This is a genomic window from Microcoleus sp. B6-A1 (assembly GCF_036705085.1).
Taxonomy (GTDB): Bacteria; Cyanobacteriota; Cyanobacteriia; order Cyanobacteriales; family Microcoleaceae; genus Microcoleus.
The window spans coordinates 1-57,671 of the sequence record NZ_JAUBTU010000015.1; the positions used below are offsets into that span (position 1 = coordinate 1).

Below are 57,671 nucleotides of genomic sequence, written 5' to 3' on the forward strand. Positions count from 1 at the left end.
AGTTTTTCTTGCAATTCTGCAATGATTTTTTGCAGCCCCAGTACCATTTCTACCAGTTCAGCTTGGCTCAACTGCTCTATTTCGGTTTTTTCCTTCTGTCTGGTGGCTGTGGGCTTTTTCATTCCTTTATTTTACCAGATGCCGCCACTTAAGTCTTTTTTGACCTGAATCCTTACGCTAGAATTGCGGGGGACTCGAACCATATTTTAACACAATCATCACAGGCGATCGCCCTTATTTTAGCAGTCAAGAGTGGGCTTTACCGTTATTAAGAAAATAAGCGATTGCTGCATCCCCCAAACCCTTTGTAGCAATTGTACTAGCTCCCGCAGACAGCACGCTACCCCAACCAGGTATGAACTTCAAAGCGATGTCAGCGATGCCCCGCATTCCAGCATCTGCACCAGCAGCTACTCCCCCAGTTACCGCAAAATCTTTGACTGTTTGTTCCGAAAACTCCCGACCACTCAGCCAACCGATATACATCACCATAAAAGTTTGAATAGCCACAACCGCTGGTATTGCTGCACCAGGTATCGGGATTGCGGAGACAACGCCACTCAATCCAGAACAGGCTGCAACAATTGTATGACCAACAGTGAGTTGAAACTCTGCAAGGTGTGCCATTCGTGCCAAAGAGCCGCGTGTTTCTCTGGGCGTATATTTGATCATTGTTTCAACTAATTCAGTGATATTCCATCGGTCGTCCTCGTCAGGAAGTATCAAACCATTTCTGCCATTTTCATACTCAGCGTATGCAACGGTTGGAACAACCTTCTTTATATGAGATTGCAACTTCTCTCGCTGTTGTAAATAACCATAGAAATTTTGGACTTCTGCATCAATATTGCGATTTTTTCTCTCGTTATTTGTGGGTAAAGTAACCCTTGGAGGAGCTAGTTCATCACACTTAGTTAAAACTCCAATCACGGGTAACTCACGATTATATTTATTCTTGATTTTCGTGAGAATAGATATACAACTATCAATATCTTGTTGACTACCACTATGAACTTCTGTCGCCTTGCATATAAAAAGAACAACATCTGGGCACTCTTTGTTTACAGCTTTCATGATGCTGTCACATGGATCTTTTGCTGGATCGGCTTTTGTCGGAACTACTGCCTCGTGTAAACCCCGTGTGTCCAGAATATGTAGTAAATCAACGCCGTCGTGATGGTAATCTTTCCATTCAGCCTCGCCTGTCTCTGGCTTTGTATCACTCATTTCTGCAACTTTCAACCCGCATATTGCATTAATTAAGGATGATTTACCGGATCTAGATCGACCTATTACCATGATCCTTGGCGCTCGTAGTCCTAGCATAGCAGAACGTACATCGTTCAGTTTCTCTTGAATGTCGCCTTTAATGGGAACAAAGTTTGGGAGATTATCAACAATTTTTAGGATTTCTGTTACTAAAGATTCATTGCGGTTAATGGCCTTATTTGTCTCGTCAGAAGCAGGCATATTCAAACTCCCAGTTTAGATAGTAATTAGGTGTGAAGCCTTGATAGCAAGAAGAATGCGGAAAATCTGAATTTTATTTTATCAGGTTCGTTCTAAATTAGCAAGGAAGATAGTATATTTGCATTCATTATGACCATACCCGCTGAATGTCATAGGCATCAAAAGCCACATCGCGACTAACCAAAACAAGGGAATGATTAATCGCCTGTGCTACCAGAATGCGATCGAAAGGATCTCGATGATGCAGCGGCAAGTTAAGATAGCATTCTGTATCAGAGAATGCGATGGGCAGAACTTCTATCTTTAGTTGTTGCAACACTTCCTCTAACTCAGAGAATGAGTTTTGTAAGCTAAGTTTTCCTAAACCAAGCTTAATCGAAATTTCCCATAAGCTGGCGATACTCAACCTGAGAGCGTTACTTGGATCTTCAATAATTTCTGCTGCTTGAGAACTTAATTGTTTACTGTCTTCCAAGTACCAGAGAAGAGTATGGGTATCCAGTAGAATATTCATGTTTACATATAATCCTTTAAATCTTCTAGAGGTTCATCAAAATGATCAGACATCCAGATTTTACCTTTCCAAATTCCAAGCCCGCCTCGCTTTGTCGGCTTTTCTTGACTTAAGTTTTTAGCCTGCTTTTCGATCAAAAACTCAATATAATGAAGCACTTCTGTCTGAAGAGACTCAGGGAGTTCTGCTAATTTTTCTAAAATGACTGGCTGTATCATGGTTTCTGCTCGCGATCGCAACGCATCTACTCCATTAAAGCACCAACACCCAATGTCAGCAACAGAATACCCCATGATCTAGCCCGATCGCCCCCGCCTCCTAAATCCCGTGAAGCGAAGCTATCCCGTTCGCGAAGCGTTCCCGAAGGGTAGGGAATCGCCCCCGATCGCACTGACACCATCCTTATTTTGCAACTTGCCTAAAATCACCCGATCGACTATTCTTCCTAGTAGATATCATCTTGATATAACAACCGACAAAAACATGACAGCAATATTACCGCCTTGGATAGTTTTAGACTCCCTATTGCACAACTGGCTACTAGAAGATATCGGTAGGGGCGATCGCACAACATCGGCCTTATTTCCCGCAAACAGCATCCAGGGTACTGCTAAATGGATTGTCAAAGAAGCTGGAGTCATTGCGGGATTGCCAATTGCCGATCGCACATTTAAACTTTTAGACAGCAGCCTCAGTTTCATCCCCCAAGTACCAGAAGGGAAACTGTGCGAAAAAGGAGAAGTAATCGCCGAGATTTCCGGCAATTTCGATGCGCTGCTAACCGGAGAAAGAGTAGCATTAAACTTGGCAATGCGTTTAAGCGGCATCGCTACTTTGACTCAGAAATATGTTGACAAAATTGCCGATTTGCCCGTGCAATTAGTGGATACGCGCAAGACAACGCCAGGGTTGAGATTGTTGGAAAAATACGCGACTCAAGTCGGTGGTGCTTGCAATCACCGGATGGGATTAGATGACGCGGTGATGATTAAAGACAATCACATTGCGGCGGCTGGAGGAATTGCAGAGGCGATCGCCCTAATTCGCAATTCTATCCCCTATCCGCTGACGATCGAAGTCGAAACCGAAACTCTCGCCGAAGTAGAGACAGCTTTGCAGCACAAAGCCGATATTATCATGTTAGATAATATGTCCTGCGATTTGATGCGGCAGGCTGTGGCAATAATTCGCCAAAAGAGCGATCGGGTAAAAATTGAAGCTTCCGGCAATGTTACTTTAGAAACAATTAGAAGTGTAGCGGAAACCGGAGTTGACTATATTTCTACCAGTGCTCCGATTACGCGATCGACTTGGCTGGATTTGAGTATGAAAATTCAGAGTCATTAGTCATTAGTCAGCAGTCATTAGTGAGAGAAAATATGGCTAATACAAAATCAGGCTTTAATACCCCTTTTACTCTTTAGCCCCCCTCTGCTCGGATTTCGTTGACTCTTAAGCGATTTGAATCGCCGAATAATTCAAGAGCCAACTTATCTCTTAGCTAATGACTAATGATGATATAATGTCCGATAAATTAACCCTGATATCCCGGTCGGGGCGGGTTTTTGAGATTGTCAATTATTGGCAGGTATTGTTGGCTCACGGGCCCCTACAAAAATCGCTGTCGATCGACCGGACATGATATGACTAATGACTAATGACTAATGACTAATGACTAATGACTAATGACTAATGACTCTTAACGATTACTTCGAGATAAAATGAACCCAAAAATTTCCGTCAGGTATACAGAGGCTGCGGATTAAGCGGTAAGTATAGTGCAAGTAAGCACCGCTGACACTTGTATCGTAGCCAGTTCGGAACCACTCGCCATAGGGATCGTGGACGAAGAATCCCTCGCTGTCGTAGCCTGATGCAACTATAATGTGACCGAAAGATGTGAAGTATCCGTGGATGACAGCGGGATTTCCGCTGGCTAGCCAATCTTGAACGTCATCAATAGTTGCATTCTCGGTAAAGAAATCTTGAGCGCCGTAATCTCTAACAATCTTTGCTAAATCGTAGGGATCCCAGCGACTGTAACCTTTGGCGATCGCATATTCGTAGAGTTCGTCTTCATATTGCCCGGTTTGTTTGCGCCGTGGCACCTTCAAAAAGTCCAGACACATCGCTAATGAAGTTACATTGCAAGAACCTGTAGGATTATTCAAGTTATCCATTTGCGATAGATAAGGAATGCCAAGCCTGACAGTTGGGGGATTAGGTTTCGGAAAAAGCAGAATGCTGTCTTGAGTAATTTGAGCGTGTCCTCCGAAAACATACCAAACCCCTGAACCTTTGAAAGACTCGTTGCGGAGAGCAACTCTGATGTGACCCCGAGCCGGAGCAAAAGCCAGGATCTCCAACTCTTTTCCGGCTGGTATTACTTGTTTTTCTGAGTCCTGAAGTTGAGAAGACGCGACCGGTTTTGATTTTAAAATGGTGTCTCTGAGCGTTTTCAGGATCAGGGGCTGTGTGGGAATGTCCTCTGGTTTGGTTTCGATCAGCTTTTTGGCTGTGACTGCTCCCAAAAAACCCGCTTCGCCGCACTTCATCAGAGTTTGAAATCGGTGGAGGGTGGCGGTAGAGAGAGGGCCAAAAATTCCGTCTACGGGAGGCTTCAGTAAACCCAGGTCAATGAGGCGGCTTTGAATTTGGCCACTGAGTTCGTCGTCTGCAGCGATTGCTTTGGCATCGTACCTAATTTCTGAGTTGAGAAAGTTTTGTAATTTCATGCTTGCGTGCCCCTGTCAATCGATTTTAGATTTTAGATTTTAGATTTTAGATTTTAGAATTACGATCGCCGATAAATCTGGTTTCCCTAGACTAAATTGCTTGTTCGTCAATAATTCCCAGTTTATCCTCTCATAAAATTACGGTAATTTTGCCGCTCAATCGATTTTAGATTTTAGATTTTAAATTTTAGATTTTAGAATTACGATCGCCAATAAACCCGGTTTTCCTAGACTAAATTGCTGGCTCATCAATAATTCCCAGTTTATCGTCTCATAAAATTACGGTAATTTTGCCGATAGCCCGTACCTTAAAGGCTTCATACTAATTATTGGATACAAAACCTTCAAGGCGAGAGCCGATCGAATTTCACGCACTATTGACTAAAAATCCCTGGTGCGCGTTGACATTGTTTCTGCCGAATCCCCAATGCTGTTGGATGCCTTAAAAGCAGATGGATGGCAGAATTCCCCTGTTGAGGCGAAGTCCGATTTATGCTTCGTCCGGGCGAATTACCACAACACCCATCGCGTCGGGAGACAGATATTTGACAGCGGCTTCTCGGAGATCCTCGGCAGTCTGAGCTTGGATGCAGGCGGCATAGTTGAGGGCGGGAGCGATATCTCCTACCATCGACTGATAGTAACCGTACAAACTTGCTCGATCGCTCGGAGTTTCGTTACCAAAGATAAACCGATTTGCTACTTGAGTTCGGATGCGGGAAATTTCGGCATCTGTCACCAGTTCAGTTTGGAGAGTGCGGATGTGTTGGACGATGGCTGCTTCCACTGCTGCCAAGTTTTCTGTTGCTAGTTGAGCGGAAATAGAGAATACGCCGCCGAGTCGCTGAGTCATGTTGCTGACCGAAATTGACGAAACTAGCCCTTTTTCTTCGCGCAAATCCTGAACCAAGCGAGTTGTGCGGCCGTGTCCCAAAATTGTCGCCAAAACGTCGAGGGCATAAGTTTCGGACATTTCCATGAAACCTGGCACTCGCCACATCACGATCAGTCGCGCTTGCTGAAGGGCAGAGTCTACAAATTCGCGGCGGACTGTTTCTGTAAACGGCGATTCTTGGCCGTAGTTCAGGATTTGGGATTCTGGGTGAAAGTTGCTGACAGCAGGCAGATTTATTTTGTTGTTTTGTGGTGTACTTTTTGCTGCAAAACTGTCTGCGACAATTTCTATTAGTCGATCGACTGGCAAATTGCCGACAGCTACGGCTGTCATGGCTCCTGGGTGATATCTGCTGCTGTGGAAATCCCGCATTTGTTGCGCTGTCAACTGTTCAATTACCGCAGTCGGGCCGAGTACCGGTCGCTTGTAGGGCAGGACTTCAAAGGCTAATTCCATCGATCGCTGATAGGTGCGGCGGCGGGGATTGTCTTCCGATCGTCTAATTTCTTCTAAGACTACCAGCCTTTCGCGATCGAAGGCGTCGTCGGGAATGCTGGCGTTGAGCAACACATCGACTTGCAGGGGAGCTAGTTCGGCAAAATCTTTAGGAGCTGTGGTGATGTAATAGTTAGTGTAATCTTGGCTGGTGGCAGCATTGGTGACAGCGCCGCGTTGCTCGATCGCGCGCTCAAATTCGCCACTGGGAATGCTGGGAGTTCCCTTAAAAATCATGTGTTCTAAAAAGTGAGCCATGCCGTTAATGTCGTCTGGTTCGACGGCTGAGCCTAAATTGAGCCACACGCTGAGGTTAACAGCATCGACCGGCAAGTGTTCGGCTATAACGGTGAGGCCGTTGGGGAAATGGCGGATTGTTGGGGCGTTGAGGGGCGATCGGGCTGAGGTTTTGAGTAGAGTTGATGTCATTGCGCTTTTAAATTGATCTTGTTCTCTATATCTTAAAGGGTCATCCGATTTTAGATTTTAGATTTTAGATTTTAGATTGATCCCACGGCTGATGGTTGGTGGGGATGTTGTCGGGGGCGATCGCGAGCGTTAATTTATCCTAATAGTTGCTTAATTCCTCAGTTTTTTTGTGATAGCAAAAGATGGAAAATCGAAGATGGAATAAAAACTTAATATTTCCACAAGCAGCTTTTCAACGATTTTGGCGATCGACTTCGGGGAAAATCGGCTTAATTTTGACTGTAGCGCTGACGATCGCGGCACTGTTGGCCCCCCTACTTTCCCCTTACGATTCGGCGGTCGATCGAGATTATTTGTCGCGCTTAGTGGCTCCTAGCGCTAAACATTGGTTTGGCACCGACAGTTTGGGGCGAGATTTGTTGGTGCGGGTGTGGCACGGATTGGGGATCTCTTTACTCGTTAGCCTGGTTTCTGTGGGTGCGGGTTTAATTGTGGGAGCGCTTTTGGGGCTCGTGGCCGGGTATTTTCGGGGGTTGCTGGAAATTGCGATCGGCACTTTGGCGGATATTTTGTTAGCTTTTCCTTCGATTTTACTGGCGATCGGCGTTGTTACCGTCACCGGGCCGAGCCTGCAAAGCGTAATTATCGCTGTCAGCCTCGTGCAAATTCCAATTTACATCCGTTTAACTCGCAGTATGGTGCTGTCTCTGCGGGAACAAGAATTTGTTTTGGCTGTCAAAGCCTTGGGCGCCAGCGACTTACGGATTATTTTTCGCCACATTTTGCCGGGAAGTCTCGCGCCTTTAGTTGTACAAGCAACTCTTTCGACTGGTACGGCGACACTAGAAGCTGCAGGTTTAGGTTTTTTGGGTTTGGGCGCACAGCCGCCGGTTCCTGAGTTGGGGACAATGCTTTCTGATGCTTTTAAGGGCGGATACGCTCTTTCGTCTCCTTGGACGATCGTGTTTCCAGGTTTGCTGATTACCTTGACTGTTCTGGGTTTCAACCTTTTGGGGGATGGCCTGCGAGACGTTTTAGACCCCAGAGGGAATTAGAGGGGAAGTGGGGGAATTTATATTTTTGCGTTTTGCCTTCTGCCTTTTACCTTCTGCCTTCTGCCCTCTGCGCCCTCTGCGCCCTCTGCGGTTCATCCCCTCTTCCTTCCTCCTCCCTCTAAAATCTAAAATCTAAAATCTAAAATCTAAAATCGACCGACTTGACTGCTGTCACGATCTACGCGAAACTTTACATACAACTGATGTATTGCTTCTACCTATTAATAACTTCTGTTAAGTTGTGACTCAAAACCTATCAATTCGTCAAAATTGATATAGCGCTTTGTCAGTCAGCCAACTCTCAAGAAGCTACTTCAGGAGGCATCGTCCCTGGCTTGCTGGTGTCGGTGTCTGTTCTCAATATTCCTATTCAGTCAGCCCGCATTATGGAAACACTAGAGTTTGTGATCTATCCAGATGGCCGCGTACAGGAAACAGTCACCGGCATTGTCGGTGCTTCCTGTGCTGAGGTAACGGCTGCAATTGAAGCTCAGCTCGGCGTGGTGCTTCACCAAGAGTCAACATCTGAATATTTCACGCAAGCGCTGCATCAGTCAGCCGAAGCGACGGCCCAAGTGGCTTTTAGCGATTGGTAATTTTTTTTGTTGAGTTCACTTAAATTTTTTTGGAATCACCATGTCACACTTTAGCCAAATTAAGACCCAGATCCGCAATTTGAATTCTTTGGAAGCTGCTTTAACTGACTTGGGTATTGACTGGAAGTCTGGCCCGACTGAGGTGCGTGGCTATCGCGGCCTAACCAGCACCGCTGAGGTCGTGATTGAGCAAAAAAACGGCTACGACGTAGGTTTTAGCTGGAACGGGACTGAGTATGAATTGGTGGCTGACTTGCAGTTTTGGCAGCAAGCTTGGTCTGTAGACCGTTTTCTGAATAAGGTGACTCAGCGCTACGCTTACCATACTGTGGTGAATGAAAGCGCTAAGCAGGGTTTCCAAATTTCTGAGCAAAAGCAAAATCAAGACGGTTCGCTCCGCTTGGTGGTGCAACGCTGGTGCGCTTAATAATTTTTCGAGATTTTTGCAATCTTGTTTCATCAAAGTCCGCCTGTGCGGACTTATTTACTATTGTGGGGGTCTAAATGTCTGAGCTTTCTGGACTCGGAATAGATACAGCAATTGATCGCTCTGGTTTAGAGCCGGAGTTGGGGGGTTTTTTGCGGGATGCGCCCGATCGCTCTGGTTTGGAACCGGAGTTGGGCGGCGTGTTGCGCCAAAAAGGTGTCTATGTTGATGAGATTACCTGCATTGGCTGCAAGCACTGCGCTCACGTTGCTCGCAATACTTTTTATATTGAACCGGATTACGGTCGATCGCGCGTAGTTCGACAAGACGGGGATTCTGAAGAGTTGATTGCTGAGGCGATCGACACTTGTCCGGTGAATTGCATTCACTGGGTTGATTACACCGAACTCAAGAATCTGGAAGAAGAACGCAAGGATCAGGTGATTCCTGTCGTTGGTTTTCCGGTGGATATGGCGACAGTTAAGGCCGGTGTTCGCCAGCGACAAAAGAATAAGTTGGGCGATCGTAAGTTCAAAGGTACCCATTGAAATCCCCAATTCACATCCACTGGTTAAAACCTGTGACTCAAACAACAAAAACAGCCCGCGCGGGCTGTTTTTTGTATACATTGTATAATTAAAGTTTATTTGAGAGGATGGTGCTCAGCGAGAATTTTCTCAACTCTAGCTTCGTCGATTCTGGCAGTTAATGTTGATGCCTCGTTGTTATCGCGAATGGTTTTTGCTAAAGTAAAAGACGAGCCGACAGAAAAAGTTAAACCCATACCCATAAAAGCTTTTTGCCAGGGGTCTACCTGTAAATAAATGATACCTACAGTAGTTGCGGAAAGGGCAACAATAAAAGAAACCCAGCACTGAAGTATCCAAGCATTAGTATCTTTTTGGCGTAGGATTTGTTTCTGCATAGTGCCTCTAAGTCAAATATATCTTTTGGTCCATTAACTTAAAGAATAGATAGCGTGAGTGAAGCGGTCAGGAGAGGAAGGGACAGTTTCGATAAGTGAACAGTGCGATCGGGCTTTTTACTAAAAATTAGAACGCTGTAGATAGGGTTTAAGGCTCTCGAAAGACTTGGTAGGAGTGGACAGTTTGAAAACTGGACTAAGGGAGATTGATTTAGTTGGATTCGTATTGTTAATTACTAGGGTCGGCGTTTATGGTTTGCTGCTGTATTTGTTGTAGCAAAGTTTGATAACGATGTCGTTCTTGTTCAAGTTGGGCGATCGCTTCCTCTGCACGCTGCCGTTGTTGTTCAGCTTGAGTAGGATGCTGGCAAACAAGATTTCTAGATTTTCTTTAATAGTGACAATCCATCGGAATTGTTTGGTGTTGTCTGCTATTGGTTCTCCGTCGCGATCGGGGTAGATGATTTCTGGTTTGGTTTCAGGGGTGAGTTGTTGTACCATCTGGTTTGGTGCTTGGGGATACTGGTTTGAGTATAGCGGCTGGGGAGGGTGAGGGGCTATGGTGTTAATACCAATTCTCCAAAGTCTTGCTACAATCTGCATCGTTTGATTAGGAAAAAACTTTTTAGCGACTTTGGGATTTGCCATGAGAAATAGGGCAGGATTTTCGTCCTGTCCCCTGCTCATTCTAAGGTTTCTCTCCTTAGGTGCAACACCTTTGTATATAGCTTTTGACTTTAAGAGGCTTAACTACTAACAGGCTTGTTTAAAAATCGAGTAATTAATTCAGGTTTCTTGATAAGTACGTCTAGGTACTTTAGCCGCCCGTCATAATTGTATTGAGAATTTTCCAAGAGTTTTGTTGTCAGCTCGATTATTGCGTTATATTCTGGGCAACAGCCAGGAAAAACTTTTTTGCAATCTGGCAACCGAAGTAGAGCAATATTTGCCAGTTCTGACAGTTTTTCGTGAATTTTTGCACTACGTTCTAACTCACTCTGCACTTGCTCTTCACTCGGATTTTCCCGCATCGACAAATCTACTAAATCATCTCGTTCCAATGTGGGTCGAGTAATTCTTAGAGATGCTTCCAATAAATCCATATCCATTTTCTCCCTATCAATTGAATTTGATTTCTTGTATTGACTGAATAATTTAGTTATTTAAGACTATTTCATTCAGTTATATTTTTTTGCAAACAAATAGTATGGCTCTCTTTAGCTTCAGACGATAATTTTTGAGCGGTCTGAAAATATGACCTTAAGAAATCACAACTATATTCTAACATACTTTCCACCTTATCATCCCAATCTTTATACTTCTTAATTTTCCATAGCTTTACTGTTGTGTCTTCGCTAGACGATGCAATAACTATTTCACTTCTAGAAGCTAGATTAAAACTTAATGACCAAAGTAGATTATGATGACCTTCCAGCTTTTCTCGAAAAGTGCCCTCTAAATTCCACATCTTTACTAAGCCGTCATCAAGGGCAGCAGCGATAATATTATCCTCTTTTCTACTAAAAGCTAATCCCTCTATTACACTCCCCGACGAGGTAATAGTTCTTATTTTCTTATTTGCCTTAACATTCCACAATTGAATATTTCCATCGTCATCACTAGAGGCAAGAATAGTACCATCTCCATTAAATTTTACAAAGGTAAGGCGACCTTGATTATCATGCTTGCCTAGAGTTATCACTTCTTTAGGCTCATTTTTATTAGGATTAGGTTTTATATTCCATATATTAACCTTATTATCATTTCCAACAAATGCAACTTTTGAACCGTCGGGACTAAAGTCTAGTTTTAGAAGTCTTCCTTGATTAGCCAAAAAGTCAATTTGGTTTCCTGTTGTAACATCCCAGATCCTTACAGTGCCATCTCCACTACAAGAAGCAACTTTGTTTGCAACGGGGTTCCAATTTACGTCATAGACTGCATCTGTATGACCCGTAAGATTTTTACTGAACTTCCCGCTAGCATCCCAAATTTTAACTACTTTATCACTACTAGCAGATGCAATGGCACCGTCATGGCTATAGTCTATACTCCAAACTGTCTGTTTGTGTCCTAAGTCTTCAGACAGGGATTGTAAAAATTTTCCTTCAGCATCCCATAATTTTATAGAACCATCCTTACTGCCAGTAGCGATAGTTTTACCACTTGGGCTAAAACTCACAACTCGAACAGCGTGACTATGTTCTAACCGATTATATTCCCGCACTTTAGCGATTACAGACTTAAGCTCATTCGGAACTATCGCATCTTTACCCTTAAGTTTTTCTAAGGTAGAGAGTGATTTGATTGCCGCTATCATTGCCCCAAGCTGATCTTTCTGATTAAATAATGTTTGGGGTGTAGATATCAAGGTTCCAATAGTCATGGCTTCCTGTTCTCTCTTCTGACTTGCAAGTACATTGGTTAGTAATCCCAAACCAAGTGTAAATGTTAGAAGGATACTAGATGCGATCGCCCATTTCGTTCTCTGCTTTTGAGCCTTAAGTTTTTCATCCGTCAGTTGTATTTCCCTTTCTAGTACCTTTATTTCATCTTGAATCTGCCGATCGCGCCTACCCACACTCTTCTGTAAAAAATCCCTCTCATCCCCAGTCAAATCCGGCTGCACCCTCTTCTGCCACTCCTCAACCTCCGCCAATCGCGCACCTGTCAACAGCGCATCATCTGACTTACCATAAGTTTCTTCCCACTCCCGACAAGCTCTCTCTAACCGCCGACGAATCCGAATATTCTCCAGATCCTCTTCAATCCAATTACTCAGTAACTTCCAGCGGCACAACAGAGCTTCGTGAGCCACTTCCACCGTGTTTTCATCCACAATAATTAAACGCTGCTGCGCCCCAGCCAACAACCCAATTACCCGATCTAACTGCTCTAGAGAATCCGCGATCGCCCTCAATCTATCCCAATCAGCCCGCCGGCGCGTTACCTCCGTACCCTCACCCAACTGCACCAATTCCATAAACAGTTTGCGTACAAAAAGGCGATCGCCATCACTAAGACTTTGGTAGATCACATTAGCTCGATTTTCCAAAGCCCCTTGAACACCGCCAATTTCTTCATAGCCTTTTTTTGTCAGTAAGGGCTCTGGTGATTCTGGTTTTTCTATGCAGACTCGCCACAACTCTTTCAAAGCGTATTGTAATAACGGTAATGCTCCCGGTTGACCGGCCACATCTTGGGCAATTTGGGATACTAACCCTCGCTCAAATTTGACCCCGTGCAGTTCTGCCGGTGTCTCGATCGCCTCTGGCAACTCTTCAATCCCTAGCGACTTGACAATATAAGTTGTAGTCGGAATGTGATTAATCAAATTTAAAACTTCTGGATAATTAGCGCAGCGAATTAAAAAATCTCCACGAAGTGCAATAATCATCCGACTCTTTCGCTCAGTATCCTTCATCTCCTGTGCGATCAGGCGGATAAAACCCTGTCGCTCGGCTTCATCTTCACAGAGAGTAAATACCTCCTCAAACTGATCTATAAAAATTACAAAAAGCTGATTCTGCTCTCGATGTCGAGCTAGAATATCCACCAGTTTTCCGAGGGGGTGCTTACCAGGAGTAAAAGATTCAACCGGCCACTGACTGCTACCAGGAATTCTATCCCGACTTAAGTCTGGCAGCAATCCCGCTTTTATTAAAGAAGATTTGCCCGAACCAGAGTAGCCGATAACAGATAGAAAACGGCTATTTGTAAGGTGAGTAATCAGCGTCCGAACTGCTTCATCCCGCCCACAAAAATACTTCTCTTGTTCAGCTCCAAAAGCTGAAAGTCCCAGATACGGATTTTGGCGATCGAAATTAATTTCAGTAGCCGAAGTCTCTAGTTGCGGATACGTTACCAGAGTAATGCAGCGGCCCCAGCCCATACGAATCGCTTCTTGCCCCCACTGAGTGCCCTTAAGTTCATTGCTGATATAATCAAATAGGCGATCGCCACTGACCTGCCCATTTCTACTAGCATTTTCCGATGCCAAACCCTTCAGCAAAGCTCCTGTAAAAATGGCGTGCGCTTCCCCAGCCAAAGCTTTTACAGTCTCAAAACTCCGGCAAGCCGTAATTAAATAATAATCCTTTTGTGTACTGAAAGCGGTTAAAGTTTGTTGCACTAGCTGACTTTCAAGAAAATATCCACTATGACAGCAGTCCAACAACATTACCAAACTGCTCAGATCCGACTTCTTAATTAGCCGATTGAGGCTTGACAAATCAATCCCGTATTTATAATTGACCACCTGTCTTCCCACCATTTCCACCTGACAGTCGGAAGTAGCCAATGCTCCTTTTTGCTCCCCCAAGTTATCAAAAAAAGTCAGACCGTGACCCGCAAAATAAATCAGTACATCACTTTTCGTACCTTGTTCCAAGAGCAAAGTTTGCAGAGCTTCACATACCTCATCAGCAGAAACGCTTTTTTGCTGTGCTACTTCAAAACGTTGGGTCTCAGCGTTCCAGCGATGTGGCAGTCGAGTAACAGTATACTGGCCATATTCCTCTAATACCCGTGCAACAACTTCAGCATCAGTAGCCGCTTTAGAGAGGGGTTTGAGGTTGGAGCTTTGATACTGAGCAATACCAATAACAAGGGCGTAACGAGCCATTTAGTTCAACCTGGATTTAAAAAAATACTGCCTTAGTTGACACGCACCCTAAATAGCTGTTTTAATTCTATCGCTAGAATAACTCAACTTTTCGGAAGCAAGCTCGATCTTTCAGCAAACTCTACAAAAACTTAACAAAAGGTAACATTATGTCAGAATTACAGCGTTTCGCTTTTAAAGAAGGTTCTGAAGTGTACGAAGTCACAATTGACGAAGCCGCAACCTCAGAGGAGGATAGTCCTTTTGATGAAGTGAGAGACGTGCGAAGCGATGCACTTAATCGGATGCAGCAAGCTCGCCTGCTAATTCGCAATTATGCTATGTATGCTGTGACGGCTTTTAAAGATTTTGGTGCGGCTGAGGTTGAAGAGGTAACACTTAAATTTGCCATCAAAATGGGTGGAAAAGCCGGCATCCCCTACATTACTGAAGGTTCAGCAGAAAGCAACTTAGAAGTTGAGGTAAAGTGCAAGTTTCCTAAATCGGCTGCAAGCGAAAAGTCTTAAACAGTTTTTAATCCTTAATCGCAGCTAATTAAGTAAACCCAACTAACAACACAGAATACGCACTTTCTCTTAGTCCGCTTGGAGTGGACTTCGTTTGTAGAGTAGCGGTTTCAACCGCCGAGTGATGCGCTCATTCAATACCCAGATACCCGACTTCTTCAAGAAATCGGGTATCTAAAGCAACCTAATTAGCTCCTAAAAGCGCTACGGATTACTTATTTTTTTGCTGAGTCTTCGCTTGTTCGATCGCAATTTCCCTGACTGCTTGCAAAGAACTCAAATTCGATGCTCCCTCAATCGCCTTCACCGCCAAATCTTGAACCTGTTTCAAAGCAGAATCCAGTTGTTTCGACAAGCTAGCAAGGCGCGCATCTTGATTTTGAATTGTCTGCAACATCCCTTGAATTTGCAGTTCATAATTTTGCTTTTGCCCTTCAATATCTTTAGCAGACAAATCCGCCTTAACTTTAGCTTGATAATTGCCAATATTGCGGCCGTTATCTTTCCCGTTCTTGATATTAGCTTCCAGTTCTTTCGGGAAAGCTTCTACCTTAGCTTTCACCTCAGCGTAAAGTTTTTCCCGTTCGGAAATAGATTTTTCGCGTTCCGCCCACTGTTTCTCCTGTTCTTGCTGAAACTCTTCGATTTCTTGATACAGCCTTTTCTGGCGCTGTTCGTATTCTTCGATGTCCAGATTTCGCTGAAGATTCAAATCATAATCATACAACTCTTCATCCCGATCGCGAGCTTTTTGGTGATGCTCATTGCGTTCTTTAACGGCCAACTTTTGCAGTTCCTGCTCTTTTTCCCAAGCTTGCCGGCGTTCCAACAATTCCTGTTCAACAGTTTCGCGCTGTTCGCTGAGTTCGCCAGCAAAAGTTTTCGCGCTTTCTTCGTACTGTTGAATTAAATTGTCCAGCGTATCTTCTGCAACATCTTCTAAACTGTGCAACTCTTGCAGTTGTTGAATTTCCTCGCCCACGGTGCGCCGCAATTCTTCTAGTTTAGCAGCTTCAGAAGTTAATTTCTCAGACAACTCGCTGACAGCGCCGCCAAAGCCAAATTGCAGCAAAATCAAATTGTCGATTGTGGACTGCATTTTTTGTGGATTTTGAGTTAAAGCCATTGGTTTTTGTGCCTCCACAATAGGTTTTTCTGGGGCTGGTTTTTGCTTTTGGGAAGCGTTTAGCTGTTGGATTTGCGATTCTAACAGCGCTTTTTCTTGCGCTGCTTCCTTGTAGGCTTCTAAAATTTCAGCCTTGGTGCTTTTGTCGCTAACTCTTTTGTTCATGACTTTTCATTCCTTAATATTTGGGAAAATTTCTGTCATTTTTCCGTAAGGTGGGCATTGCACGCCTTACTGGGTTTTAAGCTTTGCTGGCAAAAGCTTTCATTGCCAAATCTTGCGCTTGCTTCATCGTGGCTTGCAGTTGCGCGGAAATTTCGGCAATTTGTTCGGTTTGTCGATCAATAGTCTGCTGTAGAGATTGGACTTTCAATTCATATCCTTGCTTAGTGCTTTCCCATTCTTTATCCACTAAATCTGCCTTGACTTTAGCTTCGCGGGAAACTTCTTGAATTGCTTCTTCTTTGGCTTTGACATAAGCCTGTTTGAGTTCTTCTTCAAATCCGGCGGCTTTTCTTTGATTCTCTTCAAACTCCGCTTGATTGTCGCTGAGGACTTTTTCGCGCTGTGTCCAATTTTTCTCTTTTTCGCGGGTAGATTCTTGCAAGTCCCGTTCTAGTTTGCGTTTCGTTTCTTCGTATTCGTCGGTTTCGATTTTGCGGGTGCGCTGTAATTCGTATTGGTAATCGGCTGTTTCTTGCTGACGCTCTTTAGTTATGAGTGCAGTTTCTTCTTGAACTGCTGCATCAAATTCTTGCTGTTCTTTTTCCCAAACCTTGCGTTTTTGGGTCGTGTCTTTTTCGATAATTTCGCGTTGGTTAGCAGCGTTTTGTTCGAGCAGGGTCAATTTTTCTCGGTGCTCTTGAGTTAAAATGTGGAGGGCGTCTGCTACAACTCGGATTTGCTGCAACTCTTGCAATTGTTGGGCTTCGATTTCGATCGCGCGTTTTAATTCGTCTAATTTGGAAGATTCCGCCTTTAGTTTTTCGGAAAGTCCGCTGATGATGCTGCCGAAATCTAATTGCAAGTCGGCCAAGCCTTTGACTATGCTGTCAATTGTGTAGGTGGAAGCGACTTCGAGGAGTTGTTTGTTTTTGGCTTTTTCGGCTGACTGTTCTTTGGTTTCGACTTTGGATTCGATCTTTTTTTTGTCTGCTAAAATCTGCTGAAAGTTTTGCAAAATTTGGGCTTTGCTATCCTTGGCAGTTGCTATTGTCATAATGTTTGCTTCTCCTGATTATAAGTTTTCGAGATTTTTTAGTGAAACGTTTTCAGTTATTCTAAGTTGCGGAGTTTGCTGAGAATGGAACGGTACTTGCTGGCTGCGTCGGGTTTTTCTTCTGAATTATCGCTGGCTAGCATTTTGAGAAGTTTCCAGCAGCGATCGCACCGATTTCCTTCCCAGCAGGCGCACTCATCAATTATACTCAAAAGTGCGCCTTTTAGCAATTGATTTTCGGCTAACAAAGCTCGGTAATTCCGCTGGACTGATTCGGCAACTAAAGTCATGTGCTGGAAGTCCTCGGTGAGACTTTCGAGGTCGTTAACTGCATCTGTCCGAATTTGGTCTAGCAGCTCCAGATTCTCTCTCAAACGGCTTTCTTGCAGGTTTGGTTTGGTTTTTAGCTTGGTTAATTTCTTCATTTCAGTCTGTTGTAACAGTTATGGCAAAGGCGCGATTAAATCGCGCCTTTACAACAAAATTAGAACAAGTCAGCAGTTAATTGGTCTTCGGCTGGCGGCAGCGACATACTGCCGTTGGAATTCAAAGCCATAGCATCGTTTTCACCGCCAGCGTGAGCAGCCATCAAGCAGGCAACTTGCTGCGCCGGCAGGTTATCTAAACACACCATTGCTTTTGTTCCTTCTAAGTCAATCATCCGCGATTGATTGCTAGAATCTGACAAAACTGCTGCTGCTTGGTCGATAACAGCCCAATCTTTCCGCTCGTTCCAAGACCATTTCAAGCTGTAGTAGTTGATCGGTTTTACTACTCCGCTGTCGTCGGGTTTCTGACCGGAATGCTTGACAAATTCGGGAACAAAAATTCCGGTTGCAGGTTCTACGCCGCGAGATTGAACTGATGCTACCAAACGGTTAAAATCGTTCAAGCTGCGGTTTTTGATGTATGTCACCATGACTACTCCTTGCGGCAATTCGCCACTTTCTGCGACAAACCACAGTTGACCCCACAATGTGTGGGAAGTTTGACCGAGGGAACCGAAGAATTTGGAGAATTTGAGGATTGTCATGGAACACTTGGAACCGTAGTCGGTGTCGCCGATCGCCCACTGGCCACTTTGGCAATTATTGCGGACGGCGATCGGGATTTCTGGTACTAGCAAAGCATTGCTCGGTTTGGCACCAAATACTGAAAATGTAGGTCTTTCTTGTGTTTTAGTAGTCATTGTTCGTTTTTCCTTAGTTCTTTATTGCTTTACCGGGAATTGGTAATTGGTAATCAGTTAAATCTCGTACATTGCTGGTGGCCGAACTTCGATTACCGAATGAGATGTGTTGTCGCTTTTGGTTCGGGATAGGTATACTCAAGCATCGCCTCTTGTTGAGCTTTAATAATCCGCAGCGCGGCGAGCAAATGCTCTAACGTTTCTAGGTGCGCTGGGGTGAAGTGGATGCTGAAGCCTTCGCCATCCCGCGCGTAGCCGGGACAAACCAGTGAGGCTGAGCTTTGTTCTTCGTGGGTGGCGATGTATAGCCAGTCATCGTCTTCGAGCTTGTAATGCGTGTCTGTCCAGGTTCTCAGCATTTGCGATCTGCTCCTCCTTATTTGCTGCGTACAAGCGTTTTGACGCCCAGCGCTTCTCACTCCTCTGAAGTTGACGACGCTATATGTAGCGTGTGGGCTGGGCTAATTTGCACCCTTAACCCTACCAGTCAGGCTCCCCTAGTTGATTAAACCGTCAACTAACCTCATGGTAGCGCGGGTTGATTTTCCCGTCAAGTATTTTGTTGAACTTTTCATCAAAACAGGCTAGAATGCTTGTCAGGAGGCAAAAAACCGTGGAACAAACATTTGGAAGACTGATCCGTCAAGCTCGCAAGGACAAAGCTTACTCACAACGTGAGCTAGCTGCTATGCTAAGTGTGGACTTTACTTATTTGTCGAAGTTGGAGAACGATCGAGCGGATTATGCGCCAAAAGAGGAGGTAATCCGAGCGTTAGCGCGGAATCTAGACATAAACGAAGAGGAATTGATTTTCTTGGCGGGGAGGCTGCCGCAGCAGTACGAAGCGCTGCTGAAGCAGAATCCGAAGGAAATGCAGGCTCTTTTCCGCCGGATGCAAGAAAATCCAGATTGGCTCAAACAGTCTTTTGAAGCGTAAGAGAGGCCCCTCATAGTGAGTATTTTTAAGCCGTATTGCTTCTATCCCAAAGAATCGATCGAGCGTTTGGCAAATGACATCTTGATGCAGATGCAGAAAACGCAAAATTTTGCTCCGAGATGGCCTTTTGATGCGACAACGGTTGCTGATTTTCTGGATTTAGGCGTAGTTTGGGAGTGCATTGAGCCGGATGAAGAAGGTGCGATCGCGGCAAGGATTTTGCCGCAGCAGCGGTTAATCGAAATCAACGAACAGATTCTCGAAAAACCGCCGGGCTTCATCGAATCGACGATCGCCCACGAAATCGGCCACTGGGTGCTACACGTCAATCAAGACGAAGCAGACGGCACTGTGGAACAGTTGGAATTAAACTTAGGCAATGAAGGAAAAACGGCGTCTGATGTCGAGGAACCGTTTGTTTGTCGGGGTGCGAGTGCGGATAATAAGGTTTTGTCGATCGAATGGCAAGCGCAATATTTTGCAAGCTGTTTGTTGATGCCTCGGTGTATTTTGGAGGAAAAAAGACAGGGACGGGATTTAACTAAGTGGTCGCATTTATACAAAATGAGAGATGAATTGGGAGTGAGCATTTCCAATTTAACAAACCGCTTACAAGAATTCGATTGGATTTACATTCCCAAGGGAACGCGCGAGATTTATGCCGGGAAAGATGCGGCAAACGGACAGCAGCGGTTGTTTGGATAAAAGTGCGATCCTCTTCGAGGGCTGCGCTAACGAATTGGAGATTTGAGATTTGGAAGCGATTCTCAAATTTTTAGGGGTGTGAGGAATGACGGAAACAGATTTAGAGAATAGTGAAGAAGACCGAAACTGGAGACAAGACAAGCTGCTGACTATTGATGAAATCGAGAGGCTTCAGAGAGGGGGTGAAAACATTCATTTACTCAAAGGTAAACGCAATGCTTCAAAAAGAGACCTCTACAAAGACACAGAAGGGAATATTTATGTTAAACCTAAAAGTGGTATTGGGGCCGGTGAATTCACGGATTTGAATATTAATGATTTTTAATTAATTAATTAATCAAAGAGGAGCGGGCTGATGGAGTCAGAAATTTACTCTTACTTTATGTTGACGGGAATGGAATTCGATCCAGATGAAGTGACTGTAAAGGTAAGCATCAATCCAACTGAAACTTGGAGGAAAGGGGACTTAATTAATCCTAGGGGTACTAGACGGCATCAGGAAAATGGTTGGAGCGTGTATTCTAAAATTGAAAAATCTGCTGACTTAGAAGAACACATTAATTCGGTTTTAGAACAGCTTCAGCCCGGGTGGGTTCCTTTGCTTGAGTTGTGCAAGTGTTATGCTGCGGAGATTGCTTGTGTCATTTATTATCGAAGAGGCAGTGTACCAGCCATACATTTCGATCGAGATATTGTCGCTCAAGCAGCTAAACTGAATGCAGAAATCGATGTTGATTTCTATGTTTTGCCAGAAGAAAGTACATCGGACAAAGCAGTAAGTAGGTAAGGCGATCGCCATTTATGCTCATTGCTTCCTCCTGTGGTATAGTGTGAATGAAAAAAATCAGGGCTTACGCATGGGGGCTAGAAACCCGGTTTCTACGAGTTTTGCATTTACTCAGGAGAAATAGACAAAGAAACCGCGTTTCTGAGGTCAGGGTGCGTAAGTCCTCAACATTTATACTGTTCAAATTATGCTGACAAATATCAGTCTCGTTCTCGAAGCTTGTGAGGAATTAAATATCCCTTACGAAATCCTGCATCCTTCCCAAAACTTGATTAGACTCAAACAGGGCGGCGAAGAATATTATTTTGTCAATTACATGACGGCATTTAACAGCGCGTCAGTAGCAGAGATTTTTAAAGACAAAGAATATACCTATCAACTATTAAACGGTAATATAAATACTCCCAGAACTCTCGGTTTTGTCTCGCCTCACTGCGAGGAGAAGTATAAAAAGTATTTGAGTTTCCCAGATATTGAATCAATAGTTTTAGAAGTAAACAAAAAATTCGATTTCCCGGTGATTCTCAAAAGAAATCGCGGTGCTGGTGGCAACAATGTTTTTTTATGTAAAACTAGAGAGCAAATTAAAGAAGCCCTAGAAATTATATTTAACGTCAACAGCAAAGATTATGACTATGTGGCCCTAGCTCAAGAATATATCGAAATTGCCCACGAATATCGGGCTGTATTCTGCAAAGAAAAGCTAGTTTTGCTGTACGAGAAAGACAAATCTCAGGCTAAATTTGCGGGCAATTTAAGCCCGCTGCACTGGGAAGGTGCAAAAGCCAAACATATAATTAATCCCACTCTAATGTCTGCAATTGAAGATTTTGTTAAACCTGTTTTTGAGGAAATTTCGATTAATTATGCTGGGCTTGACATAGCAATCGATAAAAAGGGAGCCTATTGGTTAATTGAAATTAACTCAAGTCCTAATTACGATATTTTTGTCAGAGATAACGATCGCCAAATTGTCGTAACAATGTTTAAAGGCATTCTGGATACCTTAATTGTTAACAAAAAGCCGTAAATGCTCGATTTTAAAAGGACATAAACTATGGACAGTCAGCAGCTTAGAAAACTCATCAGCCAGCCCGAAGGTTTGAAATTAGATTTCAAACGGGAACTGCACAAACTAAAAGACCCCAATAAAGATGATGCCAAGAAGCAATGCGATGAGTTCATCAGAGATATTCTATCACTCACTAATGGCAATGTTAACACCGCTGAGCAAAAAGGCTATCTAATTATAGGGGTTGGGGATGAGTTAAGGCCTGATGGTACGAGAGACTTATTTGATGTTAGCAACCTGCTAATCCCCAAACAAATTCTGCAAAGGGTTAACCCTGCCTGTGAGCCTCCTATTCCAGATGTTCACTGTGAAACAGTTGAGATAGATGGCAAAAATATTTTCGTGGTTTCTATCCCGCCGAGTCCCCATTTACACCGGACGATCAGAGATTTAACAACACGGAGTACAACTTATCCTGCTGACACTGTTTTCATCAGGCGAAATGAGGAAATATTTCCGGCAACTCCAGAAGAGTGCGATGTTATTCTGAGGGAAAAGGAGCGAGTCTTTGCCAAACCGAGGCGTGAGAAATACGATAATCTTACTCGCAGCAGTGTGGTGGAGTTTGTAGGGCGAGAACAGGATATTGAAAAGCTGGATGAGTTGTTTCAGCAACAGAATAATCTTCCTGCTGTCGCGATTATTGGCATGGGCGGGGTTGGCAAAACAGCACTTGCCGATCGCTATGGGCAGCGACATTTAGAGGGGTTAGGTGACGGTGCCGGCGGTGTTTGTTGGATTGATGTCAGAAATGGAGATGTAGGGCTTCAAATTGTTAGTTTTGCGCGGAGTCTCTTAAACCTGAAGCCGCCAGAGGATTTTGATTTACCAAATCAGTTGAGGTACTGCTGGCAAAATTGGCCATCGGGAGATGTGCTGATTGCGTTCGATGATGTCACAGACTACAAGCAGGAGGTAAAGCCTTATTTGCCACCAAAATCATCTGGGTTTAAGGTGCTGATTACATCGCGGGAACAGTTGGGGCGAGGTTTGGCGTATTTGCCATTGGATGAACTGAAAGCAGAGGCGGCACTGAGACTGTTGGAAGTGCTGATTGAAGATGGCGATCGCTTTCAACAGGAATTAGATGTTGCCGAACAAATATGTGAGTGGCTTGGCTATTTGCCCTTGGGGTTGGAATTAGTGGGGTGTTATCTTTATAATCGCCGGGATTTGTCGTTGGAGGCAATGCTGTCTTTACTGGAGGAAAAGCGACTCAGACACATAGCTGTCCAAAAACCTGACCCGACAATGACTGCCCAATTGGGGGTAGCTGCTGCCTTTGAGTTGAGTTGGGAGCGATTATATGAAAACGCCCAAAAATTGGGCTGTATGCTGAGTTTATTTGCCTTAGCTGACATTCCTTGGTGGCTAGTGAAAGGAGCATACCATTATCTGCTCACCTCAGAAGATGAGGAAATTGATTTAGAACTTTTGGAAGAAGCTAGAGCTGATTTATTGAATTGCCATCTGCTAAAGTATACGAGTGATACAGCCTGTCGTTTGCATCCCCTAATTCGAGAATTTTTGAGGGGGAAGCGAGAAGAGTCAATAGAAGTGAATGAACTTAAAGAAGCATTTGTAAACGCCACATGGGCAGTAGCGGATCAAATCCCTGATTCACCCACTTATCAGCAGATTCAAATAGCTGCCCCTGCTATTCCCCATGTGGCAGAGATAGCCAAAGACAAAGAGTTAAGGGATTTACTGAATGACAAGTATTTAACAGTGCCTTTTGTAGGCTTGGGTCGATTTTATACAGGTCAAGGATTATACGATCAAGCATTACCTTGGTTTGAGCAATGTCTATCCGTAACTCGATCGCATTTTGGGTCAGAGCATTCCCAAGTGGCAACAAGCCTCAGCAATTTGGCTTGCGTCTACAAAGCTCTAGGTCGCTATAGGGAAGTTGAACCCCTATTAGTAGAAGCTTTGGAACTAGACAAACGCTTACTCGGAGAACAAAATGTTTGCGTATCAATCAGTTTAATCAATCTCGCTAGCCTGTACAACCTTCAAGGTCGTTATGATGAAGCTGAAACTATGTATTTGCAAGCCTTATATCTAAGCAAATACTGGCGTGAAGAAGACACTAATCTTCTCATAACCTGCTTGAACCATCTGGTAGCACTATATTTTGAACAAGATGAATATGAAAAAGCTGAATCTCTGTTAATGCGATCTATAGAGGAGAGCAAAGATTTTAGCAATGTTAACCACTTGCCTAATTTACTAAGCTATATAGCACGTATTTGCAAGCATCAGCAACGCTACGCTGAAGCTGAAAATTTTTATAAGCAAGCCTTGGAAATAACAAAGCAATTACTGGCAGAAAACCATCCTGATGTCGCAACACACCTGAATAATCTAGCACTGTTATACCTTGAAAAATATCATCCCAGTGAAGCAGAACCCTTATTAATCCAAGTTTTGGAAATGAGGAAAAAAATATTGGGAGAAGACCATCCCGATCTGGCAATAACTCAGCATCATTTAGCACATTTATATGATACTCAATGTCGCTATAATGAAGCAGAGCCTCTGCATTTACAAGCTTTAAAAACAAGAATTTACTGGCTAGGAGAAGAACATCCTGATGTTGCTATTAGTCTAAATGATCTAGCTTATTTATATTACTGTCAAGGTCACTACAGCCAAGCGGAGCCTTTGTTTGTAAAAGCATTACAAATTAGAGAAAGCTGCTTGGCAAAAGACCATATTCAGGTACAAATTAGCCTCAAAAATTTGGCTTGTTTTTATTTAGATCGGGATCGCTATAGTGAAGCGGAACCGCTAATGCTACGACTTTTTAAAATTCTTCAGCGAAAGTTAGGCTCTAAACATCCTGAAACTATTGATTGTCAGGAAAGCCTTGAAATGCTTCGCCAACGCCTCAACTACGCAGAGATAGACTTGGCAAATTTTCAACATAAAGGTAAGAAAGGAAAATCTCCTAAAAAGCGAAATAAATTCTGGGAACTGTAAAATTTATACAATACTGTTTGGGGCGGTGCGTGAGTGCAAATAGTCTCATCATCTAGATTCAAATATTTATTGCTCTCACGCACCCTACAGCTACAAACCTTAGATTACATCCTCTCCAATACCTTAATCCCCAACAACTCCAAACCCAACTTCAAAGTCCTCGCCGTCAAATCGCACAAAATCAACCGCGAAGTCCGCAACGGTTCCTCAGCTTTCAAAACCGGACATTGCTCAAAAAATTGATTGAACTTTTGGCTCAATTCAAACAAATACTGACAAATTCGATTCGGCAACAAATCGCCGCCAACCGCATTTATCACTTCATTCAACTGCAATAAATGTTTGGCTAAAACCAACTCTGCATCAGACTGCAAGATTACTTTCGCACCAGCATCTAAATTATCAAAATCAATCTCACCTTTGCGGCGAATTCCTTGCACGCGCACGTAAGCATACAGCATATAAGGAGCGGTATTTCCTTGCAATGCGAGCATTTTGTCGTAACTGAAAATATAGTTGCTGGCGCGATTTTGACTTAAATCGGCATACTTAACGGCACTCAAACCAACTGTTCGAGATACGTTAGCAATAAATTCCTCAGTTTCTTGTCTTTCTTCGACTTTTAATCTCTCTTCTAAATCTTGGCGCGTGCGGACGATCGCCTCATCTAACAAATCCTGCAACCGCACTGTTTCCCCAGAACGAGTTTTGAGTTTTTTGCCGTCTTCTCCCAATACCAAACCGAAGGGAATGTGGACAATTTCGACATCTTCAGGAATCCAACCGGCTTTTCTGGCTACTGCAAATACTTGGGCAAAATGGTTTGCTTGTCCTGAATCTGTGACATAAATTAACCGCTTTGCATTGTCTTTTTGGATGCGGTAGCGCACTGCTGCTAAATCTGTTGTGGCGTAATTGTAGCCGCCGTCGGTTTTCTGCACGATTAGCGGCAGTGGTTCGCCTTCTTTGTTGGTGAAACCGTCTACAAAAACGCATTTCGCGCCGTCACTTTCTACTAGCAAACCTAAGTTGGTTAAATCTTCGACTACAGCGGGCAATAGAGGATTGTAAAACGATTCGCCGCGTTCGGTTAATTTGATATCGAGCAAGTCGTAGATTACTTGGAATTCGCGGCGAGATTGATCGCACAGCAATTTCCAAGCGCGGCGGGTGTCTTCGGCGCCTGCTTGCAGTTTTACTACTTCTTGGCGGGCGGTTTCTTTGAAGGTTTCGTCTGTGTCAAAGCGCTGTTTTGCTTGGCGGTAAAATGCGACTAAATCTCCTAAGTCTAGGGCGTCAGCGGTTGTGAGGGCTTCGGGGTGAACTTCGCGCAAGTATGCGATCAGCATTCCGAATTGCGTGCCCCAGTCGCCGATGTGGTTGATTCTGAGTACGTCGTGGCCTTGAAATTCGAGGGTGCGGGCGATCGCATCTCCGATGATTGTCGATCGCAAATGTCCGACGTGCATTTCTTTGGCTATATTCGGACTCGAAAAGTCGATCGCGATTGTCTGAGGCGTTTTCGCCGGTTCAATCCCCAAACGCGAGTCGGCGGCGATCTCACTAATTTGCGCTTCCAAATAAGCCGGTTTCAGCTTCAAATTGATAAAACCAGGCCCGGCGATTTCTGGGGTTTCGCAGATGTCAGTAATATCTAGGTTTTCGATGATTGTCGAGGCGATCGCCCGTGGGGGCTTTCCTAACTTTTTCCCCAAACTCATCGCCGCGTTGCATTGAAAGTCCCCAAAGTTGGGATTGCTGGCGGCGGCTAGCATCGGATCTGCACCTGCATAACTTTCGCCGAATGCAGCGGTGAATGCTTTTTCAAATTTTGCTTTTAACTGTTGAGCGATCGAGTTCATCTTGAATATTTTGATTGGATGTTTATTGTGAACCAACCTGACGGTCAACTGAGTACAGTTAGACCGCAGGCTTCTTTTTCCTTTTTTGCAAAGGCTTTTTTGAGTGACGGAGTTCCCCCGCCACTTTCGTAACTCAGACCAATCTTTCTAATAAGTTTAGCTGAGTTTTCATCTCGATCCAAAGATTCTCCACACTGACAGGAATGCCACCGCTCCGATAATTCTTTCGGAACTTTATTTAGGCAGTTCCAGCAATGTTGAGAAGTTCCCTTCGGATCAACAAACAAAACGCTTTTACCCAATTTCCAGGCGACATATTTTAGGACGCTAGCGAATTGCCCATGAGCAGCATCAAGCATGGATTTATTCAAGCCACTCTTAGCTGATTGACCGTTGGGCAAATAAACCAAATTACCATCCTCAATATCGGTCTTGGGCTTGGCGCGTCTAGTCAGATTTTTGACACTCAAGTCTTCAACAGCTAAAACTTCACATTTCCCGAACAGATCATGTGCCGTTTTAAACTGAAAATCCAATCTAGCTCTGGCTACGAACTGATGAAGTCTAGAAATCCTGTCCTTGATAACTTTCCAAGGCTTAGAACCCTTAACTCGGTTAGCTAGCTTCGCTTGAAGTCTTGCCAGCTTCTGGGCAGACTTCCTCAAAAATCTAGGATTCTCAACTCTTTCGCCATTAGAAAGATAAACGTAATTAGTTATTCCTAAATCTATACCAAAAGTTTTTTCATCAGTCGGTTGAATTTCTGCAACCGTTACAGGAACCGTCTTATCTTCTAGCGTCAGGGAAATATACCACCCATCCGCTTCTCTAATAACTATACCCGTCTTAACCTTGAACCCTGTTGGTATGGGGCGGTGGAAAACCATAGGTACTTGACCTATCTTTGCGAGGTTAATACAAATCCTATTTTGCTCGTCCTTGACAATATTTAAATTGTCCAACTGAGGATAAGTGAAAGATTTGTAGTAGTGAAACCCTTTGAACTTGGGTTTGCCCCTACGATTGCCATTTTTATCCGGCGTGGTGAAATTTGAAAAGGAAGTTTCCACCCTGTTGACGACATCTTGTAAAACCTGTGAATCCAACACTTTATAGTCAGGAAATAGTTTTTTAGTGTTTTTCATGTCGGCAAGCTGTATGGTTAGCCACTGCACATAACCGCCTTCAATGTTCGAGAAAATGTCACCCTTTTTAGTCAAAGGATTACCTAATTCATCCTTTTTTCTACCATCCCTAGTCTGCACTCTCGCCAAAGGAATGTTTTGATAAATCTCCTCAATAGGGACTATCGAAACAATCAAGGAACAGGCGTTGACGGGCGTTCTCGTGGATTCCCACCATCTGAATCTTTCGCCAAGTCGGTAGTTGTACTGCCGACGACAGAGTTCTAGATGAGCCACAATTGTTGCTAATTGGGTTTTTGTGGGTTTGAGGCGGTATTTGTATGTTACTTGCATTGGAAACTTCTTTTTTTCGACCTACTTTAATGTACCATTTTTTCGATTTAATAGTTATAAAGTACATCAAAGTTAAAGGTACTCGCAATGTCTAATTGTCGGTTTCCGTACCTACACCCGACGAGCCTTTCATCACGCGGGCGTAATTCATTCGGGGTACTTCGCGTAGCGCTCAGATGCGTCCCCTCTGAATATACAGAGGGACTTCCCGGCTGGTAGTTAAACTCTAGATTAAGCACTTTGTGGCAATAATACTCTTACTACTTAGGTAATTTCCCTCTGGTTCTCTCCCTCTGGGCCTATCCCCCTCTCCTCACCTAGTAGGAAATTTTGTACTTAGCTTTGAGCTGCTGATGCAATCAAAATCACTGGCCGTGATAGCACACAGTACATTTTATCACAGTTGCGATCGCTACACAAATTAAAAATTATCACATCAAGTCCATGATCTCGATCGCTAGATCATTTTGTTAAATCGCTTACATTAAGGTATGTTAAAATTTTTTCAATGCTCCCAAAAATCCTACGAAAGGAAGTAGTTATGTTATCTCAACCAATTTTTGGCGATCGCTCTCTGACAATCGCCTTTTATCAAGCAGTAATCGCTCGCTTCTACGACGGTTTCAGTCTCTCCGCCCAAGCACTATTACGAGAGTGTACGCTTGGCTTCGCCCCTTGTCCCGATGGAGTCAAAACCTTTTTCATCATCGCGCCGAGTCTCGATGCAGCAGAGCAACTAATGGAAAAAATGGACAGTATTTTGGAGCGAGTTGCCGAACTCATGGCTGGAGTCGGACAAGTTGCCCTGTGCATAGTTCCCCCCGGCAGCGAAGCAGAGCAACCGATAGATCTGCAAGACTTAGAAAAAGTTCCCCCAGATTGTCTGGCTTGCAAATTCTTTACAATTATATGGGCCGATGCTGCGGCCGATCGGTAAAATTGACAGTTAGCAACCAGCAACTCAAGACGGTTCGGCCCAAGCTGTGCTCGTGGTGGCGCGGGGTAGATTGTCTGTTAGTTAAAATCCCTGGAATTATCGGGCAAAGCGTGCAGGTAATTTAGAGCGTTTGCAAGGTTGCACTCGCAATCTTTGGCAAGTGTTAAACCAGACAAAATATATATCAAAGGCCCGCTTGTCAGTCGCTCAGATTTTTACCTGCCGGCTCAAACAGCCGTGCATCTACTTTTTACATTCCCAATAAAGGAAATCAAAAAGCCGCATCAACTCTCCTGGGTGTCTCGCTTCAAAAGACAGCAGCAGGAATTAGGCGGTATCGCTGGAAAAGAGATTTTTGCGAAATATCTGCTGAGGTTCAGAATAAGCAGAAATCTTCTCAAAAATAGATAAGAGTTCCGCAGGTTTACCTCAGAAACCCGGTTTCTACCCCCGCGCTTCATATTCGCGGTTCGCGAGGAAATTGACAGAAAATAGACTGTTTGTGGGAGAGTCAATCGATTTGAGATTTGAGATTTGAGATTTGAGATTTACCCCACGGATAAATGCGGGGGCTTGAGGATTTTAGATTTTAGATTTTGGATTGATTCTACGGATAAATCACGTGGCGGGTACCACCTTTGAAATTCCTGGTCACCAGCTAGAAACAGAGCAAAGCTTTACTCAAAAAAAGAGCAGTTTCCCAGCCACACCCCTGGCAGTGCAGAGCGATCGCACCACAGGCTCATAGAATTTGTTAAAAATTTCAGTTGAAAATTTAAATTATTAAATTTTATGCCTAACATTGGCGATAAAATCTAAGATTGAAATTCTCAAATCGGAAATCAAGGCATCATGGTAAAACTGACACCCAATCCCAGCTTTAGTTTAACAATTCGGGTTGCTCTGCCGAACCAGCCGGGAATGCTGGCAAGAGTCACCAGCGCGATCGCATCTGTCGGCGGCAACTTCGGCCAAATCGACTTGATCGAGCAAACCCGCGCCACTACCGTTCGCGATATCACCGTCGATGCTTACAGCCTCGAACATAACGAAGAAATAGTCCAAGCAGTTAAAGGACTGCCAGATATTAAAGTGCTCGAAGTGTACGATCGCACTTTCAACTTGCACCGCGGCGGAAAAATCAGCGTAGTGAGCAAAATTTCCCTCAAACGCCAGTCGGATTTGGCAATGGCATACACTCCAGGAGTGGGCCGCATCTGCACGGCGATCGCCAATGACCCGCAACAAGTTTATAACCTCACAATCAAACAAAATACTGTTGCCATTGTTACCGACGGTAGCGCAGTTTTGGGACTGGGAAACCTCGGCCCTGCCGCCGCACTGCCAGTCATGGAAGGCAAAGCCATGCTATTTAAAGAATTTGCAGGGATTGACGCCTTTCCTATCTGTTTGAATACCCAAGATACTGAGGAAATTATTCGCACAGTGCAGAATATCGCCCCGGTTTTTGGCGGCGTTAACCTCGAAGATATTTCTTCTCCCCGCTGCTTTGAAATCGAAGCAAGATTGCGGGAAACCTTAGATATTCCGATTTTTCACGACGACCAGCACGGCACTGCGATTGTTAGTTTGGCAGCATTAATTAATGCCTTGAAAATCGTCAAAAAGACCATCGCAGAAGTGTGTATCGTGATTAACGGAGCCGGTGCGGCCGGAGTCGCGATCGCCCGCTTGCTGCGTAAAGCAGGTGCCCAAAACATCATCATGTGCGACTCCAAAGGCGTTCTCTCCGAAGACCGCACGGATATGAACCCAGAAAAACTAGAATTTGCTGTGCCTTCGAGCGGTACTTTGGAAGATGCGATCGCCGGTGCCGATGTATTTTTAGGCGTCAGCGCCCCCGGCGTAGTCACCCGATCGATGGTGCGTTCGATGGCCGAGAATCCCATTGTTTTTGCAATGGCAAATCCCATTCCCGAAATTCAGCCAGAATTAATTATGGAAGATGCGGCGATCATAGCAACCGGACGCAGCGATTACCCGAATCAAATTAACAATGTTTTGGCATTTCCGGGGATATTTCGAGGCGCTTTGGACTGCAAAGCTGCCACAATTACGCCCACTATGTACTTGGAAGCAGCTTATGCGATCGCCTCTTTAGTCAGTCCTTCCCAGCTTGACAAAGAGCACATTATACCGTCGGTTTTTGACGAAAGAGTTGCCATTGCTGTCGCCGGTGCAGTGCAGTTGGCCGCCCGATCCGAAGGTATTGCCCGCGATTAATTGAAGGAAGTTCGGCAACGGATTCTGTAACGGATGTAACGGATGTAACGGATGTAACGGATGTCAGTCCGATGGAAGTCGGAAGGAGGAAGAAGGAAGAAGGTTGGAGGGAAGATATTATGTATAAATAAATGGTATTTGTACCATTTTTGTACTTCTTATCTTGTGATTTTTCTGGTTCCTTCTCATTCCCTCTTTCCTCCTCCCCGGTGATTATTACTCATTTTTGTTTCCCCATCCTGTCTTTTTCCTCAACATCCATCCGTTAAATCCCGATCGCGCGATCGTTGCCGAACTTCCCTCGAACCTTGAACCTCCAACCTCTTCCTTCTTCCATCCAAGCTCAGCATCTATCAGTTACATTTGTTAAATCCCGTAGAGGGATCGTTGCCGAACTTCATTCTTCCCTCTTTTTTAATTAAGGATAAAACTCACAAAAATAAACAAGATAATAAAGATATAATTAAATAAACCAAGTCCAGCTAGGTCAGATGCAAAGCCAGTTAGGAAAAGCCAAGCGCAATCGCTCCCGTTGCCAATTGTTAGAACTGTGCCCGATAGGGCTGGCATTGTGCCGGACGGACGGGACTTTTCTCGACGTAAATCCAGCTTTTGCAAGTATTATCGGCCGCACAGTTGCAGAAACTCTCCACCTCAACTACTGGGAAATTCAGCAAACACAGTGCGCGCGCCCAGAAAAATATCTAGAATGTCAAGCAAAAAATAGCCACACGCACCTGTGCGAAGCAGCATACAAACATAAAAATAACCATCTCGTACCCGTGCGAGTTTCCGAGCGGGCAATTGAAACAGAGGGACAGTGCGCGATTTGGCTAAGTGTTGAAGAAATCTTTAATAATCGGGATCAAAATAGCGCTCCCCTGGAATCAGCGCCCCCGCAGAGCAATTCACATCTGGAAAAATTGCTGACAAAGCAGACTGCGGAACTGGAAAAAACTCAGAAACTACTCGAAGAAAAAATCGCCGAACTGGAACAGGCTCAAGAAAAATTGCGTCTCCAAAGTCAAATTATCGACCAATTTCACGAAGCGGTGATTTCTACAGATATGGACGGCTCGATTACCATTTGGAATCAAGCCTGCCAAAAGTTATACGGCTATGAAGCAACTGAGGCTATCGGACAGCACGTTTCTTTAATTTACCCGCCAGAACAGCACGAATTTTTGTTAGAGCAAGTCATCAAACCGCTACAAGAAAAAGGCGATCATGAAATTGAAGTTATCACACGCCGTAAATCTGGAGAAAAATTTTCCTCGCACCTGATGCTCTCGCTATTGAAAGACCAAACGGGAGAAGTTGTGGGGATGATTGGCTCTTTAACAGATCTCAGCATTTGCAAAGCTTTAGAACAAGAATTAGCACAGAGACAATCACTATTTGATGCCTTTTTGAAGGAAGCGCCGGCGGGACTTTGTATTTTGGACTCGCAATTGCGCTACGTGCAAATTAATCAATTTCTAGCAGAAATTAATTGCCTGAGTCCAGCAGAACACATCGGCAAGACTGTACGCGAAATATTGCCAAATATCGCTCCAATTGTAGAGCCTTTGTACGAAGAAATTTTGAGGACGCAACAACCCTTAATTAATATCGAGATGAGTGGTGACAATCCCAGAAAGCCTGGGTTTGTCCGGCACCTGACAGGCTCTTATTTTCCCCTGCTAGACAAAGATGGGGAGGCTCTCGGCATCGGTGCAGTCGTAGTTGACATTAGCGATCGCAAACAAGCAGAAGCTGCGCTGCAAAAAAGCGAACAGCTTTACCGCACTATGGCAAGCAACTTTCCTAACGGTGCGGTGATGTTGTTCGATCGAGAAATGCGCTACACGCTGGTAGAAGGTACAGAATTAGCCGCAGTGGGGCTTTCCAAAGAGTTGATGGAAGGCCAGACAATTTGGGAAGTATTCGAGCCAGATTTTTGCGCTGCTGTCGAGCCAAATTATCGGGCGGCACTGGCAGGAGAAACAGTTGTTACAGAATTTATTTACAGCGATCGCATCTACCTCGGTTATACTTTGCCAGTCAGAAACGAACGGCAAGAAATTATCGGCGGTTTGCTAATGACTCAAAACATTACGGCTCGCCAATTAGCAGAAGAAGCGCTTAGGGAAAGCGAGGACAAATACAGGTGCATTGTCGAGACAGCAGACGAAGGAATTTGGATGATAGATACGGATGGTAAAACTACTTTTGTCAACCAAAAAATGGCCGATATGCTCGGCTGCACTCCAGAGGAAATGATCGGGGAGTCGCTATTTGCTTTCATGGATGCAGAAGGCATGGCGATCGCACAAATCAGTCTCAAACGCCGCCGTGAAGGAATTCGCGAACAGCTCGATTTTAAGTTCCGTAGCCGAGACGGCAGGGACTTGTGGGCGATGGTTTCTACTAATTCCTTGGCAGACAAACAGGGACGCTATGTGGGCGCTTTGGCAATGGTTGCCGACATTACCGATCGCAAGCAAACAGAAGCCGCATTGCAGCAGTCGGAAGCCAAATTTCGATCGCTCTACGAATTAACCAGTTTGCCTGTTTTTATGTTATGTGACAATGCCATCACCGATGCCAACACAGCCACCCTAAAACTATTCGGCTGCACCGCCCCGCAAGAGTTGTACGGTCAAAACCCTGGCAAACTCTCGCCTCCTTTGCAACCCAACGGCAGAGATTCTTTGAGCTTGGCCCACGACATGATAGCCATCGCCTTTGAGCGGGGAAAGCACCGTTTTGATTGGGTTCATCAGCGTTTAGACGGTACTGATTTTCCCGCAGAAGTGGTGCTGACAGTCATCGAGGTGGGAAATGAAAAAATTATCCAAGGAGTGATCCAAGATTTAACCGATCGCAAACTTGCAGAAGAAACTTTAGTGCGATCGGAACAAGCGCTCAGACAACAAGCTCAGCGAGAACAACTACTCAATCAAATTGCCAACCAAATCCGCAATTCTTTAGATTTAGACACAATTTTAGAAACCGCAGTTCAAGAAATTCGCAATTTGATGCACCTAGATTGGTGCCTCTTCATTTGGTATCGCCCCAACAGCAATCCTCCGGTTTGGGAAATAGTTTGCGAAGCGAAGAATGCTGCTTTGCCGAGTTTACTCGGTACTTATTCTGTAGACGACCAATGTAGTGTCCCCAGGCGGCAGATTTTGCGGCGAGAAATTCTGCGAATTGATGATGTCAGCACTTGTGAAGATGCAGAAGCGCGCGAAAATTTCCAGGCATTAAAAATTAACTCAGTGCTGTCGCTGCCAGTTCATACTGCGGCAGGCGATATTGGGGTGATTACCTGCTATCAGGCTATCTCCGTGCGAAATTGGAGCGAATCCGAAGTCGAACTGATGCAAGCGGTGGTCGCTCAAATTGCGATCGCGATCGACCACGCCGAACTGTACACCCAAACCCGCCAAGCGGCCCGACTAGCTCAAGCTCAAACTCAACAGCTAGAAGAAACTTTGCGCGAACTCCAACGTACCCAAACTCAATTAATTCAAAGTGAAAAAATGTCGAGTTTGGGACAGTTAGTAGCAGGTGTCGCCCACGAAATTAACAACCCGGTTAATTTTATCTATGGCAATCTCACCTACACCAGCGAATACACTCAAAACTTGCTAAAAATGCTGCGGCTTTACCAGAAGGAATACCCGCAGCCTAGCGCAAGAATTGTAGATGCAAGGGAAGACTTGGAAATTGATTATCTTATTGAAGATTTACCTAAAATTTTAGCATCAATGAAAGTCGGAGCCGATCGCATCCGCGACATAGTTTTGAGCCTGCGGACTTTCTCAAGACTTGACGAAGCCGAAAAGAAACAAGTTGACATTCACGAAGGCATCGAAAGCACGCTGCTGATTTTGCAAAATCGCCTGAAACATAAAGCCGATCACCCGACAATTAATGTAATTAAAGAATACGGGAATTTGCCTTTAGTTGAATGTTATCCCGGTCAGTTAAATCAAGTATTTATGAATTTGTTGAGCAATGCGCTAGACGCCTTGGAAATGGAGATAAAGGAACCCAATCCCACCGCCAAAAATCTCGCAATTACGATTCGCACCCAAGTAACCGACAATAACAGCGTTGCCATCTGGATAGCTGACAGCGGCCCTGGGATGAGCGAAGATGTGCAAAAGCGCTTGTTTGACCCGTTTTTCACTACTAAACCCATTGGTAAAGGAACTGGCTTAGGATTGGCGATTTCCCACTCTATTATAGTAGAAAAACACGGTGGCAAGCTTTCTTGCAATTCTGTATTGGGAGAAGGTTCCGAATTTGCGATCGAGATTCCTCTGCAGCAAAAAATAAATTAAAACCCATTGTATCGGTATCATATCAAATCCTATCGCTCGACCGGATTTGATATGATTCAAATCCGATCCTTTACCGTCAGATGCACACCACCAGCGGGTGCCATTGTCAAACCCCGGCGTACTGGCAAAACCGGACGATTTTCTGCAAGTTCTAAAGAGTATCGTGACAGCACTTTCGCCAATACTAACTTCATTTCAAACATGGCAAATCCCGCCCCAATACAGCGGCGGTTCCCTCCCCCAAACGGCAAATATTCGTAAGGCGAAAATTGCCTTTCTAGAAAACGTTCCGGTTTAAAACGTTTTGGTTCCGGGTAAATATCCGGTCGGTGGTGAACCAAATAAATGCAGGTAGAAAGTATCATTCCTTTGGGAATATTATAACCCATTAACTGCATCGGAGCTTGCAGAAGGCGCGGGAATGCAAAAAATAGGATCGGATAAATCCGCAGCGTTTCGCAACAGACAGCATTCAAATACGGGAGTTTACTTATTTCCGTCGGCTCGCAATTTTCGACATCAATAGAATTGAGTTCTTGCAGCAGTTTTTCACGGACTTCTGGGATGTAGTGAATCCAATACAAAGCCCAGGCTAAAGCTGTGGCTGTAGTTTCGTGTCCTGCGAATAAGATTGTCATTAATTCATCCCGCAATTCAACGTCGCTCATCGGCTGTCCTGCTTCGTCACGAGCGGAAATTAACAAGCTCAGGATGTCTTCGCCCAATGGTTCAGACTGAGTTTTGCGCTCGCGAATTTCTTGATAAAGCAGTTCATCTAAACGCTGTCTTTGTCGCAGAAATCCTCCCCAAGGACTCCAAGCACCTAAATCTTTTTGCAACGACTTGATAAACAAAAAGGTAGCGCTTAATGGATTGCTAAACAGGCTGAACATATTAATCATTAGTTGCTGAATTTGCTGGTAGCGTTCTCCTTCGCTCAGCCCAAAAATCGTGTGCAAAATTACTTCCAAGGAAATTTCCTGCATAGTTGATTGCGCGATTACCGAGTTACCAGGAGTCCAATTATTAATTACTTTTTCGGTTGTATCGCGGATGATTTGTCCGTAAGCTTTCATCCGTTCACCATGAAAAGGTGGCATTAAAAGTTTGCGCTGCAGCAAATGTCGATCGCCATCTAACAACAATAACGAATTCGAGCCTACTAAAGGTAGCGTTATCTGGTTTCCCGTACTGGATTCAAAGAGTTTGGAATCGGATGTAAAAATTTCTTGAATAGCTTGAGGATTGCTAACAATTACTTGGGGCGGAAAGTTGCTGAATTCGCTGGTAAAAAGGTCGCCGTAGCGCTGAGAATTACTATCTAAATAATACAGAGGATTTAAAATTCCCCGCACTGTCTGAACAAATCTAGCGTCTTTAGGGCCGTCTAGCAATTTGTCGGTAGCATGATTTTGAGAGTGAGAGTTTTCTGTGGTGATAGTCATGTGTTTTCCTCCTAGATTAATTTACTCAGTTTCAATCAACTGTTGATTGAAACTGAGTAAATTAATCATTGTTTTCACAAACCTTATTGTACTTTTTTTATACCTAGAGATTTTACGTAAACCCGATCGCACCTTTGCGTCTCCACACCAGTTGTCGGTAGATATCCGCTATTTTCGTACATTTTCACAGCTTCTTTGAGAATGCTAGCAGTTTCTATCCAAATTTCCTCAAAGCCGCGAGCGATAATTTTACTTTCCAATTCTTGCAGTAAAAATTTCCCCAAACCCTGTCCCCTTGCTGCTGGCAAAATATACATTTTGCGAATTTCCACAGCATTATTTCCGCGCTCAATCGGATAGTAAGCGGCCGTACCCACTATTTTATCCTGCCGTTCAACTACCCAAAATTCGCCGCCTTGATTATGATAATGAAGTTCTACATCATAGACATCTCGATCTGCCCCGTGAGGTTCGCATTTTAAACCGTACTCTGCTAAAACATCCCTAATTAAATAGAACGCCTCAGCGCGATCGCGCGTTTCCCAGGAACGAATAAAAAAATCCAGATGTTGGGTTTTCATTGGTTGTTGCAACGTATATTTATTTTTTGACTTTAGCAACTGTAAAATTACTAATTTTTTGTATTTTACAGTCTTTAAATGCACCTAGATTTTAACTGTGAATTCTCGGTTCGGGATGAAGACTGGCGAGCAAATCGCTCTCTACTAATGATAATTCCTCCAACCTGTCAATCACAAGAGTGCGATCGAAATAAGTTGTTGCCAAAATCCAATATACACCGTAATGGCGCGCCTCCGAAGCCATCAAACTGCGGTAAAATTTAGCTAATTCCACATCGGGACAGCGATCGCCCAGCAGCCCCAACCGTTCGTGACTGCGCGCTTCTATCAAACCAGAAACCAACAAAGAATCCAAAAGTCTCTCCGGTTCCTGCTTGCGAATTTGGGCGGACAAACCGGCACCGTAGGGAGGTGCAGCCAAAGGGCCTAAAGCAATGCTGCGCTGTTCTAACCGCTGGTTGACTTGCTCGAAATGCTCTAATTCTTCGCGGGCGATCGCCGTTAGCATCCTCACCAATTTTTCCCGGGCTGGGTAGCGAAACATTAAATTTAACGCTACTCCCGCCGCTTTCCGCTCGCAGTGAGAATGGTCTAATAAGATTGTATCCAAATGGGCGATCGCCTGTTGCACCCAAGCTTCCGAAGTCGGCTCTTTTAAAAACTTAATAGTTGGCAGTGTTGAAGTCATTAGTCAGTAGTCATTAGTCAGTAGTCAGTAGTCATTAGTCAGTAGTCATTAGTCAGCAGTCACTAGCCAGCATTTATCCTATCTTACATAATTTTTCCAAGACCGCATACATATCACCAGCAAACTTTTTCGGATTCCACAGCGGCGACAAATTGGCTGGATCTTTAGATTTCACCAACTGTGCTTTAATTGCATTTCTCAATTCACGCTCTTTACCCAATTTTACACCAACTTCCACATATTCCGACCAAGACAAAGCCACGCCAGTTTCAATTCCCAAAGTCTGCAAAAACGAATAACCCATTCTCGACAAAAACTGCTCTCCTGTGCGAGTCACCACCGGCAAATTAAACCACAAAGCCTCTAAAGTTTGAGTTCCTCCGTTGTAAGGATAAGAATCTAACAAAACATCGGCCAGCAAATAGATAATTCTGTGTTCTTCCTCAGTAGCAAACCTCGGCAAAAACTTAATTCGGTGCTTGCTCACTTTCTCAGCTTCGCAAGCTTGGTGATAGCCAGCCTCAAACACCGCAGCATCGCCTAAAGCTTTGTGAATTAAGATACTGTTCGGCACTTGTTTGAGAATCGCAATTTGTGCTTTTACCAACTCGCTATTGAATTTTCTGCCGGGAGCGACGCACAGGTAAACTATCTGATCCAAACCGATCCGATGCGACCTTCTCAATGCAACAGTATCGACTCCATATCTCTGAAAACCGGACACCGCTACAAAGGAATCAGGCATCCTAATTAGCTGCTCGTCATAATATTTTTCCCGCCCGGCTGGGTGCGAGTGCCAGTCTGTAAGAAAGTAATTTTCTGGCGATATGTAAGGCGCGTCAAATCCCAGCCAAGAAATACAAACTGGTGCGGGTTTTTGGTAGAGAATATCAGCGTGAACAGGTACGCTGAGAGAATCTAAATCAACTAAAACGTCCAATTCATCTTGCTGAATTTGGTCGATAATTTCGGCAGAATTGGCAATTCCGTTGGGGTAGGTTGTGGGAAAAGTCAGTTTGCCCCAAGTTTCAAATTGCTGAGTGCGATCGTCAGGACTAATTCTTTCGGAAGCGTACAAATACACATTGGGTGTGATGTCGGACAATTCGCGAATGATGTCAGCGCTGCACCAACCTACAGAATGGCGGCTAAAGTGATTGGACAAAAAGCCAATTTTTAACTTGCTGGATGGAACCGTTGGTTTGAAACTGTAATTTGCGGGTTGAGAAAAATTAGGTTTAATACATTGGTCGATATACTTTTTGGCAATTAATCTGTAAAGTTTTGAGTTGGTCGCCAAGTCATCTCGCAAATACGGTGTGCTGAATAACAAGTTTGCATAAAGCGATTTAATTTCCACCGGGCTAGCGGTTTCTAAGTTTTGCTCTAAGTATGACTCTAGCTCTAAAAATCGATCGCCCGCAATTTGATTTAATCCCGACACTTGATAGGTGCTGATGAAGTAAATCGCGGTCATAATTGGATCGGTTTCGGCACACATTTGGCTGTAGTGGTGCACGGCTTGCCGCGCGGCAGCTAAATTGCTAGTATCTCTGAGGATGCCGCACAAATGTTGGTGGGCGGAAATAAAATCGGGTTTAATTTCTAGAGCTTTTTGAAGGTTGGGTATGGCGTCTTTAAATTGACCCTGGTGGCGCAAAACTCGCCCAATTTGACAGTATGCTTCGGCTAAATCGGGTTTAAATGCGATCGCCTGCTGCCATGCAGCCACCGCCTCATCTAACTTCCCTTGCCGCGCTAATTTATCTCCTAAATTTAAGTGAAAATCTACCTCAGCAAGCTGGGGATTGAGTTCGAGAGCTTTTTGCTCGTATGCTACCGCTGCATCCTGCTGCCCCTGCTGCTTCAGTGCCCCTGCCAAATTCCAGTAAGCAGCAGCCAAATTTGGTTTAAGTTCGATCGCCTTTTCGTAATTGACAATCGCCTCCACCAAATGCCCTTGTTTGTAGAGCATACTGCCCAAATTAGCATAAGCCTCAGCAAAATCGGGATTCAGAGCGATCGCCTCGGAATAAAACCGCATCGCTTCATCAATTTGGCCGCTTGCTTGCTGCACATTGCCCATTGTCACGTAAGCCGCCGCCCAATCCGGTTGCAATTCCAGAGCTCGGCGACAAGCAGCGACGGCTGCTGCTAAGTTGCCTTGAGAGTAATAGGTTTCTGCAACGACTGTCAGGGATGCAGCATCTTCAAATTGGGGTGTTTCGGATTGGTTGCGAAAATCGGAATTCATTTGGCGGCCTATCTGTGCTATCAAGTTAAAGGTTGAATCTATATTATTTTGAAGAGTAGCAGTTTTAGCGGAATTACGGGCGATCGTCACAGAGAATTTATGAGCGACAAGCAAGCGACACAGCGCCAACATAACATCAAGTGGAAACCAAACCTCCTGCTGGGGATACTCTTGTTAACCTTAGCAATCCCCTTACCCTTTGCCCAAAAGACTCTCGCACAGCAGCAGCAGACAGCCAGCTTTCGGCAGAAATTATTTCAAACGGCTCTTTATTTCACCCTCTATTTTGAGGGCGGATTCAGCAATCACCCAGCCGATAAGGGCGGCAGAACTTATCGGGGTGTCTTGCAAACGGAATACAACGCCTACCGCTACAGTCGTGGGCTTCCGCCCCTCGACGTGACGCAGATGTCGGAAGCAGAGCTCCTAGAAATTTATAAATATTACTGGGATTCGAGCCTTTCGGGCACGATGCAGCCGGCTTTGGCGATCGTCATGTTTGACACCGCCGTTAATTTCGGTATTAATAACTCTATTACCTTTCTCCAGCAAGCATTAGGATTGCCGCAAACGGGAGTTTTTGACTCGCGCACCAAGGAAGCGCTGAAAGGGGCAAATAATAGAAATACCGCGCTGCAAATGATTAACGAACGAATTATTTACCGCTACAAAAGGGTGCAAGAAGATCCGACTCAGATGGCTTTTTTCCGGGGTTGGCTCAGTCGCGATTACAGTTTGTGGGGGTATGTGAATAAGATTAAGAATTAACACTTAACAGTTAACGGCTAACCGTTAACTGTTAATAATCAGGCGCGCATCTAATTTTTACTATCTTGTTTCTTTAAACTATTGTCTGGTGGGCAGGAGCGCCCGCCCGATAATTCCCATCTCAATGCACAACAGCTTATCATGTCGGCTTAAATCACCCTTATATAGCAATCCTTGCAGGAGTCGTAAATTTTTTACTCCACCCCAACCCTCCCCGAACCGGCGGGGAGAAAGTAAGAAACTCACAAATGAATGATTTAAGATTGCTATAAGCTGTTGTGCATCTAATTTGACAGTCAATTTGTCTACAATTATTGTGGAACGGGCATCCTGCCCGTTTCTGGATGCAATTTAAATGCGTAGCAGCTTATCTCTAAGATCCTCTATGAGAAAAATTCGTCAATTCTACTTAACACATCAACCATTTGTCAAGTAAATGAATTTCATATAATTCATTTACTTGATTCATAAAAGTCATATTTATCAAGATATATTTCACCACTCAAAAAACCTAGTAAATTTCAACCCAACCGTCTATAACAGAAATATAAAAACCCAATGTGTTGCTGCTGCACAACTAACTTAAGCCATAAAACTATGACAGTAGAAGAAGCAATAATTTTTTTGGACAATCTGGTATACGAACAAACGGAAAAACACCTGAGTCGGTTGCAACAGTCGATAATTCGAGGCGTTGTAGGGGGTTTGACGTACAAAGAAATTCAGGAAAACGATCCGATCGCCCGCGGGTACACAGTATGCTACCTGGGGCGCTATGTCGGCTACAACTTGTGGAAAGACCTCACCAAGGTACTGAAGCAAGCAGAAATTATTGGACAAGAAGAAAAAGTCGTCGGAGCAAATCTTTGGGACTGCATCATGAGATCTGTACAAAAAGGCACACAACCAGCTAATTCTGTCGATCCGATGTTGCAAAAGCTGCTGCGGATGCGTTACCGAATTAGAGAACATTTGGTGAACACCGAGTACAGCGATACCTATCTGGCTGAAGATGAAAATTTGCCCGATCGACCTTTGTGCCTCGTCAAGCGCCTGAAAAGCCAGTCTGAGAGAACCAGCCACCTATTCGATCGAGAAACGCGGGTTTTATATCGATTGGGCCAACACGATCGGATACCAGAATTGTTAGCTCGTTTTGAAGAAGATGGATATTTTTATTTAGTCTATCAATTCATCGAAGGGCAACCGCTGTATCAAGAACTAATCGAAGGTCAACCTTGGGAAGAACATCAGGTTATTGCTTTGTTGAAAGATATCTTGGAAGTGCTTGTCTTTGTTCACAAACAAGATGTAATTCACCGCGACCTACACCCTCAAAACTTAATCAGGCGGACATCAGATGGCAAGATTGTATTAATTGACTTTGGGGCAGTTAAAGAAATCAACACTTCACAAAACAGCATCGGTCAAACGAAATCGCGCGGCGGTACTCAGCAAGATTACATTCCCCCCGAACAAGCCATCGGTTCCCCGAAACAGTGCAGCGACATTTATGCTGTCGGCATCATCGGGATTCAAGCCTTGACAGGAATGCGCCCGAAACAACTCAGAGTTGATAATTTAGGGAATCTCATCTGGCAGAAAAATGCAACTGTCACCCCGGAGTTGGCTCGCGTTTTAGACCAGATGGTGCTGTACGCTTTCCCCCAGCGTTACCCCTCAGCAACCGAAGCTTTGCAAGCACTTCAAAATTTGGGAGTTAGTTGACTGTTGTCAGTTGTCAGTTGTCAGTTGACAGTTACCAAATCCGACTTTAATATCCCCTCTTTAGTCCCTCTCTGCTGGGACTTTGTTTTTGTAGTAGCGGTTTCAACCGCCGAGTCTTATTGTTCTGCCGCATTTCCCACAGCCACAGCAGCCAGTTTACAATGCGACTGATATTGTTGCAGAGTGATTCATCCGCTACCATTATCCCTCGATGTACTGAGTAACAACACTTCGTCTTGCCGATGAATCGGGCCCCAATTTCCGAGATCCAACGGGCAAGGAACAAGGAACAAGGAATTTTTTTTATAATTTACCACGAAGAAAAATTATTTAATTCTGCCGGATGCCTTATACATAAGAGCCTTCAGCCTTCATTTGACTACCTCTCTAAAGTTAGATAAAATAATTAGTGTTTTATGCTTAGGAGCTTTGAGAAAACCTTAAGCAGCTTTGTATAGCGGGCAACAGTCTCAATCGAGTATTTATTGTTACCTTAGATACGTAGAAACCCAATAATTAGAGGGATCGAGAAATTGGAAGTTTTTGAACGAGCACAACAACTGCAAAGGCCCTCAACCCGAATGGCTGCTGTCGAGTCTTTTTCCAAAAAAGCCAGTATTGCAGTAATTGCGATCGGCTGTACAGTCATTTTGGGTTGGATATTCGATCTGCAATTCTTAAAAAGCATTCTGCCCGGACTCGTGACCATGAAAGCCAATACTGCGGTATGCTTTATTTTGGGCGGGTTTTCTCTATTCATCCAACAGAGCCGGGGCGCCAAATTAACAGCAAGAAAGTCTCAAAAGAAATACAAGAATTTAATTTTGGGTTCCTCATCTTTGATTATATTAATTAGCCTATTAACCCTAGTCCAATATAGCTTTAATTTAGATTTAGGCATCGACCAACTGCTATTTAAAGAAAGTTACACCTTGACAATCACCGGAACACCCGGACGCATGGCGCCGAATACTGCTGGTGCTTTTTTCTTGCTGGGAACAGCGCTGCTGCATCTGTCAGAACGTCGGCCTAAATACCTGCGGATTCAAATCTTAAGCTGTTGTGCATTTTTAATTGCATTTACGGGTTTGATAGGCTATTTCTACGACAAAGCTTTATTTTACCAAATTGGCAATAATACAGGAATGGCTTTGCACACTGCCGCAGCATTTATGTTGCTGAGCTTCGGCATTTTATTTGCCAGTCCTGAGCGAGGATTGATAGCAGTAATGACGAGCGATCGCGCGGGCGGCATCATGGCGCGGCGCTTGTTGCCACGGGCAATCATTATCCCGCCTTTAGTCGGTTATTTCATCCTATTGGGAGATCGGTTGCAAGCCTACACGCCGGAGGTAGGGATATCGCTGTTAAGCGTATTGAACGTGATTATTTTTACAGTTCTGATTTGGCAGAATGCAAAAACTCTCTGCAGCGCAGACCGGAAGCGCTATCGAGCGGAACTGGGACTGAGGAAAGCTAAATTAGACTTAGAAAATCAAGTTGAGAAACGGACTCTCCAACTGCAAATCACCAACGAGCAATTGCAGCAGCAAATTTTCGACTCTCAAACAACAAAGCAGGCGCTTCAAAAAAACTATAACCTGTTGATGGCAGTCATCAACAGTACGCCCGCCGCCCTATTTGTCAAAGATATTCATGGCAGTTACCTAATGCTTAATGCTGCAGGAGCCAGTATAATTGGCAAGTCTGTAGACGACATTATCGGCAGAGATGACAGCGAGTTATTTCCGCCGGAAATTGCGGGCAATATTAGGAAAACCGATCGCCCAATTATGACAGCGGGAACAACGCAAGCGATCGAAGAAGAACTGCCAGTTAAAGGCAATTTGCGGACATTTCTTTCTACAAAAAGTGCTTACCGGGACGGGTTAGGAAAGATCAGCGGTATAGTTAGCATCGCGCGGGATATTACTGAGAGCAAACAAGCCGAAATCGCCAACAGAAGTCTGGCAGCAATTCTGGAAGCGACCCCGGATTTTGTAGGTATCTCCAACCTCGAAGGACGCGCGATTTACATCAACAAAGCAGGCAGAAAAATGGTGGGTATAGACGAAAACGAAGATATATCCAAGCGACAAGTTGCAGAATTCACGCCAGCGTCAGGCCGCAGCAATTTGAATCAAGCGATCGCCACCGCTATTTCCGAGGGCTTTTGGAGTGGAGAAACAGCCTTCGTGTCAGCATCGGGACTCGAAATTCCCGTCAGCCAAGTTATCATCTCCCACTCCGCACCGGACGGCAAACTCGCATACATTTCGACGATCGCCCGCGACATCAGCGATCGCAAACAAGCTGAACAGGCGCTGCAACTGTCTCAAGCTCGTTTCGCCGGCATTTTAGAAATTGCCGAGGACGCGATTATTTCTGTGGATGCTGACCAAAAAATTATCCTGTTCAACCAAGGTGCAGAACGGATTTTTGGGTGGACGGCTGCTGAGGCGATCGGGCAATCCTTGAGCCTGCTGTTGCCCGAAGCTTTTGCCACGCATCATAGTCACCTCGTCAGCAATTTCGGCGACAACGTTCAACAAGCCCGAAAAATGGGCAACCGCAAAGAAATTTTCGCCCGCCGCCGAGATGGTACGGAATTTCCCGCCGAAGTTTCTATTTCCAAACTCGAAGTGGCAGGCGAAATCATATTCACAACTATTTTGCGCGACGTGACAGCCAGCCGCCAAGCCGAAGAATCTGTGCGTCTGAGCGAGGAAAGATACCGATCGCTGGCAATGGCCACCGCACAGATGGTTTGGACGACCAACGCTAGCGGAATCTTCGACAAGCCTCAGCCTGATTGGATAGCTTATACGGGCATGAGTTGGAAAGAGAAGGACAACTGGATAGAAGCAGTGCACCCAGAAGACCGCGATCGCACAATACAAGCTTGGATGGGGGCCATAGAAACAAAAAGTCTCTACGAAGTCGAGCACCGCTTGCGGGCCGCCGACGGCAGCTACAGACACTTCTGGGTGCGGGGCGTCCCCCTTTTGGCAGCCGACGGCAGCATTCGCGAATGGGTGGGAACTCACACCGACATTAGCGATCGAGTCCAAGTTTTGGAAGCACTCAAGCAGTCCGAGGGACAGTATCGATCGCAAGCAGCCGAGCTCGAAAAAGCTGTCCACGAGTTGCACCAAGCTCAAACTCAACTAATCCAAACCGAAAAAATCTCTTCTCTGGGGCAGTTAGTCGCCGGCGTCGCCCACGAAATTAACAATCCCATTAACTTCATCTACGGCAACATCACCCACGCCAAGGAATACGCCACAGACTTGCTCGGTTTGCTCCACCTATACCAAGAAAAATACCCAAATCCCGTCCCAGAAATTGTAGAAGCAGCCGAAGATATTGAAGTTGATTACTTAATGGAAGACTTTACGAAGATTTTGGAATCAATGAAAGTTGGAGCCGATCGTATCCGCGACTTAGTTGTATCCTTACGCAACTTTTCCCGACTCGACGAATCGCAGATGAAGCGAGTAGATATTCACGAAGGAATCGAAAGCACTTTGCTAATTTTGCAGCACAGGCTCAAAGCTAATGTACTTCGTCCCGCTATTGAGATTATCAAAGAATACGGCAATTTTCCAAAAGTCGAGTGCTATGTAGGTCAGCTCAATCAAGTATTTATGAATCTTTTAGTAAATGCGATCGACGCCCTCGAAGAGTACAACAGCAAGCGTTCTTCACAAAAAATATATTCTAGACCAAACCGAATTCGGATTAGCACCAGTGCGAATTCAGACACAGTAACAATTCGGATTGCCGACAACGGGATGGGAATCAATCAAGAAGTTATTGGCAAGTTGTTCGACCCATTTTTTACTACTAAACCAGTCGGCAAAGGCACAGGCTTGGGACTGTCAATCAGCTATCAGATTATAGTTGAAAAACACCGAGGCAAATTGCAGTGTATTTCCACACCTGGGGAAGGTGCAGAGTTTGTCATCGAGATTCCCCTTTGCCAGAAACTATCAGCGCTGGCTACCGAAAACACAAAGGAAATGGTCATTAGTCAGTAGTTAGTAGTCATATCATGTCCGGTCGATTACCCTGATTCCTGTAGGGGCGGGTTCACCAATAATATTTGCCAAAAACGGACAATCTCACAAACCCGCCCCGACAATTGTATTATGGGCGATTGATCGGACATTATATCATTAGTCAGTAGTCCTTAGTTTCAGGGCTCACCCATCGGGGGAAGCTAGAAACCTAGTTTCTACGAGTTTTGCGTTTAGTGACGAGAAATATAGGAATAAACCGGGTTTCTGAGGTAGCGAGTGCATCCAGGGCTTGCATTTGGATCTCCTAGTCTGAAAACCTTGATTTTCACAAATGCCGATACTCTCCTCTTCTCGATCGCCCTAAATCGAAATAATTCTTTACAATAAAAAAGTAACAATCCAATTAACTTTGACAAAATCCCTTGAAAATGCCTGTAAACCAACTTTCTCCTACCACAGCCTCCACGGAAACACAGACACTCGACTTTGACATAGCCATCGTCGGAGGCGGCATAGTCGGGGCCACCTTAGCCAGCGCCTTAAAAGATTCCGGCTTAAAAATAGCAATAATTGAAACCCAACTCCCCGCCGCAGCAGCAGCCAAAAAACAAGCTTATGCAATTACCCTGCTATCAGGAATGATCTTAGAAGGTATCGGCGTGTGGCAGCAAATCTTGCCGCAAATTACCACCTTCGAGCAAATTAGCCTCTGCGACGGCGACTATCCGGGCGTCGTCGAATTCCACCGCCCCGACTTGGGAAATACTGGCAAATTGCCTGTACCAAAAACAGCTTTAGGTTATGTTGGCGAGCACGGAGTCATGCTGTCAGCTTTGCACGAATGTTTGGCAAAAAACCCGAATTTTAGTTGGGTTTGTCCGGCGGAAGTAGTCGAGGTAAAATATTTAACTAATTGCGCTGAAATAGAAGTCAAACAAAACGGCGAAACCCGCACAATTCGCACCAAATTATTAGTCGCCGCCGACGGTTCGCGATCGCGCATCCGCACCGAAGCCAACATCAGCACTCGCGGCTGGAAATACTGGCAATCCTGCATTGCTATCACTATTAAAGCAGAAAAACCGCACAATGATATCGCTTTTGAGCGCTTTTGGCCCAGCGGCCCGATGGGAGTTTTACCATTACCTGGGAACCGTTGTCAAGTAGTTTGGACAGCACCCCACGCGGAAGCAAAAGCTTTGCAACAAATGGATGAAACAGAGTTTTTGACTTTGTTGGAACAGCGCACGGGCGGGCTTTTGGGGCGTTTGGAATTGGAGAGCGATCGCTTTTTGTTTCCGGTGCAGTTAATGCAGAGCGATCGCTACGTTTTGCCCAGATTAGCACTAATTGGCGACGCGGCCCACTGCTGCCATCCCGTCGGCGGCCAGGGATTAAATATGGGCATTCGAGACGCAGGGGCGATCGCCCAAATCTTGCAGCAAGCCCACCAAAAAGGCGAAGATATCGGCGATTTGCGAGTATTGAAACGGTATCACAACTGGCGGAAAAAAGAGAATTTAATCGTGTTAGGATTTACCGATTTTCTAGACAGATTATTTTCCAATACTTGGCTGCCAATTGTAGCATTTCGCCGCTTCGGATTGTGGTGTTTGCGGACAATTCCCCCAGTGAGGTTTTTAGCCTTGCGCTTGATGACCGGTTTGATGGGGCGGCCGCCAGAATTAGGGCAAAATTAGAAGAAACCGGATTTTCATCTGCGTCCATCAGCGTACATCCGCCCACATCTGCGGTTCCAAATCAATAGCCGTTGTTTTTTCGCACTAATCTTTATAGCGCGATCGCCCCCAAGTTTCAAGCTTGCTTCTTCCCTTGAGCAGTAATTGAGAGTAATATTCAAGGATTTAAGCTGAAATATGGGGTTTCCATTGGTTACGGATAGCTTGTACTAACAGCCCTTCGCCGTTCCGCACTATTCCCCGGCGGCGATTTTCCTCAACTACAGCGATCGCATCTCGAACTACTTCAACATTGTTACTTAGAATCAAAGTCTTTAGCCAAGGGTTAAGATGAAATCCAGCCATTTCCACTTCCTCCAAAATTGTATTAGACATAACTGTAAAAGTCGATGATTGAGTTTTGGGAGAATCGGGGACAGTTTCAGCTAATGCCAGCAGGCGATCTAGATGTCCTATGCCATAAGCATCAGCAAATTCTTTAGCTGTCTGGATGTACTCAATTAGTTGTGTCATATTTATCTCCTGGCTTTTTCAAAGTTTGCGGTGGAAGGCTTACCACTAAATAACAGCTTATAAGCTACTTTCAAAAAAGTCCCAGAAAAAATTTTCCGGTATCATAAAAATAACCGGAAAATTTTTTCCTATTTTTTGAGAAACCGGAAAAATATCCTATTTACGCGCTAGTTATGGTAAACTCAGCAAGAGAGACGCCAAGTTATGAGAGAAGTTGGGGTGACTAAGACTGTGAACTTATGGCAAAGCTTTTTAAGAGTAAAGATAGTTACTGTTTATGACTTGAGTCGGACAGAGACAGCTATTCTTTTGGCTAAGTTTCCCGATGAAAACACGGTCAAGAGCAATACAGAGGTTGCAGATGGAGGAATCGCAGAAGAAAATTCTGACATCCCGATCGACCCTGAGAATGTTCGGCGGCAAATGTGGACGATATACAACAAGCGTTTCTGTCTAAAAGAAAACCAGGAAAGTTTTTTGGGTTGTCACAGCCAGAAAGGTCGAGATAAAGATGCTGCTGTTCTAAATTGCCTGAAATCGCAGTATTCAAGCTGGCGGTCAAGTCAAAGGAGTGCATTTACTAAAGACGATTGCACCCCTGCTATTTCTTGTAACCCTTTTATTCCTCAGACTGGTAAAGTTGACGACCCGCAACTGTTTTTTGGCAGAGAGCGGGAAATTAGGCGAGTATTCGAGGTTCTTAACAGCAATAATAGTGTAGCTTTAATAGGAGAGGAAGGCATCGGGAAGTCTTCTCTGCTATCGGCTATTTGTCAACAGGCTGAAAATTTCCTATTATCGGCACGCAAGCCAATTTACTTAGACCTAAATGGAGTCCGAGATGAAGATGACTTCTACACAGCTTTGTGCGAAGAAGTTGGCATCCCTAAAAGCGAGGGATATATGCTCACTCGTGCGTTGAAAAAGCATAGAGTGCTGCTGGCTATAGATAATGTCGGAAAGATGACTTGGGAAGGTTTTACCCGTCAAGTGAGAGATCACTTGCGGGGTTTAGCTGAGGGGCAAAATGCAGCTTTACAACTGATTTTAGCTGCTACCCAACCCCTCGATAAACTCTTTAATGACAGTCAGGATGAAGGGAACACGTCTCCCCTGGCGGGTATTTGCCAAGAAGAGAACATCAAGCCTTGGGATGAAGCAATTGCCGGTGCCTTTATTAAAGCTCGTCTTGCTAGGACTTTGGTGCGTTTTACTGAAGAGGAAATCAGCCAGCTAGTACAAGAAAGTGGCGGTCATCCACGACGACTGATGCAGTTGTGCTATCAAAATTATGCGCGATATATGGAGGATGTAAAATGAGCGATCGCAATACCGACATTCCCCGTTTAGACTTAGCTCCTCAATTAAAGCGACCTCTTTCATTATCAAAGCCCATCGATTACTTGCGGTTATTATACTGGGTGTTTTTCTTTCCCCAAGCCTTGCGGTGGTATATCTACAATAGAATATCTATTTCAGAGCGCCACAAGAATTATAAAAAAGATTCAGGATTATTGCCTAATTCCATAATAACTGGGTTACTTTTACAAGTAATGGTAGTCATATTCATTACACTCTTAAATTGGAGTGTAATTCTTAAATTGATTAATTTTTCAGTAGATGCGGTACATATATCAGTAGGGTTTTTCTTTACTATTTGGGGGTGTGGGATGGCCTTGGCTGTGACATTAATTGAAAAAGATAAATTTTTATCAAAGTTCAAGTCAGAAACAGCCAAATATCTAACTATAATTATTATTTTTTCCTTAAGTTTTAATTTATCAAATTTTACTGTGAGTGCTATCAAAGAAGAATCTACTAACCTGGGAGTTATCTTAATTTTAAGTATCTTAGCAGGTATATGGTTGGGCGTAGGAGGTATTTCGACACTAGCCATTTTAGGTGTGGACGAATTAGCTATTATATTCGTTATTGGTGGCGTGTTATTTATGTCATTCACACTTTGTATTTCTCTACCACTAGATTTAGACAAAACAGATTTTTTTACAGTTATAAAAAGCCTGTTAATTAGGGTAGTTTTCTTTGTTACTTGTGTGATAGGTTCATGTATAGGATTGCTGCGCCCAGATAACTGGTTTTTTACATTACCTCTAACCCAAAAATTATTTAAAATAGGAGTTACTCCCAAAGTTAAAGAAAACAGCAGCCCAAGGATTTTCAGTGATGAGTTTGGTTCCCGATATTCTGGATATTCTGATTTTCAGATTTCTTCATCTCCCCATCTTCCTCTGTCTCAAGAATTGCCATCTGATTATGTTTTTGAAATGCGTAAGTCCTATAGAAATCATCTAGACTTGCTGTTTCCTCGTGTAACTGTCCTGCCTAATCCCTATATCACCGAGCAATTAAAAGAATGGCTGCGACTAGATTGGGAAACAGGAATACATAATGCTTATGAAATTTATACTTATACTCTCCAGTTCATTCCTGTAATTCAAGCTTTAAACCAAGTTCTTGCTGAAGAACCAGAGCAAGTGGTCGATCGTATAGCACATTTAACTGATCATCCTTACAAATGGGAGTTGGTGCGTTTGATTTCAGGTTCTATCTATACAAATTTTATTCAATTTGAGCCTCATGCTCGCGCTGTTGCCCGTGGTTTCTTGTGTTTGCACGAGGAGTCCCTGTACGATGCAGGAAAAGCATTTGATGAGGTGCTGCGGTCTCTACCTTATGTAAAGGAAATGTGGTTGATAACTCTAACTTTATCGGAGTTACTAAATGCTAATAATTTAAATGATATTTCTGCAATTAAAACATACATTTTTACTGTAGAATACTGGAGGCGTCCGGCTACTGGTAAAGCAATTGCTAGTTTTTATAGGATTGTAGAAGATATTAAAATTATTCAGAAGAGTTCATCTCGTTCGGCCAGAGCCTTCGCTCTCAGCCGTGCTTTAGGGGAACTTAAAAACCTGCGGGAGCAACCTGATGATGTGCCTCAACCAGAGCGAGAAATAGTTAGAAAAATTGCTTTTAAGTGGTCGCAAGCGATACTAAATGTAGCTAGTGAGGTTGGCAACGTTTCTATTACTGAGCGAGTGCGTAATCCCTACGTGGTTGGCGACCCTGTTGAGGGGAACCTGTTTGTTGGACGAGAGGATATACTCAAACAGCTCAAAGAATTGTGGATATTGACTCAGCGACTTCAGTCTGTGGTTATTTACGGTCATCGACGCATGGGGAAAACTTCTATTCTGCTTAACGCTGCTAAATCTCTGGGTTCACAGGTAAAAGTAGCCTATGTCAATCTATTGCTAGTGGGAGATAGTCCTCAAGGAGTTGGAGAGGTGCTGATGGCAATTAGCGATGAAATTTCTGATGCTGTCAACATTTCACCTCCTGCCGATGCGGAGTTGCTGAATCTTCCCTACCGTACTTTTGAGCGCTATTTGAAACAAGTAGAGGCAAATCTGAGTGAAACGGGTTTGATTATTGCTTTAGATGAGTTTGAGAAGATTGAAAAACTGATTGAGAAAGGAAAGATTGACAGTGACTTTATGGAGGTTCTGCGTGGGATGGTACAAATGAGTCCTAAAATAGCTTTTGCCCTGGCTGGTTTGCATACTTTAGAGGAGATGACTGGGGATTACTCCCACCCTTTCTTCGCTAGCTTTATTAATATCAAGGTTAGCTTTATGGAAAGGGCAGCTACCCGCCAGATTCTTGCTAATCCCCATGAAGATTTCCTTCTTGACTACGCACCAGAAGCCTTATCTGCAATCTCTATGTTGACTACTGGACAGCCTTATTTAGTTCAGCTAGTGGGATTTCAGCTAGTTCGCCGCTACAATGAGCAAGTTTTTGAGAGGGGAACTTCTCGCGATCCGGTCTTTACAGTAGAAGATGTGAGGGCTGTCATTAATGACCCTGAATTCTTTCAGCGGGGACGCTACTACTTCGATGGCGTTTGGGGTCAGGCGACGCGGGGTACTCCCGGACAACAAGAGGTATTAAGAGCGATCGCACCTCACCCAGAAGGACTCGATATCAACACGCTAGCTGAAATTACTGGCATGAACGACACAAATTTACAGCAAGCACTTAACTCTTTGATACGTCACGATGTAGTTTCGGCAAGGGATGGCAAGTGGCGCATTATTGTCGAACTATTTCGCCATTGGGTGGATAAATGTATATAGTGTGCTTGCGTAAGTTATGATTCGGTTCGCCACTGATTAAGCCAGCGAACTTGCCCTTTCCAGTCAGCAGCTTGTGTTTCTGAAAGCAGGCGATCGAGCGAAGCAATTAGACTAGATAATGTCCAACTGTTTTGAGCCGCCAAAATGATGCCACCATGTTCGGGATAACGCTGAGCTAAAACCTGAAAATCCCGGATATTAAACGTAAAAATACACCGCCCTCGCGCTGTTGCTTCTAGCAATTGAGCCTCATCGCTAGCATCTAAAGCCATCCACTCAGTCGGTGTCCGAGTGACATCGTGACTGCGAGATAAAAGGGCGGCTTGCAAAGCTTTAATAGAGGTATCGGCATCTAGATGCAATAGCGGTTTAGACATTAGCAGCTTCAATAATTTGCTCAGCGGCAATAGATGCGTCTATTTCTTGATGGTGAGCCGCATAAAAAGCGAGAACATCGTTCACTTGCTCTTCACTTAAGTCATACTCAGTGGCAATTTGGTTTGGAGAAAAACCCCATTTCTGCGCTGCGATGACTACTGTTTGCACCCGCAACCGAGTGCCGCGCAAAACCGGAACGAGTTCGCCGCTAGCGCCGCGCACATACGTGATTGCAGGAAAAGCCGGATCGTCATTCCGCTGGTTGAGAGTAGCGACTTTTTCGGCTACAGCCCAGAGGATAAACTGATCGAAGGAAATGCCTTGGAGTGTTGCCAATTTTTCAGCTTCTTGCTGTAACTGAACGGGTAAGTTTAAGGCGTAGGATGTCATCGATCTAACTTCCGTTTGCTAATATAATTTCAGCGGTTCATTCTTTAACAACTTCCATCAACTCCTCAATCAAAACATCGAGGGTGCGAGCTATCTTTTGAATGGATGTGATATCAACCGTTGCTAGTCCTTCCGAACGAGCATAGTGCCTGACTGTGCTGTACGGAACCTCGGATCGATCGGCAACATCCTTTAACGTCCATCCCTTTTCGTCAGCCAACTCTCGGATTCGGAACCTAACTAACCCCATTTTACTTGACAAACGATAAGTATCTATGTTTTTAATTCAAACACAATTGTCGATCGACAGTTAAAGAGTATTTTGTATGGTGTGGATCAGTAGATCTCTTGCAAAAATCCTTTTCCTCAATTGATGGGACGGGCAAGATGCCCATCCCACAAGAGTTATTTTTTCTTGTGGGATGGGCATCTTGCCCGTCCTAATTATTTTTGCAAGAGGTCTAGTCAGAAGTTCGATCGCACTTAAAGATATCTGATGAATCCGCACCCGATGGTACTCACCCACAAATCAAAGAAACCGGGTTTTTCACCAAATCTTCGCCTATAACCAAATATTCTCGCAAAAACCCGGTTTCTGACTACCCACCCATCAAAAATAAAACAACTGCCGACAGCCAAAACCGTCAACAGTTGTTTTATATATTCAATGCGGATGGCGAGACTCGAACTCGCAAGGACATAATGCCACACGCACCTCAAGCGTGCGCGTATACCAATTCCGCCACATCCGCTCTTTCTGGCAATCTCCGGGATTTTTGCGTTACGAGTTAAAGATTCACAGGTTGAGGTTCCTGACATTTAACTTGTGACTTGCCCTTTGACACCGCCGATTTACAATCATAGCACCACTACCAGCCAAATGTAAAATAAATTTTTGTGAACAATTTCTGCAAAACGATTATCCAGAACATACCGAAAGGCATTATTGTACAGAATATTGAGTGAATTAAGCAGCGAAGATGGGGTTCTCGAAAATTTTAATCGCTAATCGGGGAGAAATAGCTCTCCGCATATTGCGGACCTGCGAGGAAATGGGGATTGCCACGGTCGCCGTTCACTCCACCGTAGATAAACACGCCTTGCACGTCCAGTTGGCAGACGAAGCCGTTTGCATCGGCCCCCCCACCAGCAGCAAAAGCTATTTAAACATCCCCAACATCATCGCGGCCGCCCTGACGCGCAACGCCGCAGCCATTCACCCCGGTTACGGCTTCCTCGCCGAAAACGCCCGATTTGCCGAAATCTGCGCCGACCATCAAATTACCTTCATCGGCCCTTCTCCTGCGGCGATGCGGGCGATGGGTGACAAATCCACCGCCAAAGAAACGATGCAGCGGGTGAAAGTCCCCACTGTTCCCGGTAGCGAGGGATTGCTGGCCGACGATCGCGAAGCTTTGTCGATCGCCCGCGAGATCGGCTATCCTGTGATGATCAAAGCCACCGCCGGCGGTGGAGGCCGCGGGATGAGGCTAGTCAGAGAAGCATCCGAACTCCCCAAACTATTCTCAGCCGCCCAAGGCGAAGCCGATGCAGCCTTCGGCAACCCCGGACTTTACCTCGAAAAATTCATCGAAAAACCCCGGCATATCGAAATCCAAATCCTCGCCGACAACTACGGTAACGTCATCCACCTCGGCGAGAGAGATTGTTCGATTCAGCGCCGACACCAGAAACTCCTCGAAGAAGCCCCCAGCCCTGCCCTCAGCCAAAAACTGCGAGATCAAATGGGTCACGCCGCCATTGCCGCCGCCAAATCGATCAACTACACAGGTGCCGGCACAGTCGAATTTCTGCTTGACAAATCGGGCAAATTCTACTTCATGGAAATGAACACTCGCATCCAAGTAGAACATCCCGTCACCGAGATGATTACAGGCCTCGACTTGATAGCCGAACAAATCCGCATCGCCCAAGGAGAAAAACTGCAAATCAAGCAAAACCAAGTAGTTCTCAACGGCCACGCCATCGAGTGCCGCATCAACGCCGAAGACCCCGATCGCAATTTCCGGCCTCACCCCGGCATAATCAGCGGTTATTTGCCTCCCGGTGGCCCTGGCGTGCGGATGGACTCTCACGTTTACACCGATTACGAAATACCCGCTTACTACGATTCTTTAATCGGTAAAGTAATTGTATGGGGGCGCGATCGACCGACAGCCATCCGCAGGATGAAACGGGCATTGCGGGAATGTGCTATCACTGGCGTTCCTACCACCCTGGGCTTTCACCAAAAAATCCTCGATTCCCCCGAGTTTCTCAGCGGCGAAGTTTACACGAATTTCGTCGAACAGTTCTTGAACCAAAACAGTCATTAGTCAGTTGGCAGTTGGCAGTTGGCAGTGAACCGCCAACAGTCAACAGTCAACCGCCAACAGTCAACCGCCAACTTCTACATCATCATTGTCAGTAGCCCTTGCTGACCGAGAATCATTTCTCGCAGCAAGCTACAGATACCGACCCAAATAATCGGCGTAATGTCCACCCCGCCGATCGGCGGTACAATCTTTCTAGTTACGGCTAAAAAAGGTTCCGTCGGCCAAGCAATCAGACTCAACGGCAACTTGCTCAGGTTCACCTCGGGATACCAAGTCAGGACGATCCGAAAAATAAACAGCAAGGTCATCACGACTAGGACAGAGCCCAGAATCCAACTTGCAACGGTAATACCAGTCATGGGTCTTATCTCGAAATTTTAAGTTTTGTTAAGTCAGCCCTTCAGAATTTTAACCGTTTCACAGGTGCGATCGAAAGTATAAAATTAATAAAAATCAAATTGTTGTAACAAAGGCTTTGAATCTATGACTCCTTCTCTCGCGAACTTCTTGTACAGCCTGCTGGTGGGCGTGGTGGTAGTAGTGATTCCAGCAACGATCGCCCTGATATTCATCAGCCAAAAAGACAAAATCAAGCGCACCTAAAAAGTCAGCGGGTTTCTAAGTCCGGCGCTGCAAGTCAATTGTGGGCTACAAGTCGGGCATTTCCCCGATCCGAGAAACCTCGGCTGCCAGCAACTGTCAAGGCAAAACCTTCAGTTGACTGCCAAGCTGAGGTTTTTTCCCGTTAAACTCATTATTATACTCACTTACCAAGCTGAAACCCTGACCGGACGCTGCCCCAGAAAGCACAGTCGGGCTGACAGACTTAATGATAGATGTAAAATCTAACTCGCTAACATAGGAAAGACATAGGAGATAGGCTAATGGTCAATTTAGGATTGAACTGGAGCAGCCTGTTAGGGATTATCCTAGCAGTAGCAGGGGCAGGACTGTATTTTCTGCGATCGTGGCGTCCCAAACTAGCCCGAGACCACGATATTTTTTTTGCAGCAGTCGGCTTGCTGTGCGGCGGTATTCTGTTATTTCAGGGGTGGCGGCTTGACCCAATTCTGGCATTCGGTCAATTTCTGCTCACCGGTTCCGCCATATTTTTTGCAGCAGAAAGTATTAAGCTGCGAGGAGCGACCACAGCCCAAGC

General features: G+C 44.7%; 52 protein-coding genes, 1 tRNA gene and 1 pseudogene (1 of these 54 running past the window's edge). 26 read left to right on the forward strand and 28 right to left on the reverse strand.

The window, feature by feature from the left end; translation table 11 throughout:
- Window positions 1-246: 246 nt before the first annotated feature.
- From QUB11_RS07430 to QUB11_RS07445, 4 genes are all read right to left on the reverse strand, one after another.
- Window positions 247-1,470 (reverse strand): GTPase, encoded by a 1,224-nt coding sequence (locus QUB11_RS07430; protein WP_333198360.1) that lies wholly within the window; start codon window positions 1,468-1,470, stop codon window positions 247-249.
- 127 nt (window positions 1,471-1,597) lie between these two features.
- Window positions 1,598-1,984 carry a type II toxin-antitoxin system VapC family toxin gene (locus tag QUB11_RS07435; RefSeq protein ID WP_333198362.1) on the reverse strand — a complete coding sequence of 129 codons (387 nt, stop codon included), beginning with the start codon at window positions 1,982-1,984 and terminating at the stop codon, window positions 1,598-1,600.
- Window positions 1,985-1,986: 2 nt separating this feature from the next.
- A complete protein-coding gene (vapB, locus tag QUB11_RS07440) occupies window positions 1,987-2,202 on the reverse strand; it encodes a type II toxin-antitoxin system VapB family antitoxin (protein ID WP_333198364.1) in 216 nt (71 codons plus the stop codon).
- A 26-nt stretch (window positions 2,203-2,228) separates the two neighbouring features.
- Window positions 2,229-2,384: a hypothetical protein gene (locus QUB11_RS07445; RefSeq protein WP_333198366.1), complete on the reverse strand. Its 156-nt coding sequence runs from the start codon at window positions 2,382-2,384 to the stop codon at window positions 2,229-2,231.
- Between the two features lie 83 nt (window positions 2,385-2,467).
- Between QUB11_RS07445 and nadC the strand changes: the two genes are divergently transcribed.
- On the forward strand, window positions 2,468-3,331 hold the full coding sequence (gene nadC / locus QUB11_RS07450) for a carboxylating nicotinate-nucleotide diphosphorylase (RefSeq protein ID WP_333198368.1): 864 nt from the start codon (window positions 2,468-2,470) through the stop codon (window positions 3,329-3,331).
- Window positions 3,332-3,690: 359 nt separating this feature from the next.
- Here nadC and QUB11_RS07455 read toward each other — a convergent pair whose 3' ends face one another.
- Window positions 3,691-4,719, reverse strand: coding sequence for a C39 family peptidase (locus QUB11_RS07455; protein WP_333390178.1), 1,029 nt, complete (start codon window positions 4,717-4,719; stop codon window positions 3,691-3,693).
- Between the two features lie 490 nt (window positions 4,720-5,209).
- Complete coding sequence (locus QUB11_RS07460; protein WP_333198372.1) at window positions 5,210-6,538, reverse strand: pitrilysin family protein; 1,329 nt, start codon at window positions 6,536-6,538, stop codon at window positions 5,210-5,212.
- A 182-nt stretch (window positions 6,539-6,720) separates the two neighbouring features.
- Between QUB11_RS07460 and QUB11_RS07465 the strand changes: the two genes are divergently transcribed.
- The 4 genes from QUB11_RS07465 to QUB11_RS07480 all read left to right on the forward strand — a co-directional run bounded on the left by QUB11_RS07465 (window position 6,721) and on the right by QUB11_RS07480 (window position 9,164).
- The gene (locus QUB11_RS07465) at window positions 6,721-7,593 is read left to right on the forward strand and encodes an ABC transporter permease (protein ID WP_333198374.1); all 873 of its coding nucleotides are present in this window, start codon (window positions 6,721-6,723) and stop codon (window positions 7,591-7,593) included.
- A gap of 386 nt (window positions 7,594-7,979) precedes the next feature.
- Window positions 7,980-8,189: a DUF2997 domain-containing protein gene (locus QUB11_RS07470; RefSeq protein WP_015176940.1), complete on the forward strand. Its 210-nt coding sequence runs from the start codon at window positions 7,980-7,982 to the stop codon at window positions 8,187-8,189.
- A 40-nt stretch (window positions 8,190-8,229) separates the two neighbouring features.
- Window positions 8,230-8,616 (forward strand): DUF1257 domain-containing protein, encoded by a 387-nt coding sequence (locus tag QUB11_RS07475; RefSeq protein WP_242716193.1) that lies wholly within the window; start codon window positions 8,230-8,232, stop codon window positions 8,614-8,616.
- 77 nt (window positions 8,617-8,693) lie between these two features.
- Window positions 8,694-9,164 carry a ferredoxin gene (locus QUB11_RS07480; protein ID WP_333198376.1) on the forward strand — a complete coding sequence of 157 codons (471 nt, stop codon included), beginning with the start codon at window positions 8,694-8,696 and terminating at the stop codon, window positions 9,162-9,164.
- Window positions 9,165-9,259: 95 nt separating this feature from the next.
- Here the strand turns inward: QUB11_RS07480 and QUB11_RS07485 are convergent, their stop codons facing one another.
- The 4 genes and pseudogenes from QUB11_RS07485 to QUB11_RS07500 all read right to left on the reverse strand — a co-directional run bounded on the left by QUB11_RS07485 (window position 9,260) and on the right by QUB11_RS07500 (window position 14,165).
- Window positions 9,260-9,541: a YiaA/YiaB family inner membrane protein gene (locus QUB11_RS07485; RefSeq protein ID WP_333103320.1), complete on the reverse strand. Its 282-nt coding sequence runs from the start codon at window positions 9,539-9,541 to the stop codon at window positions 9,260-9,262.
- A gap of 363 nt (window positions 9,542-9,904) precedes the next feature.
- Window positions 9,905-10,042, reverse strand: a pseudogene (locus tag QUB11_RS07490) (Uma2 family endonuclease); the annotation flags it as partial.
- 245 nt (window positions 10,043-10,287) lie between these two features.
- Window positions 10,288-10,644: a hypothetical protein gene (locus QUB11_RS07495; RefSeq protein WP_333198378.1), complete on the reverse strand. Its 357-nt coding sequence runs from the start codon at window positions 10,642-10,644 to the stop codon at window positions 10,288-10,290.
- A 71-nt stretch (window positions 10,645-10,715) separates the two neighbouring features.
- The gene (locus QUB11_RS07500; protein ID WP_333198380.1) at window positions 10,716-14,165 is read right to left on the reverse strand and encodes an nSTAND1 domain-containing NTPase; all 3,450 of its coding nucleotides are present in this window, start codon (window positions 14,163-14,165) and stop codon (window positions 10,716-10,718) included.
- 149 nt (window positions 14,166-14,314) lie between these two features.
- Between QUB11_RS07500 and QUB11_RS07505 the strand changes: the two genes are divergently transcribed.
- Window positions 14,315-14,671, forward strand: coding sequence for a CU044_2847 family protein (locus QUB11_RS07505; protein WP_333198382.1), 357 nt, complete (start codon window positions 14,315-14,317; stop codon window positions 14,669-14,671).
- A 211-nt stretch (window positions 14,672-14,882) separates the two neighbouring features.
- Here QUB11_RS07505 and QUB11_RS07510 read toward each other — a convergent pair whose 3' ends face one another.
- The 5 genes from QUB11_RS07510 to QUB11_RS07530 form a co-directional block, all read right to left on the reverse strand.
- A complete protein-coding gene (locus tag QUB11_RS07510) occupies window positions 14,883-15,962 on the reverse strand; it encodes a hypothetical protein (RefSeq protein WP_333390180.1) in 1,080 nt (359 codons plus the stop codon).
- A gap of 76 nt (window positions 15,963-16,038) precedes the next feature.
- Complete coding sequence (locus QUB11_RS07515; RefSeq protein WP_333390182.1) at window positions 16,039-17,016, reverse strand: hypothetical protein; 978 nt, start codon at window positions 17,014-17,016, stop codon at window positions 16,039-16,041.
- Between the two features lie 56 nt (window positions 17,017-17,072).
- Complete coding sequence (locus QUB11_RS07520; protein WP_333390184.1) at window positions 17,073-17,441, reverse strand: hypothetical protein; 369 nt, start codon at window positions 17,439-17,441, stop codon at window positions 17,073-17,075.
- A gap of 59 nt (window positions 17,442-17,500) precedes the next feature.
- Window positions 17,501-18,205 (reverse strand): hypothetical protein, encoded by a 705-nt coding sequence (locus QUB11_RS07525; protein ID WP_333198390.1) that lies wholly within the window; start codon window positions 18,203-18,205, stop codon window positions 17,501-17,503.
- A gap of 92 nt (window positions 18,206-18,297) precedes the next feature.
- A complete protein-coding gene (locus QUB11_RS07530) occupies window positions 18,298-18,564 on the reverse strand; it encodes a hypothetical protein (RefSeq protein ID WP_006634886.1) in 267 nt (88 codons plus the stop codon).
- Between the two features lie 254 nt (window positions 18,565-18,818).
- On the opposite strand from QUB11_RS07530, the gene QUB11_RS07535 reads away from it, so the two are divergent.
- The 6 genes from QUB11_RS07535 to QUB11_RS07560 all read left to right on the forward strand — a co-directional run bounded on the left by QUB11_RS07535 (window position 18,819) and on the right by QUB11_RS07560 (window position 24,691).
- The gene (locus QUB11_RS07535; RefSeq protein ID WP_006634885.1) at window positions 18,819-19,142 is read left to right on the forward strand and encodes a helix-turn-helix domain-containing protein; all 324 of its coding nucleotides are present in this window, start codon (window positions 18,819-18,821) and stop codon (window positions 19,140-19,142) included.
- 15 nt (window positions 19,143-19,157) lie between these two features.
- The gene (locus QUB11_RS07540) at window positions 19,158-19,847 is read left to right on the forward strand and encodes an ImmA/IrrE family metallo-endopeptidase (protein WP_242716182.1); all 690 of its coding nucleotides are present in this window, start codon (window positions 19,158-19,160) and stop codon (window positions 19,845-19,847) included.
- 85 nt (window positions 19,848-19,932) lie between these two features.
- Entirely contained in the window at window positions 19,933-20,172 is a 240-nt protein-coding gene (locus QUB11_RS07545; RefSeq protein WP_333103328.1) for a polymorphic toxin type 33 domain-containing protein, read from the forward strand.
- Between the two features lie 30 nt (window positions 20,173-20,202).
- Window positions 20,203-20,634 carry a DUF4279 domain-containing protein gene (locus tag QUB11_RS07550; protein ID WP_333103329.1) on the forward strand — a complete coding sequence of 144 codons (432 nt, stop codon included), beginning with the start codon at window positions 20,203-20,205 and terminating at the stop codon, window positions 20,632-20,634.
- 187 nt (window positions 20,635-20,821) lie between these two features.
- A complete protein-coding gene (locus QUB11_RS07555) occupies window positions 20,822-21,664 on the forward strand; it encodes a YheC/YheD family protein (protein ID WP_333103330.1) in 843 nt (280 codons plus the stop codon).
- A 27-nt stretch (window positions 21,665-21,691) separates the two neighbouring features.
- Window positions 21,692-24,691, forward strand: coding sequence for a tetratricopeptide repeat protein (locus tag QUB11_RS07560; RefSeq protein ID WP_333103331.1), 3,000 nt, complete (start codon window positions 21,692-21,694; stop codon window positions 24,689-24,691).
- A 104-nt stretch (window positions 24,692-24,795) separates the two neighbouring features.
- Here QUB11_RS07560 and argS read toward each other — a convergent pair whose 3' ends face one another.
- On the reverse strand, window positions 24,796-26,553 hold the full coding sequence (gene argS / locus QUB11_RS07565) for an arginine--tRNA ligase (RefSeq protein ID WP_333103332.1): 1,758 nt from the start codon (window positions 26,551-26,553) through the stop codon (window positions 24,796-24,798).
- A 44-nt stretch (window positions 26,554-26,597) separates the two neighbouring features.
- Complete coding sequence (locus QUB11_RS07570; protein WP_333103333.1) at window positions 26,598-28,031, reverse strand: transposase; 1,434 nt, start codon at window positions 28,029-28,031, stop codon at window positions 26,598-26,600.
- A gap of 541 nt (window positions 28,032-28,572) precedes the next feature.
- Here QUB11_RS07570 and QUB11_RS07575 point away from each other — a divergent pair.
- The 5 genes from QUB11_RS07575 (at window position 28,573) to QUB11_RS07595 (ending at window position 35,546) form a co-directional block, all read left to right on the forward strand.
- Window positions 28,573-28,968, forward strand: a complete 396-nt coding sequence (locus QUB11_RS07575; RefSeq protein WP_333103334.1) for a hypothetical protein — start codon at window positions 28,573-28,575, stop codon at window positions 28,966-28,968.
- Window positions 28,969-29,121: 153 nt separating this feature from the next.
- The gene (locus tag QUB11_RS07580; RefSeq protein WP_333235368.1) at window positions 29,122-29,379 is read left to right on the forward strand and encodes a hypothetical protein; all 258 of its coding nucleotides are present in this window, start codon (window positions 29,122-29,124) and stop codon (window positions 29,377-29,379) included.
- A 211-nt stretch (window positions 29,380-29,590) separates the two neighbouring features.
- Window positions 29,591-29,716 carry a hypothetical protein gene (locus QUB11_RS07585; protein ID WP_333103335.1) on the forward strand — a complete coding sequence of 42 codons (126 nt, stop codon included), beginning with the start codon at window positions 29,591-29,593 and terminating at the stop codon, window positions 29,714-29,716.
- Between the two features lie 104 nt (window positions 29,717-29,820).
- On the forward strand, window positions 29,821-31,212 hold the full coding sequence (locus tag QUB11_RS07590) for a malic enzyme-like NAD(P)-binding protein (protein WP_333390187.1): 1,392 nt from the start codon (window positions 29,821-29,823) through the stop codon (window positions 31,210-31,212).
- Between the two features lie 491 nt (window positions 31,213-31,703).
- Complete coding sequence (locus QUB11_RS07595; RefSeq protein ID WP_333390188.1) at window positions 31,704-35,546, forward strand: PAS domain S-box protein; 3,843 nt, start codon at window positions 31,704-31,706, stop codon at window positions 35,544-35,546.
- Between the two features lie 56 nt (window positions 35,547-35,602).
- On the opposite strand, the gene QUB11_RS07600 is transcribed toward QUB11_RS07595, so the two are convergent.
- The 4 genes from QUB11_RS07600 to QUB11_RS07615 form a co-directional block, all read right to left on the reverse strand.
- Complete coding sequence (locus QUB11_RS07600) at window positions 35,603-36,991, reverse strand: cytochrome P450 (protein WP_333390190.1); 1,389 nt, start codon at window positions 36,989-36,991, stop codon at window positions 35,603-35,605.
- A gap of 83 nt (window positions 36,992-37,074) precedes the next feature.
- Entirely contained in the window at window positions 37,075-37,572 is a 498-nt protein-coding gene (locus QUB11_RS07605; protein WP_333198404.1) for a GNAT family N-acetyltransferase, read from the reverse strand.
- Between the two features lie 91 nt (window positions 37,573-37,663).
- A complete protein-coding gene (locus QUB11_RS07610) occupies window positions 37,664-38,260 on the reverse strand; it encodes a tRNA isopentenyl-2-thiomethyl-A-37 hydroxylase MiaE (RefSeq protein ID WP_333390192.1) in 597 nt (198 codons plus the stop codon).
- Window positions 38,261-38,333: 73 nt separating this feature from the next.
- Window positions 38,334-40,514, reverse strand: coding sequence for a tetratricopeptide repeat protein (locus QUB11_RS07615; protein WP_333198408.1), 2,181 nt, complete (start codon window positions 40,512-40,514; stop codon window positions 38,334-38,336).
- 99 nt (window positions 40,515-40,613) lie between these two features.
- Here QUB11_RS07615 and QUB11_RS07620 point away from each other — a divergent pair, with 99 nt between their 5' ends.
- The 4 genes from QUB11_RS07620 to QUB11_RS07635 all read left to right on the forward strand — a co-directional run bounded on the left by QUB11_RS07620 (window position 40,614) and on the right by QUB11_RS07635 (window position 48,732).
- Window positions 40,614-41,282, forward strand: a complete 669-nt coding sequence (locus QUB11_RS07620; protein ID WP_333198659.1) for a glycosyl hydrolase 108 family protein — start codon at window positions 40,614-40,616, stop codon at window positions 41,280-41,282.
- Between the two features lie 597 nt (window positions 41,283-41,879).
- The gene (locus tag QUB11_RS07625) at window positions 41,880-43,010 is read left to right on the forward strand and encodes a serine/threonine-protein kinase (protein WP_333198410.1); all 1,131 of its coding nucleotides are present in this window, start codon (window positions 41,880-41,882) and stop codon (window positions 43,008-43,010) included.
- A 533-nt stretch (window positions 43,011-43,543) separates the two neighbouring features.
- Window positions 43,544-47,050, forward strand: a complete 3,507-nt coding sequence (locus tag QUB11_RS07630) for a PAS domain S-box protein (RefSeq protein ID WP_333390193.1) — start codon at window positions 43,544-43,546, stop codon at window positions 47,048-47,050.
- Between the two features lie 410 nt (window positions 47,051-47,460).
- Window positions 47,461-48,732, forward strand: coding sequence for an FAD-dependent hydroxylase (locus QUB11_RS07635; RefSeq protein ID WP_333390195.1), 1,272 nt, complete (start codon window positions 47,461-47,463; stop codon window positions 48,730-48,732).
- Between the two features lie 165 nt (window positions 48,733-48,897).
- Here the strand turns inward: QUB11_RS07635 and QUB11_RS07640 are convergent, their stop codons facing one another.
- Window positions 48,898-49,245, reverse strand: a complete 348-nt coding sequence (locus QUB11_RS07640; protein WP_333390197.1) for a hypothetical protein — start codon at window positions 49,243-49,245, stop codon at window positions 48,898-48,900.
- 219 nt (window positions 49,246-49,464) lie between these two features.
- On the opposite strand from QUB11_RS07640, the gene QUB11_RS07645 reads away from it, so the two are divergent.
- The gene (locus tag QUB11_RS07645) at window positions 49,465-50,565 is read left to right on the forward strand and encodes an AAA family ATPase (RefSeq protein ID WP_333390199.1); all 1,101 of its coding nucleotides are present in this window, start codon (window positions 49,465-49,467) and stop codon (window positions 50,563-50,565) included.
- Window positions 50,566-50,737: 172 nt separating this feature from the next.
- Here QUB11_RS07645 and QUB11_RS07650 read toward each other — a convergent pair whose 3' ends face one another.
- A complete protein-coding gene (locus tag QUB11_RS07650; protein ID WP_333390201.1) occupies window positions 50,738-51,394 on the reverse strand; it encodes a hypothetical protein in 657 nt (218 codons plus the stop codon).
- 136 nt (window positions 51,395-51,530) lie between these two features.
- Here QUB11_RS07650 and QUB11_RS07655 point away from each other — a divergent pair, with 136 nt between their 5' ends.
- Window positions 51,531-53,408: an ATP-binding protein gene (locus tag QUB11_RS07655; RefSeq protein ID WP_333390203.1), complete on the forward strand. Its 1,878-nt coding sequence runs from the start codon at window positions 51,531-51,533 to the stop codon at window positions 53,406-53,408.
- A gap of 14 nt (window positions 53,409-53,422) precedes the next feature.
- Here QUB11_RS07655 and QUB11_RS07660 read toward each other — a convergent pair whose 3' ends face one another.
- The 4 genes from QUB11_RS07660 to QUB11_RS07675 all read right to left on the reverse strand — a co-directional run bounded on the left by QUB11_RS07660 (window position 53,423) and on the right by QUB11_RS07675 (window position 54,928).
- On the reverse strand, window positions 53,423-53,785 hold the full coding sequence (locus tag QUB11_RS07660; RefSeq protein WP_333390205.1) for a DUF5615 family PIN-like protein: 363 nt from the start codon (window positions 53,783-53,785) through the stop codon (window positions 53,423-53,425).
- Window positions 53,778-54,176 (reverse strand): DUF433 domain-containing protein, encoded by a 399-nt coding sequence (locus tag QUB11_RS07665; RefSeq protein WP_333390208.1) that lies wholly within the window; start codon window positions 54,174-54,176, stop codon window positions 53,778-53,780. The genes QUB11_RS07660 and QUB11_RS07665 overlap by 8 nt, the downstream gene beginning before the upstream one ends.
- Window positions 54,177-54,213: 37 nt before the next feature.
- Entirely contained in the window at window positions 54,214-54,426 is a 213-nt protein-coding gene (locus QUB11_RS07670) for a helix-turn-helix domain-containing protein (RefSeq protein WP_006634859.1), read from the reverse strand.
- Between the two features lie 418 nt (window positions 54,427-54,844).
- Window positions 54,845-54,928, reverse strand: a tRNA-Leu gene (locus tag QUB11_RS07675).
- 228 nt (window positions 54,929-55,156) lie between these two features.
- Here QUB11_RS07675 and accC point away from each other — a divergent pair.
- Window positions 55,157-56,512 (forward strand): acetyl-CoA carboxylase biotin carboxylase subunit, encoded by a 1,356-nt coding sequence (gene accC / locus QUB11_RS07680; protein WP_333198420.1) that lies wholly within the window; start codon window positions 55,157-55,159, stop codon window positions 56,510-56,512.
- Window positions 56,513-56,586: 74 nt separating this feature from the next.
- On the opposite strand, the gene QUB11_RS07685 is transcribed toward accC, so the two are convergent.
- Window positions 56,587-56,871, reverse strand: a complete 285-nt coding sequence (locus QUB11_RS07685) for a YggT family protein (protein ID WP_006634856.1) — start codon at window positions 56,869-56,871, stop codon at window positions 56,587-56,589.
- A 124-nt stretch (window positions 56,872-56,995) separates the two neighbouring features.
- Between QUB11_RS07685 and psbX the strand changes: the two genes are divergently transcribed.
- Window positions 56,996-57,115 carry a photosystem II reaction center X protein gene (gene psbX, locus QUB11_RS07690; protein ID WP_190741405.1) on the forward strand — a complete coding sequence of 40 codons (120 nt, stop codon included), beginning with the start codon at window positions 56,996-56,998 and terminating at the stop codon, window positions 57,113-57,115.
- Between the two features lie 281 nt (window positions 57,116-57,396).
- Window positions 57,397-57,671 carry the start of a Ycf66 family protein gene (locus QUB11_RS07695; protein WP_333198422.1) on the forward strand. It continues 535 nt past the right edge of the window, so only the first 275 of its 810 coding nucleotides appear in the window; the start codon lies at window positions 57,397-57,399; its stop codon lies beyond the right edge, outside the window.

Coding starts and splice junctions, on each gene's coding strand:
- QUB11_RS07430 (WP_333198360.1), bottom strand. CDS start 1,470: ATGCCTGCTTCTGACGAGACAAATAAGGCCATTAACCGCAATGAATCT.
- QUB11_RS07435 (WP_333198362.1), bottom strand. CDS start 1,984: ATGAATATTCTACTGGATACCCATACTCTTCTCTGGTACTTGGAAGAC.
- vapB (WP_333198364.1), bottom strand. CDS start 2,202: ATGATACAGCCAGTCATTTTAGAAAAATTAGCAGAACTCCCTGAGTCT.
- QUB11_RS07445 (WP_333198366.1), bottom strand. CDS start 2,384: ATGGTGTCAGTGCGATCGGGGGCGATTCCCTACCCTTCGGGAACGCTT.
- nadC (WP_333198368.1), top strand. CDS start 2,468: ATGACAGCAATATTACCGCCTTGGATAGTTTTAGACTCCCTATTGCAC.
- QUB11_RS07455 (WP_333390178.1), bottom strand. CDS start 4,719: ATGAAATTACAAAACTTTCTCAACTCAGAAATTAGGTACGATGCCAAA.
- QUB11_RS07460 (WP_333198372.1), bottom strand. CDS start 6,538: ATGACATCAACTCTACTCAAAACCTCAGCCCGATCGCCCCTCAACGCC.
- QUB11_RS07465 (WP_333198374.1), top strand. CDS start 6,721: ATGGAAAATCGAAGATGGAATAAAAACTTAATATTTCCACAAGCAGCT.
- QUB11_RS07470 (WP_015176940.1), top strand. CDS start 7,980: ATGGAAACACTAGAGTTTGTGATCTATCCAGATGGCCGCGTACAGGAA.
- QUB11_RS07475 (WP_242716193.1), top strand. CDS start 8,230: ATGTCACACTTTAGCCAAATTAAGACCCAGATCCGCAATTTGAATTCT.
- QUB11_RS07480 (WP_333198376.1), top strand. CDS start 8,694: ATGTCTGAGCTTTCTGGACTCGGAATAGATACAGCAATTGATCGCTCT.
- QUB11_RS07485 (WP_333103320.1), bottom strand. CDS start 9,541: ATGCAGAAACAAATCCTACGCCAAAAAGATACTAATGCTTGGATACTT.
- QUB11_RS07495 (WP_333198378.1), bottom strand. CDS start 10,644: ATGGATTTATTGGAAGCATCTCTAAGAATTACTCGACCCACATTGGAA.
- QUB11_RS07500 (WP_333198380.1), bottom strand. CDS start 14,165: ATGGCTCGTTACGCCCTTGTTATTGGTATTGCTCAGTATCAAAGCTCC.
- QUB11_RS07505 (WP_333198382.1), top strand. CDS start 14,315: ATGTCAGAATTACAGCGTTTCGCTTTTAAAGAAGGTTCTGAAGTGTAC.
- QUB11_RS07510 (WP_333390180.1), bottom strand. CDS start 15,962: ATGAACAAAAGAGTTAGCGACAAAAGCACCAAGGCTGAAATTTTAGAA.
- QUB11_RS07515 (WP_333390182.1), bottom strand. CDS start 17,016: ATGACAATAGCAACTGCCAAGGATAGCAAAGCCCAAATTTTGCAAAAC.
- QUB11_RS07520 (WP_333390184.1), bottom strand. CDS start 17,441: ATGAAGAAATTAACCAAGCTAAAAACCAAACCAAACCTGCAAGAAAGC.
- QUB11_RS07525 (WP_333198390.1), bottom strand. CDS start 18,205: ATGACTACTAAAACACAAGAAAGACCTACATTTTCAGTATTTGGTGCC.
- QUB11_RS07530 (WP_006634886.1), bottom strand. CDS start 18,564: ATGCTGAGAACCTGGACAGACACGCATTACAAGCTCGAAGACGATGAC.
- QUB11_RS07545 (WP_333103328.1), top strand. CDS start 19,933: ATGACGGAAACAGATTTAGAGAATAGTGAAGAAGACCGAAACTGGAGA.
- QUB11_RS07550 (WP_333103329.1), top strand. CDS start 20,203: ATGGAGTCAGAAATTTACTCTTACTTTATGTTGACGGGAATGGAATTC.
- QUB11_RS07555 (WP_333103330.1), top strand. CDS start 20,822: ATGCTGACAAATATCAGTCTCGTTCTCGAAGCTTGTGAGGAATTAAAT.
- QUB11_RS07560 (WP_333103331.1), top strand. CDS start 21,692: ATGGACAGTCAGCAGCTTAGAAAACTCATCAGCCAGCCCGAAGGTTTG.
- argS (WP_333103332.1), bottom strand. CDS start 26,553: ATGAACTCGATCGCTCAACAGTTAAAAGCAAAATTTGAAAAAGCATTC.
- QUB11_RS07570 (WP_333103333.1), bottom strand. CDS start 28,031: ATGCAAGTAACATACAAATACCGCCTCAAACCCACAAAAACCCAATTA.
- QUB11_RS07575 (WP_333103334.1), top strand. CDS start 28,573: ATGTTATCTCAACCAATTTTTGGCGATCGCTCTCTGACAATCGCCTTT.
- QUB11_RS07590 (WP_333390187.1), top strand. CDS start 29,821: ATGGTAAAACTGACACCCAATCCCAGCTTTAGTTTAACAATTCGGGTT.
- QUB11_RS07595 (WP_333390188.1), top strand. CDS start 31,704: ATGCAAAGCCAGTTAGGAAAAGCCAAGCGCAATCGCTCCCGTTGCCAA.
- QUB11_RS07600 (WP_333390190.1), bottom strand. CDS start 36,991: ATGACTATCACCACAGAAAACTCTCACTCTCAAAATCATGCTACCGAC.
- QUB11_RS07605 (WP_333198404.1), bottom strand. CDS start 37,572: ATGAAAACCCAACATCTGGATTTTTTTATTCGTTCCTGGGAAACGCGC.
- QUB11_RS07610 (WP_333390192.1), bottom strand. CDS start 38,260: ATGACTTCAACACTGCCAACTATTAAGTTTTTAAAAGAGCCGACTTCG.
- QUB11_RS07615 (WP_333198408.1), bottom strand. CDS start 40,514: ATGAATTCCGATTTTCGCAACCAATCCGAAACACCCCAATTTGAAGAT.
- QUB11_RS07620 (WP_333198659.1), top strand. CDS start 40,614: ATGAGCGACAAGCAAGCGACACAGCGCCAACATAACATCAAGTGGAAA.
- QUB11_RS07625 (WP_333198410.1), top strand. CDS start 41,880: ATGACAGTAGAAGAAGCAATAATTTTTTTGGACAATCTGGTATACGAA.
- QUB11_RS07635 (WP_333390195.1), top strand. CDS start 47,461: ATGCCTGTAAACCAACTTTCTCCTACCACAGCCTCCACGGAAACACAG.
- QUB11_RS07640 (WP_333390197.1), bottom strand. CDS start 49,245: ATGACACAACTAATTGAGTACATCCAGACAGCTAAAGAATTTGCTGAT.
- QUB11_RS07655 (WP_333390203.1), top strand. CDS start 51,531: ATGCGTAAGTCCTATAGAAATCATCTAGACTTGCTGTTTCCTCGTGTA.
- QUB11_RS07660 (WP_333390205.1), bottom strand. CDS start 53,785: ATGTCTAAACCGCTATTGCATCTAGATGCCGATACCTCTATTAAAGCT.
- QUB11_RS07665 (WP_333390208.1), bottom strand. CDS start 54,176: ATGACATCCTACGCCTTAAACTTACCCGTTCAGTTACAGCAAGAAGCT.
- QUB11_RS07670 (WP_006634859.1), bottom strand. CDS start 54,426: ATGGGGTTAGTTAGGTTCCGAATCCGAGAGTTGGCTGACGAAAAGGGA.
- accC (WP_333198420.1), top strand. CDS start 55,157: ATGGGGTTCTCGAAAATTTTAATCGCTAATCGGGGAGAAATAGCTCTC.
- QUB11_RS07685 (WP_006634856.1), bottom strand. CDS start 56,871: ATGACTGGTATTACCGTTGCAAGTTGGATTCTGGGCTCTGTCCTAGTC.
- psbX (WP_190741405.1), top strand. CDS start 56,996: ATGACTCCTTCTCTCGCGAACTTCTTGTACAGCCTGCTGGTGGGCGTG.